This is a genomic window from Brevibacillus centrosporus (assembly GCF_046622605.1).
Classification (GTDB): domain Bacteria; phylum Bacillota; class Bacilli; order Brevibacillales; family Brevibacillaceae; genus Brevibacillus; species Brevibacillus centrosporus.
In genome coordinates this window covers 4312555-4370225 of sequence record NZ_CP176856.1, presented here as the reverse complement: position 1 = coordinate 4370225, position 57671 = coordinate 4312555, and the positions used below count along the sequence as shown (strand labels likewise).

Annotated in this window: 53 protein-coding genes, 2 pseudogenes and 1 riboswitch (2 of these 56 only partly in view); of the genes and pseudogenes, 38 read left to right on the top strand and 17 right to left on the bottom strand. The window is 51.3% G+C overall.

Annotated elements, in window-relative coordinates; genetic code table 11:
* On the bottom strand, positions 1-545 hold the 5' portion of the coding sequence (locus ACLIN2_RS22080) for a DUF4832 domain-containing protein (RefSeq protein WP_411502135.1). Its footprint begins 835 nt before the window's first position; 545 of the gene's 1380 nt are visible here — the first part of the coding sequence; its start codon is at positions 543-545; its stop codon lies beyond the left edge, outside the window.
* A gap of 277 nt (positions 546-822) precedes the next feature.
* Here ACLIN2_RS22080 and ACLIN2_RS22075 point away from each other — a divergent pair, with 277 nt between their 5' ends.
* The 13 genes from ACLIN2_RS22075 to ACLIN2_RS22015 all read left to right on the top strand — a co-directional run bounded on the left by ACLIN2_RS22075 (position 823) and on the right by ACLIN2_RS22015 (position 17972).
* Positions 823-2910 carry a carbon starvation CstA family protein gene (locus ACLIN2_RS22075; protein ID WP_411502134.1) on the top strand — a complete coding sequence of 696 codons (2088 nt, stop codon included), beginning with the start codon at positions 823-825 and terminating at the stop codon, positions 2908-2910.
* Entirely contained in the window at positions 2907-3119 is a 213-nt protein-coding gene (locus ACLIN2_RS22070; RefSeq protein ID WP_092268510.1) for a CstA-like transporter-associated (seleno)protein, read from the top strand. Before ACLIN2_RS22075 ends, ACLIN2_RS22070 begins: the two co-directional genes overlap by 4 nt.
* Before the next feature lie 201 nt (positions 3120-3320).
* On the top strand, positions 3321-4163 hold the full coding sequence (locus tag ACLIN2_RS22065) for an inositol monophosphatase family protein (protein ID WP_373863301.1): 843 nt from the start codon (positions 3321-3323) through the stop codon (positions 4161-4163).
* Between the two features lie 177 nt (positions 4164-4340).
* A complete protein-coding gene (locus tag ACLIN2_RS22060) occupies positions 4341-5426 on the top strand; it encodes a glycoside hydrolase family 15 protein (RefSeq protein ID WP_411502133.1) in 1086 nt (361 codons plus the stop codon).
* 151 nt (positions 5427-5577) lie between these two features.
* On the top strand, positions 5578-6951 hold the full coding sequence (locus ACLIN2_RS22055; RefSeq protein WP_411502132.1) for a peptide MFS transporter: 1374 nt from the start codon (positions 5578-5580) through the stop codon (positions 6949-6951).
* A 266-nt stretch (positions 6952-7217) separates the two neighbouring features.
* Positions 7218-7652 (top strand): response regulator transcription factor, encoded by a 435-nt coding sequence (locus tag ACLIN2_RS22050; protein WP_400585358.1) that lies wholly within the window; start codon positions 7218-7220, stop codon positions 7650-7652.
* Positions 7653-7769: 117 nt separating this feature from the next.
* Positions 7770-9140, top strand: a complete 1371-nt coding sequence (locus ACLIN2_RS22045; RefSeq protein WP_411502131.1) for an aspartate aminotransferase family protein — start codon at positions 7770-7772, stop codon at positions 9138-9140.
* Positions 9141-9174: 34 nt separating this feature from the next.
* Entirely contained in the window at positions 9175-10893 is a 1719-nt protein-coding gene (locus tag ACLIN2_RS22040) for an IucA/IucC family protein (RefSeq protein ID WP_411502130.1), read from the top strand.
* A 69-nt stretch (positions 10894-10962) separates the two neighbouring features.
* Positions 10963-12201 (top strand): MFS transporter, encoded by a 1239-nt coding sequence (locus ACLIN2_RS22035; RefSeq protein WP_411502129.1) that lies wholly within the window; start codon positions 10963-10965, stop codon positions 12199-12201.
* 9 nt (positions 12202-12210) lie between these two features.
* Positions 12211-14031, top strand: a complete 1821-nt coding sequence (locus tag ACLIN2_RS22030) for an IucA/IucC family protein (protein ID WP_411502128.1) — start codon at positions 12211-12213, stop codon at positions 14029-14031.
* On the top strand, positions 14028-15941 hold the full coding sequence (locus tag ACLIN2_RS22025; protein WP_411502127.1) for an IucA/IucC family protein: 1914 nt from the start codon (positions 14028-14030) through the stop codon (positions 15939-15941). Before ACLIN2_RS22030 ends, ACLIN2_RS22025 begins: the two co-directional genes overlap by 4 nt.
* A gap of 28 nt (positions 15942-15969) precedes the next feature.
* Positions 15970-16611: an RraA family protein gene (locus tag ACLIN2_RS22020; protein WP_400585343.1), complete on the top strand. Its 642-nt coding sequence runs from the start codon at positions 15970-15972 to the stop codon at positions 16609-16611.
* Between the two features lie 29 nt (positions 16612-16640).
* On the top strand, positions 16641-17972 hold the full coding sequence (locus ACLIN2_RS22015; protein ID WP_411502126.1) for an LLM class flavin-dependent oxidoreductase: 1332 nt from the start codon (positions 16641-16643) through the stop codon (positions 17970-17972).
* Positions 17973-17997: 25 nt separating this feature from the next.
* On the opposite strand, the gene ACLIN2_RS22010 is transcribed toward ACLIN2_RS22015, so the two are convergent.
* A complete protein-coding gene (locus ACLIN2_RS22010) occupies positions 17998-18906 on the bottom strand; it encodes a DMT family transporter (RefSeq protein ID WP_411502125.1) in 909 nt (302 codons plus the stop codon).
* 160 nt (positions 18907-19066) lie between these two features.
* Between ACLIN2_RS22010 and ACLIN2_RS22005 the strand changes: the two genes are divergently transcribed.
* Together ACLIN2_RS22005 and ACLIN2_RS22000 are read left to right on the top strand one after the other, a co-directional pair.
* The gene (locus ACLIN2_RS22005) at positions 19067-20518 is read left to right on the top strand and encodes a PLP-dependent aminotransferase family protein (protein WP_411502124.1); all 1452 of its coding nucleotides are present in this window, start codon (positions 19067-19069) and stop codon (positions 20516-20518) included.
* Positions 20519-20658: 140 nt separating this feature from the next.
* On the top strand, positions 20659-21201 hold the full coding sequence (locus ACLIN2_RS22000; protein WP_411502123.1) for a nitroreductase family protein: 543 nt from the start codon (positions 20659-20661) through the stop codon (positions 21199-21201).
* Between the two features lie 509 nt (positions 21202-21710).
* Here the strand turns inward: ACLIN2_RS22000 and ACLIN2_RS21995 are convergent.
* From ACLIN2_RS21995 to ACLIN2_RS21980, 4 genes are all read right to left on the bottom strand, one after another.
* On the bottom strand, positions 21711-22445 hold the full coding sequence (locus ACLIN2_RS21995) for an amino acid ABC transporter ATP-binding protein (RefSeq protein WP_400585333.1): 735 nt from the start codon (positions 22443-22445) through the stop codon (positions 21711-21713).
* Between the two features lie 29 nt (positions 22446-22474).
* Complete coding sequence (locus tag ACLIN2_RS21990; protein ID WP_092268548.1) at positions 22475-23170, bottom strand: ABC transporter permease subunit; 696 nt, start codon at positions 23168-23170, stop codon at positions 22475-22477.
* The gene (locus ACLIN2_RS21985; RefSeq protein ID WP_092268550.1) at positions 23157-23996 is read right to left on the bottom strand and encodes an amino acid ABC transporter substrate-binding protein; all 840 of its coding nucleotides are present in this window, start codon (positions 23994-23996) and stop codon (positions 23157-23159) included. Before ACLIN2_RS21985 ends, ACLIN2_RS21990 begins: the two co-directional genes overlap by 14 nt.
* Positions 23997-24074: 78 nt before the next feature.
* Positions 24075-24896: an amino acid ABC transporter substrate-binding protein gene (locus ACLIN2_RS21980; RefSeq protein WP_411502122.1), complete on the bottom strand. Its 822-nt coding sequence runs from the start codon at positions 24894-24896 to the stop codon at positions 24075-24077.
* Positions 24897-25152: 256 nt separating this feature from the next.
* Between ACLIN2_RS21980 and ACLIN2_RS21975 the strand changes: the two genes are divergently transcribed.
* The 6 genes from ACLIN2_RS21975 (at position 25153) to ACLIN2_RS21950 (ending at position 30052) form a co-directional block, all read left to right on the top strand.
* The gene (locus ACLIN2_RS21975) at positions 25153-25554 is read left to right on the top strand and encodes a hypothetical protein (RefSeq protein WP_092268553.1); all 402 of its coding nucleotides are present in this window, start codon (positions 25153-25155) and stop codon (positions 25552-25554) included.
* Between the two features lie 12 nt (positions 25555-25566).
* Positions 25567-26505: an AEC family transporter gene (locus ACLIN2_RS21970; protein WP_122960605.1), complete on the top strand. Its 939-nt coding sequence runs from the start codon at positions 25567-25569 to the stop codon at positions 26503-26505.
* 81 nt (positions 26506-26586) lie between these two features.
* A complete protein-coding gene (locus ACLIN2_RS21965) occupies positions 26587-27378 on the top strand; it encodes a protease complex subunit PrcB family protein (protein WP_411502121.1) in 792 nt (263 codons plus the stop codon).
* Between the two features lie 101 nt (positions 27379-27479).
* The gene (locus ACLIN2_RS21960) at positions 27480-27617 is read left to right on the top strand and encodes a hypothetical protein (protein WP_327932652.1); all 138 of its coding nucleotides are present in this window, start codon (positions 27480-27482) and stop codon (positions 27615-27617) included.
* A gap of 146 nt (positions 27618-27763) precedes the next feature.
* Positions 27764-29677 carry a ribosomal protection-like ABC-F family protein gene (abc-f, locus tag ACLIN2_RS21955; protein WP_411502120.1) on the top strand — a complete coding sequence of 638 codons (1914 nt, stop codon included), beginning with the start codon at positions 27764-27766 and terminating at the stop codon, positions 29675-29677.
* Between the two features lie 87 nt (positions 29678-29764).
* Entirely contained in the window at positions 29765-30052 is a 288-nt protein-coding gene (locus ACLIN2_RS21950; RefSeq protein ID WP_400585320.1) for a hypothetical protein, read from the top strand.
* Between the two features lie 136 nt (positions 30053-30188).
* On the opposite strand, the gene ACLIN2_RS21945 is transcribed toward ACLIN2_RS21950, so the two are convergent.
* Positions 30189-31358 (bottom strand): MFS transporter, encoded by a 1170-nt coding sequence (locus ACLIN2_RS21945; RefSeq protein ID WP_092268568.1) that lies wholly within the window; start codon positions 31356-31358, stop codon positions 30189-30191.
* A 188-nt stretch (positions 31359-31546) separates the two neighbouring features.
* Here ACLIN2_RS21945 and ACLIN2_RS21940 point away from each other — a divergent pair, with 188 nt between their 5' ends.
* The 3 genes from ACLIN2_RS21940 to ACLIN2_RS21930 all read left to right on the top strand — a co-directional run bounded on the left by ACLIN2_RS21940 (position 31547) and on the right by ACLIN2_RS21930 (position 32885).
* Positions 31547-31945, top strand: a complete 399-nt coding sequence (locus tag ACLIN2_RS21940) for a hypothetical protein (RefSeq protein WP_092268570.1) — start codon at positions 31547-31549, stop codon at positions 31943-31945.
* Positions 31942-32148 carry a YqgQ family protein gene (locus ACLIN2_RS21935; protein WP_092268572.1) on the top strand — a complete coding sequence of 69 codons (207 nt, stop codon included), beginning with the start codon at positions 31942-31944 and terminating at the stop codon, positions 32146-32148. Before ACLIN2_RS21940 ends, ACLIN2_RS21935 begins: the two co-directional genes overlap by 4 nt.
* A 140-nt stretch (positions 32149-32288) precedes the next feature.
* Positions 32289-32885 (top strand): DedA family protein, encoded by a 597-nt coding sequence (locus tag ACLIN2_RS21930; protein ID WP_400585318.1) that lies wholly within the window; start codon positions 32289-32291, stop codon positions 32883-32885.
* A gap of 56 nt (positions 32886-32941) precedes the next feature.
* Here the strand turns inward: ACLIN2_RS21930 and ACLIN2_RS21925 are convergent, their stop codons facing one another.
* Both ACLIN2_RS21925 and ACLIN2_RS21920 read right to left on the bottom strand, forming a co-directional pair.
* Positions 32942-33382: an NUDIX hydrolase gene (locus tag ACLIN2_RS21925; protein ID WP_092268575.1), complete on the bottom strand. Its 441-nt coding sequence runs from the start codon at positions 33380-33382 to the stop codon at positions 32942-32944.
* Positions 33379-33555, bottom strand: coding sequence for a hypothetical protein (locus tag ACLIN2_RS21920; RefSeq protein ID WP_411502119.1), 177 nt, complete (start codon positions 33553-33555; stop codon positions 33379-33381). Before ACLIN2_RS21920 ends, ACLIN2_RS21925 begins: the two co-directional genes overlap by 4 nt.
* A 132-nt stretch (positions 33556-33687) precedes the next feature.
* Here ACLIN2_RS21920 and tkt point away from each other — a divergent pair, with 132 nt between their 5' ends.
* The 3 genes from tkt to ACLIN2_RS21905 all read left to right on the top strand — a co-directional run bounded on the left by tkt (position 33688) and on the right by ACLIN2_RS21905 (position 38964).
* Entirely contained in the window at positions 33688-35694 is a 2007-nt protein-coding gene (gene tkt, locus ACLIN2_RS21915) for a transketolase (RefSeq protein WP_122960611.1), read from the top strand.
* A gap of 263 nt (positions 35695-35957) precedes the next feature.
* Entirely contained in the window at positions 35958-38519 is a 2562-nt protein-coding gene (locus ACLIN2_RS21910; protein WP_092268579.1) for a transglycosylase domain-containing protein, read from the top strand.
* 100 nt (positions 38520-38619) lie between these two features.
* Positions 38620-38964, top strand: a complete 345-nt coding sequence (locus tag ACLIN2_RS21905) for a hypothetical protein (protein ID WP_092268581.1) — start codon at positions 38620-38622, stop codon at positions 38962-38964.
* 135 nt (positions 38965-39099) lie between these two features.
* Here the strand turns inward: ACLIN2_RS21905 and ACLIN2_RS21900 are convergent, their stop codons facing one another.
* Complete coding sequence (locus ACLIN2_RS21900) at positions 39100-40521, bottom strand: L,D-transpeptidase (RefSeq protein WP_411502118.1); 1422 nt, start codon at positions 40519-40521, stop codon at positions 39100-39102.
* A gap of 62 nt (positions 40522-40583) precedes the next feature.
* Between ACLIN2_RS21900 and ACLIN2_RS21895 the strand changes: the two genes are divergently transcribed.
* The 8 genes from ACLIN2_RS21895 (at position 40584) to ACLIN2_RS21860 (ending at position 49055) form a co-directional block, all read left to right on the top strand.
* A complete protein-coding gene (locus ACLIN2_RS21895) occupies positions 40584-41300 on the top strand; it encodes an AAA family ATPase (RefSeq protein WP_092268923.1) in 717 nt (238 codons plus the stop codon).
* 158 nt (positions 41301-41458) lie between these two features.
* Positions 41459-41983 (top strand): RNA polymerase sigma factor SigX, encoded by a 525-nt coding sequence (locus ACLIN2_RS21890; protein ID WP_411504578.1) that lies wholly within the window; start codon positions 41459-41461, stop codon positions 41981-41983.
* Entirely contained in the window at positions 41980-43143 is a 1164-nt protein-coding gene (locus ACLIN2_RS21885) for a DUF4367 domain-containing protein (RefSeq protein WP_411502117.1), read from the top strand. The genes ACLIN2_RS21890 and ACLIN2_RS21885 overlap by 4 nt, the downstream gene beginning before the upstream one ends.
* A gap of 90 nt (positions 43144-43233) precedes the next feature.
* A complete protein-coding gene (locus tag ACLIN2_RS21880; protein ID WP_411502116.1) occupies positions 43234-44196 on the top strand; it encodes an ABC transporter ATP-binding protein in 963 nt (320 codons plus the stop codon).
* Positions 44168-45031 carry an ABC transporter permease gene (locus ACLIN2_RS21875; RefSeq protein ID WP_092268927.1) on the top strand — a complete coding sequence of 288 codons (864 nt, stop codon included), beginning with the start codon at positions 44168-44170 and terminating at the stop codon, positions 45029-45031. Before ACLIN2_RS21880 ends, ACLIN2_RS21875 begins: the two co-directional genes overlap by 29 nt.
* A 263-nt stretch (positions 45032-45294) precedes the next feature.
* On the top strand, positions 45295-46599 hold the full coding sequence (locus ACLIN2_RS21870; protein ID WP_122926250.1) for a CitMHS family transporter: 1305 nt from the start codon (positions 45295-45297) through the stop codon (positions 46597-46599).
* A gap of 118 nt (positions 46600-46717) precedes the next feature.
* Positions 46718-48304: an ATP-binding protein gene (locus tag ACLIN2_RS21865; protein ID WP_411502115.1), complete on the top strand. Its 1587-nt coding sequence runs from the start codon at positions 46718-46720 to the stop codon at positions 48302-48304.
* A gap of 22 nt (positions 48305-48326) precedes the next feature.
* Positions 48327-49055 (top strand): response regulator, encoded by a 729-nt coding sequence (locus tag ACLIN2_RS21860; RefSeq protein WP_400585298.1) that lies wholly within the window; start codon positions 48327-48329, stop codon positions 49053-49055.
* A gap of 57 nt (positions 49056-49112) precedes the next feature.
* Here the strand turns inward: ACLIN2_RS21860 and trmB are convergent, their stop codons facing one another.
* Entirely contained in the window at positions 49113-49757 is a 645-nt protein-coding gene (gene trmB, locus ACLIN2_RS21855) for a tRNA (guanosine(46)-N7)-methyltransferase TrmB (RefSeq protein WP_092268591.1), read from the bottom strand.
* Positions 49758-50271: 514 nt separating this feature from the next.
* On the opposite strand from trmB, the gene ACLIN2_RS21850 reads away from it, so the two are divergent.
* Both ACLIN2_RS21850 and ACLIN2_RS21845 read left to right on the top strand, forming a co-directional pair.
* On the top strand, positions 50272-50784 hold the full coding sequence (locus ACLIN2_RS21850) for a C40 family peptidase (protein WP_174769285.1): 513 nt from the start codon (positions 50272-50274) through the stop codon (positions 50782-50784).
* Between the two features lie 376 nt (positions 50785-51160).
* Positions 51161-51417, top strand: a pseudogene (locus ACLIN2_RS21845) (fumarylacetoacetate hydrolase family protein); the annotation flags it as partial.
* A gap of 124 nt (positions 51418-51541) precedes the next feature.
* Here the strand turns inward: ACLIN2_RS21845 and ACLIN2_RS21840 are convergent.
* On the bottom strand, positions 51542-53005 hold the full coding sequence (locus ACLIN2_RS21840; protein WP_327932605.1) for a methyl-accepting chemotaxis protein: 1464 nt from the start codon (positions 53003-53005) through the stop codon (positions 51542-51544).
* A 1-nt stretch (position 53006) separates the two neighbouring features.
* Positions 53007-53558: an N-acetyltransferase gene (locus ACLIN2_RS21835; protein ID WP_411502114.1), complete on the bottom strand. Its 552-nt coding sequence runs from the start codon at positions 53556-53558 to the stop codon at positions 53007-53009.
* A gap of 180 nt (positions 53559-53738) precedes the next feature.
* Positions 53739-53822: riboswitch (cyclic di-GMP riboswitch) on the bottom strand.
* A 244-nt stretch (positions 53823-54066) separates the two neighbouring features.
* On the opposite strand from ACLIN2_RS21835, the gene ACLIN2_RS21830 reads away from it, so the two are divergent.
* Positions 54067-55146, top strand: coding sequence for a M42 family metallopeptidase (locus ACLIN2_RS21830; RefSeq protein ID WP_411502113.1), 1080 nt, complete (start codon positions 54067-54069; stop codon positions 55144-55146).
* Here ACLIN2_RS21830 and ACLIN2_RS21825 read toward each other — a convergent pair.
* From ACLIN2_RS21825 to ACLIN2_RS21810, 4 genes and pseudogenes are all read right to left on the bottom strand, one after another.
* On the bottom strand, positions 55127-55297 hold the full coding sequence (locus tag ACLIN2_RS21825; protein ID WP_328210619.1) for a hypothetical protein: 171 nt from the start codon (positions 55295-55297) through the stop codon (positions 55127-55129). The two genes, ACLIN2_RS21830 and ACLIN2_RS21825, sit on opposite strands and share 20 nt — an antisense overlap.
* Positions 55298-55530: 233 nt before the next feature.
* The gene (locus tag ACLIN2_RS21820) at positions 55531-56211 is read right to left on the bottom strand and encodes a YjjG family noncanonical pyrimidine nucleotidase (RefSeq protein WP_411502112.1); all 681 of its coding nucleotides are present in this window, start codon (positions 56209-56211) and stop codon (positions 55531-55533) included.
* A gap of 11 nt (positions 56212-56222) precedes the next feature.
* Positions 56223-56845: pseudogene (locus ACLIN2_RS21815) on the bottom strand (WYL domain-containing protein).
* Positions 56820-57671: the 3' portion of a helix-turn-helix transcriptional regulator gene (locus ACLIN2_RS21810; RefSeq protein ID WP_411502111.1), read on the bottom strand. Its footprint extends 447 nt past the window's final position; 852 of the gene's 1299 nt are visible here — the last part of the coding sequence; its start codon lies beyond the right edge, outside the window; its stop codon occupies positions 56820-56822. The pseudogene ACLIN2_RS21815 and the gene ACLIN2_RS21810 overlap by 26 nt, the downstream one beginning before the upstream one ends.

The following is a 57671-nucleotide window of genomic DNA, read 5'->3' as shown; positions in this document are numbered from 1 at the left end:
CAGTGCCCGATACTGCCCAATTCAATAAACGCGAGACGCGGGTCGTTCCTGTAATGCTCGCCGAGTTTTTCGATCAGCTTTTGGTGATACGCAATCAGCTGCGGATTGCTGTAATTTGGGCTGAAGCCTTTTCCATAGCTATTGCTGTACCAGTCCCCGTCTCCATTCAGTTCACGGTACAGCCAATCGGGAATATCCAAATGAGATTTGTCGGTGGGATAGTCCAAGATGATACGAATGACCCATTTGGCTCCGCGCTCTCCCCATTCGGCAAGCTTCAGCTCTTTTTCTACTTGTTCAAACTTGTAGCTTTCTTTTTTCGGCTCCAGCTGCCGCCAGGTGAGATTTGCGTACACCAGGGTGTGGTTTTGTGCATAGCTGTCGTTGCGAGAGTCCGGAGCAAGTCCCATGTACGGATTGGACAGGACATCGTCGATCGGCTTTGGTGTGTAGATCATTTCCGTTTTCTCGGTTGCCAGGCAGAGGACAGGGAGAGAAGTGAGCAGCAAAAGTATGGCCAGGGTGTAAAGCAGATGCGATTTCATGAATGCCCCCAGTGTGGTCTGAATGTAAGCGGTTCGCCAGTGCCGTCTGTTTCAAGCAAGGATTTATGATACTCCAGACAACTGGACAATTTCTGAACAAGTGCGAAACCCCTGACACGAGGAATGTATCCGCTTTCATTCGTGCGCCTATGGTGCGTTTCGTGTTCCATTTTGTACGACTCAGCCAATTTGCATATGGAGGATGTTTTCCTTGTGATACGTTCTAGGAAGGCGAATTTGCCTGAATGTTTCAAAAGGAAAAAAGGAGGAGACTCAGATGAGAAAATGGCTTCTCTCGCTCCTGATTTGGGGCGGGATCGCTGCGCTTGGTGCTGTCGGTTTTGGAATCATTGCACTGACTCGCGGAGAATCTGTCAACTCGTTCTGGCTGCTGACAGCTGCTTTTTGCACTTATGCCGTTGCTTATCGTTTTTACAGCCGTTTTATTGCCAAGAAAATCATGGGTCTGGATGACAACCGGGCGACACCTGCCGAAGTGAACAACGACGGCAAAGACTTCGTACCCACGAACAAGTGGATTTTGTTCGGGCATCACTTCGCTGCGATTGCCGGTGCGGGTCCACTCGTAGGTCCGACGCTGGCAGCCCAGATGGGGTATTTGCCAGGAACGCTCTGGATCATCGTCGGCGTCGTGATCGGGGGCGCTGTGCAAGACTTCGTAATCCTGTTCGGGTCGATGCGGCGCAACGGGAAAACGCTGGGCCAGATCGCCAAAGAAGAGATCGGTCCGATTGGCGGAGCACTCGCATTGGTCGGAATTATTGCGATTATGATCATTTTGATTGCTGTTTTGGCAATGGTTGTTGTAAACGCTCTCGCGGAGTCTCCGTGGGCGACCTTTACGATCTTTATGACCCTGCCGATTGCCATTCTGATGGGCTTGTACATGCGCTACATCCGTCCGGGCCGCGTGATGGAAGGCTCGATTATCGGGCTCGCCCTGCTGTTCCTGTCCCTGTGGCTGGGTCAGGCAGTGGCGGCTTCTCCTGCCTGGGGTCCAGCTTTCACCTTTACCAAAGTACAGCTGGCTTGGATGATCATCGTATACGGCTTCGTTGCTTCTGTACTGCCGGTGTGGCTCCTCTTGGCACCACGCGATTACTTGAGCTCCTTCTTGAAGGTAGGGACGATCGGAGTGCTGGCGATTGGTATTATCATGACACTGCCGCCTCTGCACATGCCAGCCTTGACCAAGTTTATTGACGGTACTGGCCCTGTTTTTGCCGGTAACCTGTTCCCGTTCCTGTTTATTACGATTGCCTGCGGTGCGGTATCCGGCTTCCACGCCCTCGTGTCCTCGGGTACGACACCGAAAATGATTACGAAAGAATCGCATGCTCCACTGATTGGGTACGGCGGCATGCTGATGGAGTCCGGTGTCGCGATTATGGCGATGATCGCAGCATGCGTACTCACGCCAGGCGTTTACTTTGCCATCAACTCGCCAGCTGCCGTGATCGGGGCAGATGCTGCGGCTGCAGCCACAACGATTTCGAGCTGGGGCTATACCGTTACCCCTGATCAGCTAACGACTCTCGCGGGCGATATTCAGGAAAAAACCGTTCTTTCCCGAACAGGGGGCGCTCCGTCGCTGGCGATCGGGATGGCGACGATCTTCTCCGGAATTCTCGGTGGAAAAGCATTCATGGCATTCTGGTATCATTTTGCGATCCTGTTTGAAGCCGTGTTTATTCTGACGACTATCGACGCCGGTACGCGTGTCGGCCGTTTCATGGTGCAGGATATGCTCGGCAACGTCATTCCGAAAATGAAAGAAACCAACTGGCTGCCGGGCAATCTGATCGGCTCCGGACTCATCTCCATCGGTTGGGGTTACTTCCTCTTGCAAGGGGTTATGGATCCGCTCGGTGGCATCTACACCTTGTGGCCGCTCTTTGGGATTGCGAACCAAATGCTCGCTGCCATCGCGTTTACTGTAGGAACGACGATTATCTTTAAAATGGGCAAAGCGGCCTACTCGTGGGTCACTCTGGTACCGATGGCTTGGCTCAGTGCTGCGACGCTGACGGCTGGCTGGCAAAAGCTGTTCCATCCGGATGCCAAAATCGGCTTCCTCGCTCATGCGGAAGCTTTCCAAAAGGCGCTGGATGCCGGAGCATTGCCAAAAGGGGTAAAAACGATCGAAGCTGCACAGAAGATGATTTTGAACGACCAGATCGATGCGGCGGTATGCGCGATCTTCATGGTCATCACCATCGGCATCATTTTGGACGGCGCGCGTCTGTGGATCAACATTTTGCGCGGCAAGCAATATCCGCTGTATGAGTCCCCCTATATCAAGTCCAAAGGAAACATCATTGACGGAAAAGGACACGTAGCATGAGAAGGCGGCTCAGAGCGCTCCGAAAGTCATTACGCCGTGTGAGCTCTGCCATCAAGACGATTTTCGGAATGCCGGACTATGACCGTTACGTGCAGCACTGGTACGCGACGCATGCCGCACCAGGTATTTTCCCGATGACGGAGCGAGAATACTACATGTACGCTTTGACGGAGCGGTATGAAAAAGGCGGCGTGACACGCTGCTGCTAACGACACGAAGAGAAAGAGGCCGGAGCCGTCCGTGCCTCTTTTCGCTTTACAGATAGGAATTTGTAAGACTCCCATCCAGTACAAGTGCAACTAAGGCTTCGCCGAAAAGCTTGGCGAAGCCAAGTTTTCTAGTCAGGTGCACAAGCTCCGTGCAGGTGTGGTGTAACCGCAGGTAAAGTATGGTACACTAAACAAAAAGTCATGTTTTGGGTGGCGATATGTGTGCAAGAACCATCACTTACGGAGCTTAAGGAGCTGGCTCTGCGCTGCGCCCGATCTGCGGGTGAGCTGAGTCTCAAGCGAATGAAAGAGCCGTTTCAAGTCGAATACAAAACGTCTGCCTCCGATCTTGTCACGGCAGTTGATAAAGAAGTGGAAAAGCATGTAATCAACATGATTCTCGAACGGTTTCCTGATCACGGAATATTGGGCGAAGAAAGTACATTTACAGGGGATTACAAGCAGTTTGATACACTTTGGGTCATTGATCCAATCGATGGGACGACCAATTTTGTGCATCAACAAATCAATTTCTCCGTGTCGATCGCGGTCTATTACAAAGGGGAGGGGTTGGTCGGAGCGGTATACGATCCTTCCCGTGATGAGCTCTTTTACGCCGTAAAAGGCGAAGGAGCCTACCTCAACGATCGTCCCTTGCATCTGGAAAAGGTCGTTACGCTCGAGGAAGCGCTGCTGTGCACGAGCGTTTTTTGGAACAAGCGGGCCGAGCAGATAGGCATTGATCAGATCGTGAAAAAGCTGGCAGGTAAAGTGCGGGGGATGCGCCTTCTGGGCAGTGCCGCCTTGGAGATGTCCTACGTAGCTGCGGGAAGATTGGATGGCTATGTGAGCATGTCTCTGAACGCTTGGGATTTCGGCGCTGCACGGATTATCGTGGAGGAAGCGGGAGGCAAGGTGACATCGATGGTCGGCAACCCGCTGCCGTTTGACGAGAAAAGTAGTGTCATGGCGTGCAACCCAGCTTTCTATGAAGAACTGCAGCACTACCTGAATTTGTCGGACAATACAGAGAAGGGGTCGTAAGTGATCTCGGAATCAGAAAGACCTGCTGACGATTGACTCCAGCAGGTCTTTCTTTTCCTTATGAAATGGAGGATTACACACGTGAGGGTACGGGATGCATATGCTAAGGGAAGCGGTTTCTTTTGCATGTGAGATCCATGGTTTGAACGAGGCTCGTCTCACAGGAGGGAAAAGAGCATGACAACTGCTGAATTCATCGAGCAAAGCATCCGCATCATCACGGAGCATCAGGCGGAGAGCGGAGCCTATATCGCCTCCCCTGCCTTCCGACCGTATCGATACGCATGGCTGCGAGACGGGACATTTACAGCGTATGCCATGAACCGTGCCGGGCAGCATGAGAGCGCGCGCCGGTTTTATCAGTGGTGTGATCGAGTGATTCGACAATACGAACAGAAAGCTCGTGCTGCAATCGCTGCCGTGCAGGCTGGGTTCACTGGCGGAGGAAACGAGCGCTTTTTGCATACACGCTACACCGTAGATGGAGCAGAAGTGATTGGGGAGTGGGGCAGCTTCCAGCTCGATGGCTACGGCACCTGGCTGTGGGGGCTAGCGCAGCATGTGCGGTTCAGTGGCGAGACGGCCCTGATCGAGCAGCTGCGTCCTTCCATCGATTTGACATTGGATTATCTGCAAGCCTGCTGGAGGCTGCCCAACTACGACTGCTGGGAAGAATGGGGAGATCGCCAGCACCCGGCTACGATGGCGGCCATCTATGGTGGCGCAGCAGCGATTGCGGAGTACGTGCCTGATCGTGCCGAGGAGCTTTCCCGATTGGGACAGAGCATTCGCCAGTTTGTTCGGGAATATGGAACAACGGATGGAAGATTTGCGAAATCCGTGGGAAATCCAGCTGTTGACGCCAGTTTGTTATGGATAGCGGTCCCTTTTGGATTGGCGGAAGTGGATGATCCCCTTATGGTCGAAACGGTGGAAGCCGTGAAGCGGGAGCTTGTCACAGCTGGGGGAGTCCATCGCTACACGACAGATACGTACTATGGGGGTGGGCAGTGGCCGCTGTTGACTGCCTGGCTTGGGTGGTTTTACGTACGCACGGGGCAGAAAGAGGCTGCGGCGGACCTCTTGCACTGGATGGAATCGAAATGGCAGCCATCCGGATTGCCCGAACAAGTACAGGACCATCTTGTCTCGCCAGAAGCGTATGAGAGCTGGATAGAGAAAGAAGGAAAACCCGCTTCTCCTCTGGTATGGTCCCATGCGATGTACCTCGTGCTGGCTGCGGAGCTTCAACACTTTGGATAAGGGCGCCTTGCGTAACAGCGAGGTGCTTTTTCCTTTACGGCGTTGTGAACGGCTGCAAGGGAAACGAGGATGAAAAAGACCAACAAAACAAATAGTAAAGGATGATGTTCGGGAAAAATCCAATCCTTTTTCTAGCTGGGAGCGATGACAATTGGCAGCATCTCAACAAGCACAGCACGACAAAGTCCGGCATCCTCCAGGACTGTACCTGTTGTTTTTTACAGAGATGTGGGAGCGCTTCAGCTATTACGGCATGCGTGCCCTTTTGACGCTGTATTTGACGACAGCATTGATCAGTGGTGGGCTTGGGTTTGAAAAGAGCACCGCGATGAGCATCTACGGCTTTTTTACGGGAGCCGTCTATTTTACTCCGCTGCTGGGTGGTTACTTGTCGGACAGGTATATTGGCAGGCGACGTGCCATCACCATTGGCGGTGTGCTGATGGCTCTGGGAAATTTCTGTTTATTCGCCTTGACGAATACGGCTGGACTTTATATGGGACTGGCTTTGCTCATCATCGGCAACGGATTTTTCAAGCCTAATATCTCGACCCTTGTCGGAGAGCTGTATCCAAACGATGAAGGCAGAAAAGATGCGGCCTTTACCATCTTTTACATGGGGATCAACATCGGTGGTTTTTTTGCTCCGTTAGTCTGTGGTTTTCTGGCAGAGGATCTGTTTAAAACGACTGTAGATGGGATAGATCATTTCGGCTTCCGCTTCGGTTTTCTAGCTGCTGCGATCGGTATGATCGTCGGACAGGTGATCTACAACGGCTTGGGAAACCGGTATCTGGGTGACATCGGAAAAAATACAGTAGGAGCTGCAGCAAGGGAGAGTGGAGTTGATGTCTCCCGAGAGCCCTTGACCCCGAAAGAAAAGCAGCGCACGGCGGTGATCGTCATCATCACATGCTTCGTCATTTTCTTTTGGGCAGGGTTCGAGCAGGCAGGCAGCTCGCTGACTCTGTACGCAGACAAATTTGTGGACAAGCACATCTTTGGCTGGGAAGTCCCAACATCATGGTTCCAATCGCTCAATCCGTTGTTTATCGTCCTGCTTGCTCCAGTGCTGTCCGCATTTTGGATCAAGCTCGCTGCGACGAAAAAAGGGGACCTCAGTATTCCCGTCAAGATGTCACTGGGTATGATCATGCTCGGCTTGGGATACATGGTATTGATTATGGCCGTGCTGCAGACAGGCAGTGATGCGAACAACGTGGTGGTGCAGTCGAACATCCTGTTTATCATCGTGACGTATTTGCTGCATACGCTCGGCGAGTTGTTCCTGTCACCTGTCGGACTGTCGATGGTGAGCAAGCTCGCTCCGGCCAAGCTGGCTTCCTTGCTCATGGGCGTGTGGCTGGCGAGTACAGGCGTGGCAAACGTATTGGGAGGATATTTGGCTGCAATCACGCAATCCCTTGGCTACTTCGAGGTATTTGGGCTGATCGGGCTGATGGCCATTGTGATGGGACTGATCCTGCTGCTTTTGTCGCGCAAGCTGGTACGGATGATGGAATAGAACAATCGGTGGGTCTTTCGTTGTGTTTTCGAACGGGAAAAGAGGTTCTTTTGACCCCCTTTGAGAAGGGGGCGAAATCGCAGCAAGATAAAAAACAGACCAATCTTTCGCCAAAAGCAGGTGGGAGATTGGTCTATTTGCAATGTGCGATACTTCCTTTTTTTAGGAGAAATTTCGCTTGATTTTTTCGGATATGCAGTGGAAAATATAACTGATATTGATAATTATTATCAATTAATTCCATAATCCATGAGGTGATAGGCAGCATGTCGATAACGAAAGTGCGATTGACGATTGATTCGAATCTTAAGGATGAACAGGAGCGAGCCAAGCTGGCGGAGCTGCACCAATTCGTTGTCAGTCATATCATGAGTTTGGAATTTCAAGAGGGTGTCAAAGTAACCATGGAGTACGGATCTCAAGCCGAATCCGGGCAGGAAGACTTGGACGAAGCGGATGGACAGGAGTGGGGGAGCCTGAGTGACAGACAGCGGCAAATCGCCAGAATGCTTTGCCAGCATTACTCCATTAAACGGATTGCAGAAGAACTATACGTCAGCGTAAATACCGTGAAAAAGCACATTCAGAACGTGAAGAAAACGTTAAACATCGAAGCATCTGGGGCCGATTTTACTTACGCCCTGGAGCAATTGCTGCAGCGGAGCAAAACGGAGGGGAAGGAGCATACTCAAATCGAATAACGCACATTATCCATTTGGAGAATTTACTCCCTAGAGGCTTGTTGATATTCTAAGAACAGATATAAAACCATTGATACTGATTATCAATATCAAATATCAAAAACAAGCTTCTAAGGAGTGGTTCGAGTGGGGAATTCCAACAATGAGCGTTATCTGGAGAGCCAGGCGGCAAGGGAATCCAATGCGAGATCGTATCCTAGGAGACTTCCCATCGCGATTCTGGAGGCGGAAGGCATCCATGTAAAAGATATGGATGGCAAAGTCTATTACGATTGCTTGGCGGGAGCAGGAACGCTGGCTCTAGGTCACAATCATCCAGTGGTCGTGGATGCGATCAGGCAGATGCTGGAGCATAAGCGTCCCCTGCACACCTTGGACTTGACGACTCCCTTGAAGGAGCAGTTTGTGGACGAGGTTTTCGCGAGTCTGCCCGAAGCGTTCGCCAAAGATGCGCGCATCCAATTTTGCGGGCCGACAGGGGGCGATGCCATTGAAGCTGCGATCAAATTGGTAAAGACAGCGACAGGCAATCGAAGCATCCTGGCTTTCCAGGGTGGCTATCACGGTTCGACGCACGCGACGATGAGCTTGAGCGGCACACTCGGTCAAAAAGAGAAGATCAACGGCTTGATCCCGGACGTGCATCACTTGCCGTATCCCTATGCCTACCGTTGCCCGTTTGGGGTTGGCGGCGAGGAGACGCACCGAATCAGCAGTAAGTACATAGAGAATTTGCTCAGTGATCCGGAAAGCGGCATTGTGTCCCCGTGCGGAATGATCCTCGAGGTCGTTCAGGGAGAAGGGGGCTCCATCCCTGCCCCGATCGAATGGCTCAAGGAGATTCGCCGGATTACAAAAGAACGGAATATTCCGCTTATTATTGATGAAGTGCAGACCGGAATCGGCAGAACCGGCAAGATGTTCGCCTTGGAGCATGCGGGCATTATTCCAGACGTGCTCGTGCTCTCCAAGGCCATCGGCGGCAGCTTGCCACTCTCGGTCGTGATTTACCATAAAAAGTACGATGTCTGGAAGCCAGGCGCACACATTGGTACGTTCCGCGGGAATCAATTAGCGATGGCGGCGGGTCTGGCTACCTTGACATACATCAAGGAAAATAACCTTCCGGAAAAGGTGGCTCAGCTTGGCGATCGTTTATCCAATCACTTGCTAGAGCTGAAAAGGAACGTCGCGTTTATCGGAGACGTGCGTGGACGCGGACTGATGATCGGTGTGGAAGTGGTGAATGCGGATGAGCGACAGGATTCGTTGGGGCATTATCCCGCTCATCCAAAGCTGGCTAGCCGTATTCAGCAAGAATGCCTCAAACGCGGACTGATTTTGGAGGTTGGCGGCAGACATTCCGCCGTGATGCGTTTCTTGCCTCCGCTCATCGTAACCGAAGAACAAGTGGACGATATTGCCCGTATTTTCAGTGAAGCGGTTCACGTGGCATGCGAAGCTTACCACGCGGCCAAGATTTTGTGATGGAGTCTCAGGAGAGAGGAGAGACCGAGGAAGAATGCTAGGACAACAAACGAATGTATCTGTTTCCAAAAGCAGTGCAGAGCTGGCAGAGCAAGCGACGATTCGTGCCGTGTTGAACAGTTATTTGCGGGAAACGAAAGCCCCCTTGGAGACAGAGCGAGACGTATTTATCCTAAAGCTCCCGTCTATCGGGAAATCCATTACGGGAGAGCTGCTGTATTCCTCTGCCATCGGGCAGCATGCCTATGGGCCTGTCTTCCACGAGATCATGCCGGACGGAGCGCATCGGCAACTGGAGATGTCCTCGTTGGCGAGACTTTTGCTGGATGAGCTGGGTGCAAAAGAAACATCTGGCCCTCGCAGCGCCTACGTGAGTCAGCTGATGGCGCACATCGAAAACAGCTACCGCAAGATGAGCATGCATCTCGATTATTACCAGAGCCACCGACAATCCCTAGTGAAGGGAAAATTAGACTGCATCAAATCGGAGCAATCGCTCTATTACGGACACCCGTTTCATCCGTATCCCAAAAGCGCGGAAGGATTTCAGGATGAGGAGCTGGCGATGTACAGTCCAGAAATGGGCGCTGCTTTTCAGCTGCATTACTTCGCGATTCAAGAGGAGCTGGTTTACGAAGAATGGCTCGAAGGTCACGGCCCGAAGCTTACTGACGATGTAGAAGCACACGCCAAACAACAATTGACCGACGGGGCGGGTACATACAAGATCGTGCCCATGCATCCTTGGCAAGCCGCATTTGTGTTTCAGCTGCCACAGGTTCAGGCGCGGCTCCAACGAGGTGAAATCATAAGCCTGGGCTTGCTTGGTCCCGTATTCTATCCGACTTCATCGGTACGAACGGTCTGGAACCCGGCAGGAGGATACGGATACAAGCTGCCTCTGCATGTCCGGATTACCAATTTGGTACGGGAAAACTCGTGGGAGCAAGCCAGAAGGACGATGGATGCGGCAAAAGTGATTCATCACTTGCAAGACGATATCCAATCGGATTCTTTCCAAATCTTGTCGGAGACAGGTTTCAGTCATATCCGAATCGATTCGTCCGAGGATGCTTCGCCGTATTTTACGGTGATTCATCGACCGATTGTCTTGGAAAACGAATCCACATATGTGGTGGCGTCTCTCTTAGAAAGCTTTCCGGGTGAGACAGAGCCCAAATTGATCCAGGCCATCAGACAAAGTGGCCAGGAGCCGCTGCCAGACCTGGACCTTTGGCTGGAGCGCTACCTGCAAATATCGCTGCTTCCTTTGATGCGGCTTTTAGCACGCAGAGGGATCAGCTTTGAGGCCCATTTGCAAAACTCCCTAGTCTCCCTCAAAAACGGATGGCCGGACTGCTACTATGTGCGGGATCTGGAAGGGGTCAGTATCGACCGCCAAGTAGCGGCACAGTCGGGCTGGATTGGCACTCTCGTAGACGCAGACAGTCCTGTCCTCTACGAAGAAGCTCAGGCGTGGATGAGGACCAAATATTATTTCATCGTCAATCACCTGGGCTCACTCATCCACACGATTGCGGCTTATCGGCAGGTAGGCGAGGAGCATTACTGGCGCATCGTCCAAAAGCTCCTGCAGCAGGAAAAGGCGACGGCTGACAAACGGCTGCTTGCCTATATAAACAACCTGCTCCAAAGTGATTCTTTGCCTGCGAAAGCAAATTTGCGCAGTTGTTTTCTAAAAAGGGGAGAGACACCTTTGTTTGTCGACATCCCGAATCCGATGAAGGAATAATTTCCGCGCTGCCACATCCGACTTGTTCCAATCGTGACGAAAGCAGGAAGAAAGGAATGTGTCGTTCGCGTGGAAAAGTGGAGACGAAATCTATACATCTTGTACGTGGGTCAATTTCTGGCGATGGCTTCGATGAGCTGTGTCACACCGTTTCTCCCCCTTTATTTACAGGAGATGGGGCTGACGGATCACGATGAGGTCTTGCTGTGGTCAAGTCTCATTTATGGAGCCAACCTGCTGACGGCTTTTCTATTTGCTCCGATCTGGGGCAAGGTCGCAGATCAACACGGTCGGAAACTCATGCTGATACGTTCCGGACTGGGCATGGCCATTACCATCTCGCTGATGGGAGTGGCCAGCGGTCCGATTCATCTGCTGCTTTTGCGTCTGCTAAATGGTGTCTTGTCTGGATTCAGTCCCGCCGCCATCGCATTGACGGCAACGAGCACGCCGAAAGAAAAGAGTGGCTATGCGCTAGGCATCCTGCACTCCGGATCGGTGGCAGGAACCATTTGCGGACCGCTGCTAGGCGGCTTACTCGCTGACCAGTTCGGCTTTCGTGCCGTTTTTTTCGCCACCGGCTGCTGCATTTTGGCAGCCACACTGATCGTCATTTTCTGGGTTACCGAGAATTTTGAAAAGAAGGGCGAGAAACCGGAAAAGACCGGCTTTGTGGACGATTTCAAACAGATCGTTGCGAGGAAACCGATTGCTTCTCTGATCCTATCGGCTGCCATCGTCAGAACGGCGATGATCGGTACGCTGCCGCTTATTCCCTTGTACGTGCAGCTTTTGGCCCCCAGTCAGGACAACGTGGTCTTGTTCGCGGGAATGGCCACAGCTGCGATGGGAATTGCCAATATGATCGCTGCCCCGCAGTTGGGGAAGCTCGGGGACAAATTTGGCTCACACCGTATTTTTATCGGCGCGGTGAGCGGAGCCATCTTGTTTTTTGTCCCGCAAGCGTTCGTTCCGAATCTGTGGCAGTTGATCGCTCTGCGCTTTGGGACAGGTGCCTGCTTGGGTGGATTGATGCCTTCTGTCAATGCACTCATCCGCCAATTTGCGCCAAAGGGGATGGAGAGTAGGACATACAGCTATGTAAACTGCGCCTGCTTTTTGGGAGGGCTCGTTGGCTCGCTAGGCATGGGAGCAATCGCATCCTGGTTTGGTCTGCGGATGATCTTCATAGGCTCAGCAGTCCTGTTGCTGCTGAACCTTGTCTGGATGAAAGTGGCTGTCTATCCGCAAATTCATCGCGAGCAGGAAGAGGCTTCGCTTTTGCGTGATCAGCAAATAGCAAAATGAGGTGGAACAATGTATACATTTGCCAAGATGCGAACCGACCATTCTGATTTATATACAAAAGTAGAAGAACGTGTTTTGTGCCAGCTGATGGAGGCCGTTATCTACGAGGAAATCGTCCTGCCGCGAAAAGAGCTCTTTGCAAACCGCTCTGCGACGGGGAAGTATGTGCTGCCAGGTACGGCCAAATCAGGAGAGTCGGTAGCCTATGTGTTTTCTTGCAAGCAGTACTTCACTTTTGAACGTGTCCGTATCGAGCGGGGAAGCGTGCGGCGCATAGACGCGAGAGGGGAGCAAGCAAAGGTGGCGTTGCCTCTGTTTGTGCAGGAGGTGCTCGGTCAAGTCCAAAGCGACGAGCGCTTGGCGATCCTGCTTGAAGAGCTGGAGCAGACTTTGCTCAAAGATCTGCAGGCGCAAATACACAGGTCTGAAACGAATGAAGACCAAATGCCAGCTGCCTATGATGATTGGGAAAGTCTTTTGGACGGACATCCTTACCATCCCTGCTATAAATCGCGGATCGGCTTTCACTTGAAGGAAAATGAGCAGTACGGACCTGAATTTCAAGCCAATCTGCAGCCGGTTTGGTTGGCCGTTGCCAAATCGGAAAGTCTTCTAGCGGTAAAAGAGCACATCGACTACCCTGCCTTCATCGAGGAAGAGCTTGGGCATCGAAGCTATCAGGAATATGTCGCTCTCCTGCACGAAAAAGGGCTGGATGTCAAAGATTACTGGATCATGCCCGTCCATCCGTGGCAGTGGGGAAATATCATTCTCCCGACGTTTCATAGTCAGCTGGCTGAACAAAAAATCGTTGAGCTCGGCTTCGGAAAAGACTACTACCGTGCTCAGCAATCGATCCGCAGCTGGGCGAACGCTGTGCACGTAGAGAAATCCTACATGAAGCTGGCGCTGAACATCACGAATACCTCTACGAGAAGGATGCTGGCGAAGCATACGGTCATGAACGCACCGCTCGTGACCAACTGGCTGCTTTCGCTGACGGCACAAGATGAAGTAGCGAGAAAGCTGGACTTTCCATTTTTAGGTGAGTTTGCGGGGGTCTCTTACGATTACGAGAAGCTTCCCGCTGCTGTCAAGCTGCAAGCATACGGGAGTCTCGGTGTTGTCTGGAGGCAAAGCGTCCACCGCTTCTTAAAGGAGGATGAGCAAGCGTTTCCCTTTCACGCGCTGAGTCTCATCTACCAAGAAAAGCCTGTGATTGACAAATGGGTGCGCCAATATGGCCTGGAAGCCTGGACACGTCAGCTTCTTGATGTGACCGTCACGCCTCTGATTCATATGCTGTATGCACACGGACTGGCCTTGGAATCCCACGCCCAAAATATCGTGTTGATCCATAAAAACGGGTGGCCGTCTCGAGTGGCTCTGAAAGATTTTCACGACGGGGTGCGTTTCTCCAAAGCGCATTTGCCCAGGCCAGATCTATGCCCGGACCTAAACCGGGAGCCAGCTCACCATCGCGCTCTCAACCGTCATTCGTACATGCAAACGGACGATTTGGCTGCCGTGAAAGACTTTTTGCACAGTGCCTTTTTCTTTGTGTGCCTAAGCGAGCTGGGTATCTTTTTGCACGAGCATTACGCACTTTCGGAACAGAAGTTTTGGGGAATGGTAGCCGAGGTTATCTACTCCTACCAAGAAGACTATCCAGAGCATCAGCAAAATTTCAAATGGTACGATTTGTTCTCCCCAACCATTCTGATTGAACAGCTGGCGCGACGCCGCATGTGGAAAGACACGGAAGTCGAACCAAAGCCAGTGCCGAATCCTCTCTATTATTATCGATCCCTGCGAGGAGGCGAAGCATGAGGATGAAAGAGGTAGGGTATGAGGTAGAACAACTCGTCATGGAGGATTTGGTCAATGCACTGCTCGCGGAACGTTTCTTCGAAGAACACCACAATGTCGAGCTTTTATCCCGAGTCGAATGGGAAGCGATCGTTCGAAGCGATTCCGTAATGCAGGCGATACATAGCCAATTCGATTTTGCTCACGAGCAAGTGCATGTTTACCGCTGGAGCTTGGGTTCGGAGCAGGGAGGTACGGTCGTCTTTCCTGTGCAGCCTGCCATCGTTCAATCCTATCGCTTTCTAGCATCTGCTGGCATGTATGAAGCCCGACAGACCGAAGACCAGGTAACTGTGACAAAGCTGGGGCCAGTGGAGCTCATGCGGCATCTGCAAAATCTGTACGCCCATGATCCCATCACGATCCATCCCGATAGTGCCGAGCAATTTAAGCGGATGCTAGGCGAAACATTGCTGCAAACATCCTGGGCGCTGGAAAACGCACAGCCAAAAAAGGTGCTGGCTCTTCCCGCAAAGGCAGCATTCCTGGAAGCAGAGAGAAAGGCGGCTTTTCGGGATCGTCCCTTTCATCCAGTTTCCAAAGCAAAGCTGGGATGGGGCAGTGAAGAGTGCCGCCGCTATACGATTGAGCATGGTCAGGCAATCCAGCTGAACTGGATGGCGGTAAAGCGTGAGCGCTTGGTATCGGGTCAGCCGAACGGTCCATCGCCCATGACGGGATTGCTCTCTGACGAGGAGCGTCATCTGCTCGAGACGGAAATGAGCGAGCGTGGACTGTCCACAGACGAATATGTGCCGATACCCGTCCATCCCTGGCAGATGGCGGAAATCTTGCCGAATCTGCTGCATGTGGAGCTTGCGCAAGGGATATGCGTGCCCTTACAGTCTCAAGTTGGCACCTATTCAGCTACCTCATCTGTTCGTTCTTTACTTCCGGTCGGTAAAGGAACCCATCACGTGAAGCTGCCCATTGGCATTCGTTCTCTTGGGGGACTCCGCTACCTTTCAGCAGTCAAGCTGATGAACGGCCAGTGCGCAGAGAGGCTGCTCCGGCAGGCTGTAGAACGAGACACGGAATTGAGGAATCGCCTGTTCTTGTGCGATGAAACACAGTGGTGGGCCTATTTGCCAGAAAGCCGTGACTTGTTTGCCGACTACCCGCGGCATTTGTCTGCCATGGTCAGAAAATACCCGGCTGACTTGCTTGCGGATGAAGAGGTTCGTCTTGTTCCCATGTCTGTTCTGGCTGTCTTTGAGCGTGGCGGAGCGGGTCATCTATTCGACGAGTGGTTGTCCATCCTCGGCCAAGAGCAAAGCGAGGCAGCGATTCTTCAGCTATGCAAAGAGGTCTTCCTGCCGTTTTTGGAGATTAGCTTCCGGCTGTTCCAGCTCGGGATGATGCCTGAAATCCATGGGCAAAACGTTGTCCTCGTCTGGAGAAAGGGTAAAATCACGGGGCTTTTGCTTCGCGATCATGACTCGCTGCGGGTCCATGTGCCTTGGCTTTGCGCGAACGGCCTGGAGGATCCAAGGTATACCTTGCGCCCCGGCGTACCGGAGTCTCTCTACCATCAAACACAGGAAAACCTGCTGTCCTTTTTCCAAATGCTCGGGATTCACGTGAACAGCTACGGCATGATCGATGCTGTATCCAAGTATTACGGCGTGGAAGAAGAAAAGCTGTGGAGGGTACTGCTGGAGAGCATCGAGCAGGCGATGAAGCGAGCGGATCTGCCGGATGAAGTGACAGTGGTCCTGCGCGCGTGCCTGCTGGAAAAGGCGGAGTGGCCCTGGAAAGAAGTCATACGCCCATTGGTCAAGCAGCATGCCAAGGTACCTAGCAGCATGCCCTATTCAAAAGGAGAAGCGCAGAATCCGTTTCATGCCATGTCTCGCGTCTTGAATTCCTAAATAAGTCTGGATAGAAGGGAGGAACCGTATGTTTCGCATCGAGCCGAGAGTGCAAGGGGTAACACCAGAGCTTTTGGAGCTATATCGCGAAATCAGTCCTTCGACGATTGGTCATATGACGGATTTCGGTTTCCTGAATGGCCTCAGGCCGCAGTTTCGCCCGATTTCCCTCTTAGGAAACGCAGTGACCGTTCGAATCCCTCATATGGACGCTACGGCGATTCGTCATGCACTCGATCTGGCAGAGCCCGGAGACGTTTTGGTGATTGATATGTCAGGCGATGACCAACGTGCGTGCTGGGGGGAATTTCGCACCTATGCAGCCATGGCCAAAAAGCTGGCGGGTGTCATTGTCGCAGGCTGCGTGGCCGATGTGCGAGTAATCACGAGTCTCGGGTTTCCCGTATACTCCAAAGGCATCAGTGCGCTCAATACCCGGTCGCTGCAGCTGGAGGGAGAAGTCAATACGCCTATCAGTGTTTGCGGTGTTAGCGTCCTGCCTGGCGATCTGATCGTGGGCGATGACGACGGCGTTTTCGTGATTAGCCCGAAGCATGCGACAGAGATCGGACTTCGCGCATTGGAAAAGCAGCGCAGGGAGGCAAAGAAACGGCAAGAGTACGGCTACGATCAACTTCTCGAGGGGGCTCTCAAAGGGAAGAGCGTATAGATCGTGAAGAAAAGAGCGAGGTGATTTCCATGATCCAAACAAAACGACAGCTTCATCTCAACTTGTTTATCATGAGTACCGGGCATCATGAAGCATCCTGGCGTCATCCGGATGCCTCTCCGCATATGGCGACCAGCATTGAGTATTATCAAAAGCTCGCACAAACAGCGGAGCGAGGAAAAATGGATTCGATCTTCCTCGCCGAAAAATACCGATTGCCGAAATCGATCCAGCATCGCGTGATCCCGCAGATGGAAGCTTTTACGCTGTTGTCCGCGATTGCAGCGGTAACCAAGCGGATCGGACTAACAGCTACTGCATCGACGACCTACAATGAGCCATACCATATCGCGAGAAAGTTTGCGTCCTTGGACCACATCAGCGGGGGACGGGCAGGCTGGAACATTGTCACTTCCACCGGGGATACAACGGCGAGAAACTTCAGTCGCGAGGAGCATATGGATCATCAAGCACGCTATGACAGAGGCAGAGAATTTGTGGAAGTGGTCAAACGTCTGTGGGACAGCTGGCAAGAGGATTCACTCGTGATTGATAAAGAGTCGGGAATTTACGCAGACCTCGGAAAAATTCAAGCGGCGGATTTTAAGGGGGAGCATTTTTCCGTTCGCGGCGCGCTCAATATTCCTCGCTCGCCGCAAACGTACCCGGTATTGGTGCAGGCTGGCTCCTCCGATGACGGGAAGGAATTTGCGGCAGAGCTGGCAGAAGTCGTGTTCACCGTGCAGCACACACTGGAGGACGCGATTGCCTTTTACGCGGATGTGAAGAATCGGGCGAGAAAATACGGTCGCAGCGCAGAGCAAATAAAGATTTTGCCAGGCTTTATTCCGTATGTCGGTGATACGGAGGCAGAGGCGAGGGACAAGGAACGGGAGCTGAACGAGCTGAGCGTATCGGCTTATGGAATCCAATGCCTGTCCGACACGCTGCAAAAGGATATGTCCAAATACCCGCTGGATGGACCTGTTCCTTTGGACGAACTGCCATCCGTTCATGAAATCAAGGGACAGCAGGCGCGCTTTCAGCTGTACGTAGATTTGGCGCGGCGAGAGAACCTGACGATCCGCGAGCTCATTATCCGTACAGCAGGAGGCAGGGGGCATTTTACCTTTGCGGGCACCCCTGTACAAATAGCAGACGTGCTGGAAAAATGGTTCCGCAGCGGGGCCGCAGATGGCTTCAATCTGATGCCGCCTTTGCTGCCTGTCGGTTTGGATGATTTCGTTGCGAAAGTCATACCCGAATTGCAAAACCGGGGCATTTATCGCACCGAGTACGAGGGCCGCACACTGCGGGAGCATCTGGGCGTTGATGTGGAAAGCCTCCATCAAAAGGTCTAAGCTTAAAAGGAAGGAAGCCAGGCTGCTACGTGCCGAGCTTCCTTCCTTTTTCTGTGAGAGCGGGTGTATGCTCCGGCCTTAGTGTCGCGAATAATACCCCGCCCAAGGTAACGATCCCCCCTGCGAGCGACAGCCAGGTCGGGACTTCGCCAAGCCAGACCCACGCGATGGCAAAAGCGAGAGCAGGCGTCAAGTAGAGAGAGCTCGTCGCCTCGGAGGTGCCGATCCTCGAAATGACGTAGGCGAGAGCGAGATAAGCCAGTACAGTCGGGAAGATGCCCAGGTACAGGACACTGAGTGTCACTTCGGCAGGCGCTTGGGCAATCGCTGTACCCAATCCTGGCAAGGCATAGAGCATGAAAAATGTGCCACCCCAGATGGTGTAGGCGGTAAAAGCGAGGAAGCCGTATTTCTCGATATAGGCCTTCTGGAAAGTAAAGTAGATGCTCTCCGAAAAGGAAGCCAGCAAAATGAGGAAGATCCCGCTGTTCAACTGAAACGGCTCTCCCGTACCGATCGAGCTGATCATGACACCGAGAAACCCTAGGAAAGAGCCTACCCAGCCCCTCCATCCGAATCGCTCGCGATAAAACAGCAGGGCGAGCATCGAAGCAAACAGGGGCGTCGTAGAAACGAAAAGGCTGGCTACCCCGGCGCTGATGGTCTGTTCTCCGTAATTCAGCGCAACATGGTAGACGGTAAAGCCCAGTCCGCCAAACAGCAGCAAGGCGGGAATGTCCCTGCGATCAGGCAGGGGAATCCGAAAGAGAAGGGCTAACAGCAGCAATAGGGCAGACCCGATGAGAAAGCGCAACAGCGATAGCTGATCAGGTGAGTAAGCGACTAGACCCATGCGAATTCCGGGAAAGGCAGAGGCCCATATCAGGATGCTAAAACACTGCGCCAGAACTAGGCCGAGCTGAGATTGTTTCATGGGATCGACTGGTCCTCTCTGCAAGAAAAATCAATCAAAAAGAAAGAAACGGAAGTGAGCAGCTGTTTTCATCTTAAATTCGAATTGATAAAATAGCTTCAACCAGTTGCGTCAAACAAAACCCAACCACTTTGCCCGTGAAAGGTAAACGAGAGGGCGGATGATCGTGAGCAAAACAGCAGTGGGCACAAGCAAAAAACAACCCAAATACAAACAAATTATCAACCACATAAAAGAGAAGATTTCCACAGGGGAATGGCCGATTGGCAGTGTCATCCCCAGCCAGCGCGAATTGGCAGTGCACTTTGGGGTAAACCGCAGCACCGTTATTACCGCACTGGAAGAGCTGATGGCGGATGGATTGCTGGAAGGGAAAATCGGGATGGGAACAGTCGTCATCAACAACACATGGACCCTGCTGGCGACCAATCCACCGCCTGATTGGAACGAGTATGTACAATCCGGGCTGCACAAGCCGAGTCAGGCTGCGGTGCAGGAGATCAATCGGGATGAGTCCAACAAGAGCTTGATTCAGCTCAGCAAAGGGGAGTTGGCACCCGACATCTTCCCGTTAGCGACGATGAAAGCCGTCATGCAGCGCGTGACAGATCGTCTGGAAACATTTGGCTACGAGGAACCGCGGGGATATTTGCCGTTGCGTCAGGCTCTGAGCGACTATGTCAAAGGGCTTGGTATCGATGCATCTCCTTCCTCGATCCTGATCGTGTCGGGAGGCTTGCAGGCTCTCCAGCTCATTGCGGTCGGGCTGCTGCATCGGGGCTCGACCGTTTTTTTGGAGCGGCCTTCCTATGTGTATTCCTTGCACGTCTTTCAGTCAGCGGGGATGAAGCTGTCTGGACTGCCGATGGATCAGCATGGGCTGATTCCCGGGGCCATTTCAGAGCAAAAGAAACTGAGGAGTGGTGATATTCTCTATACCATCCCCTGTTATCACAATCCGACCGGTGTGCTCATGTCAGAAAAAAGACGCCAGGAGCTTCTCGAAGTCTGTGAAGAAGTGCGCTTGCCTGTCATGGAGGACGACATCTACCGCGAGCTGTGGCTGGATGAACCGGCACCACCTCCGCTTAAAGCAATGGACAAGCATGGACATGTCCTGTATTTGGGGAGTCTTTCAAAGTCGCTGACACCGGGCCTGCGCATCGGCTGGATCATTGGCCCGGAGCCTGTCATCGAGCGCTTGGCGGATATCAAAATGCAAACGGATTACGGGGCCAGCTCGCTGTCGCAAAGAGTAGCAGCAGAATGGCTGTCAAGCGGTCTGTACAGCCAGCATACGCAAATGGTGAGAGAGGAGCTGAAAATACGCAGGGCAGCGATGCTAGGGGCTTTGGAGCTGCACATGAAAGAGTTAGCCGACTGGCATACTCCAGAGGGAGGATTTTTTATCTGGCTAAAAATCAGAGCGAAGGTATCCATGCTGGAGCTGTTCAGCAAAGCATCCCGTCAAGGCGTGCTCCTGAATCCGGGGAACATTTACGCCCAGGAAACGGATGGGTACTTGCGGCTATCCTACGCATATGCTGCGCTGCCACAGCTGGAGCAAGGGGTACGCAAGCTGAGTGAAATCGTGGCCAGCCTGAGCAGATGACGCTCGGGCTTTCTTTTTTCTGTCCCTGCAGGTGATTCCTACGAAGTGCTACTTGATTTTACGAAGAGGGAACGTTAACATATGGTAATGAGAACCATTATCAAAAGAATAACATTCTTTTTAAAGGGTGATACGATACCATGTCCATCTCCAAAGTGATTCGCGAGCGTCGCTCGATAAAAAAAGACTATAAGCCCGATGCCGTTCCCGAAGAGCTCGTTATCGAGCTGCTCAATGACGCTGTTTACGCACCGAACCATGGCCTTCGTGAGCCTTGGCGCTTTTTGTTCATCTCGACGGAAAGCAAAGAGACCTTTATCGAGCGGATGCTCCCGGTATACGCTCCAGAGCAAAGAGAGACGCGCCGTCAGCTGTTCAGTGAGCCTGCTGCATTTTTGATCGTGATTATGAAAGAGGATCCGCGTCAAAAGCAGTGGGAAGAAGATTTCAGCGCGACTTGTGCCATGATCCAAAATTTTCAGCTGCTGGCTTGGGAGCGTGGCCTCGGAGTCGTATGGAAGACCAATCCGCATAACTGGGATCCAAAAGCACATCAAGTGATGGGGGTTCAGCCGGGGGAGAAAATCGTCGGCTTCCTGCACCTCGGGTTTTTCGAGCCAGAATCTACACCAAAGGCAGGACCACGTACGCCAGCCGAGAACAAGTTTACGAGATTTGCCTAATAGAAAAGAAATCAAGCGAGCTTCCTTTGAGGAGGGCTCGCTTTCTTTTTGGGCATGAAAAAAGCCCGCCCGAGCTAGAAGGGGGCTATTCGGGCGGCAAATGGAGGACGATATGTCCATCGTAGGGTCTGACAACCTCTATGATAGCGGACGGATGTTAAGGAACCGTAGAGACAACATAAAGCGTTTGTTAATTTTTAAGCAGGCAAGCACCCGTTTTCTTTCAAATGGGGTTTTTGGCTAGACAGGCATCCATACGGACGTGAGAGGTTTGTCATATCGTGGAAGTAAGTTCACTGTGCATGCGCAAAACACAGTGACTTTACCTTGTCAGGAGAGGGGAGAGAGACGATGGGATTCGGTTTTGGCTTTGGCAACGGCGGTTTTCTGTGGATCATTCTCATTATTCTTCTGATTGCGTGTTTCTGTGATGACTAATTAGGTCTAGTAAAAAAACTCTGTGCCTTCCATTTAGGCGCAGAGTTTTTTGATGTAAAGTGGTACGAGCCTTACTTTAAATGTTGTAGGAATTGACGGGTTCTCTCTTCACGAGGCTGGGTAAATAGCTGCTGAGGAGTGCCATGCTCCACGATGACGCCTTGGTCCATGAAGATAACCTCATCGGCAACCTCTCGTGCGAATCCCATCTCATGGGTGACGACGACCATCGTCATTCCTTCCTGTGCTAGCTCTTTCATGACTTTCAGAACTTCGCCTACTAGCTCAGGGTCGAGTGCGGATGTCGGTTCGTCGAACAGCATGACCTGCGGATCCATAGCAAGAGCGCGGGCGATTCCCACCCGTTGCTGCTGCCCGCCGGATAGCTGGGCTGGATAGTGGTCGAGCTTGTCGCCAAGACCTACTTTCACGAGAAGGGAAGAAGCCTTCTCCTTCGCTTTTTCCTTACTTATCTTTTTCACCGTAACAGGTCCCTCCATGACATTTTCCAAGGCGGTCATGTGGGGGAACAGATTGTAGCTTTGAAAGACCATACCGGTTTGCTTGCGCAGGCTTGGAAGAGAAGAGCGCTCTACTTTTTTCGAGAAATCCAGACGGACGTCACCGATTTGAACACTGCCGCTCGTCGGGACCTCCAAGGCATTCAGGCAGCGCAGCAGCGTGGTTTTTCCAGATCCGGATGGTCCGATGATAACGACTACCTTGCCTTTGGCTACGTCCAGGGAGATGCCTCGCAACACCTTCAATTGAGCGAACTGCTTGTGCAAATCCGTAATAGAAATCATTTGAATTCACCTACTTTATATCGGGCTGCTTATACGTAACGGTCCAGCTTGTTTTCGAGTCGGTCCTGGATGATCGACAGGATGAAGCAGATGATCCAGTAAATGAGAGCGGCCTCCGAGTATAGGAGGAGCGGCTCATAGGTAGAGGCGACGATCTCCTGTGCTTTTCGGAACATTTCCGGCACGAGGATCGCTGCCGCGAGCGAGGTGTCCTTGACCAAGCTGATAAACGAGTTGGACAACGGCGGGACCGAGACCCGAGCAGCCTGCGGCAGGATTACTCTTTGCAGGGCTTGCCAGTAGGTCATTCCGATCGAATACGCAGCTTCCCATTGACCTTTGGGGATCGACAGGATCGCAGCACGCACCACCTCCGAAGAATAGGCACCTACACTGAGCGAGAAGCCGATGATGGCGGAGGGTATCGGATCGATCATGATGCCAATACTGGGCAAACCGAAAAAGATGATAAACAACTGAACAAGCAAAGGCGTTCCACGGATGATCGAGACGTAGACTCGCGCGATGGCAACCAGCGGCTTGATGCCGGAGATACGTGCTAGCGCCGTCAAGATCGCAAGGATGAGACCGAAGAAAAACGCCACAATCGCAAGGGTCAAAGAATAGAGCAAGGCTCCTTTCACCAAAGGGAGAAAGGAGCTTTGCGCGATTGTGATCCAACGGTCCAGACGTTCTGGATTGTCAAAAAAGTTACTGAGAGACATCTGCACCAAACCATTTCTCGGAGATTTTTTTCAGCGTGCCGTCTTTTCTCATTTCTTCAAGCGCGCTGTTGAATGCATCCACCAGCTCCGTGCTGCCTTTGCGGAACATAAATCCGTTTTCCGCGACATTCGGATCTTTGGCGATGATTTTGATCGGCGTATCTGGCTTCTGCTTCAGGAAGTCCAAAAGGGACAAACCATCGTTGATTGTAATATCCACACGTTTAGAGACGAGCAGGTCGATCGCTTGGTTAAAGCCTTCCACTCCAACGATCTCTGCACCGTTTTTCTTCGCGATATCGGTCAGGTTACTGGTGAGCGTTTGTGCTGCCTTCAAGCCCTTGATGTCTTCGAAGCCTTTTACGGTCGTGTTGTCTTTATGTGTCACAAGCACTGCTGTAGAAACTGTATAGGCCTTGGAGAAATCGTATTTTTCCTGACGGTCCGGACGGATGCCTACCTGGTTGGCGATCACATCAAAGCGCTTGGAATCGAGACCGGCGAACATCGCATCCCATTGTGTTTCTTGGAAAACGGGCTCCACGCCCATGCGCTTGGCAACCTCGGTTACGACTTCTACGTCATAGCCAGTCAGCTTTCCGGACGTATCGTGGAACGTAAATGGTGCGTAGGTGCCTTCCGTTCCGATCAGGAGTTTGCCGTCAGCTTTTACTTTATCCAACAAGCTTTGCTCCTTAGGTGCTTCGGCAGGAGCAGAGCTCGAAGCTTCATGATTTTGATGCGTTTGACTCGTTGTTGCTGACCCGCAACCCGCCAAGGCGAACACCAGGGTCGAGACGATGGCAGTGAATAAACTTTTTTTCATAACATAACCCCCACTAAACCGATGTGAATTAAATAAAGAAAATACTATAAGGATTGGGTGGTTTTGTCAATGAAATGTTTATTTGGAAATGTCCTGGCCAAACCACTTCTCAGAGATCTTTTTCAGCGTGCCGTCCTGCTGCATCTCATCCAGTGCTTTGCTCATCGCATCTGCCAGATCGCTGCTGCCTTTGCGGAACATGAAAGCAGTTGGCTGACCCTCTTCACTTTTCGCGACAATTTTAATCGGAGCATCCGGTTTTTGTTTCAAATAATCGAGCACGGTCAGGTTATCGTTGAGGGAAACGTCCACGCGGTTGGAGGCAATCAGATCAATCGCTTGGTTGAAGCCTTCTACGGCAACGATTTCGGCACCATTGGAACGCGCGATGTCTGCGTAGTTGCTGGTCATGGATTGGCCAGCCTTCAGTCCTTTGATATCTTTAAAATCTTTTACAGTGGTGTTGCTCTTATTGGTGACCAGCACGGAGTACGAAAATGAATACGGCTTGGAGAAATCGTATTTTTCCTGACGATCAGGACGAACCCCTACCTGATTGGCGACTACATCGAAGCGTTTGGAATCCAGACCCGCAAACATGGCATCCCATTGCGTTTCCTGGAAAACAGGCTCTACGCCCAGGCGCTTCGCTACCTCGGAGGCGACATCTACATCATAGCCTGTCAAAGCTCCCGATTGATCGTGGAAGGTGAAGGGAGAGTACGTACCCTCTGTACCGATGACAAGCTTTTTATCTGCTTTGACTTTTTCCAGCAGGCTCTGCGCAGCGGCTTGATCTGCCGGAGGAGTCGTATTGTTTGGCTGAGATCCGGACGTACCACATCCTACAATTCCAAGTAGAACAGTAGATATTAAGGCAGAGAAAATGAGCTTTTTCATGATGATGATCCCCTTTGATTATTTGGATTTTACTGATTCATAGTAATGTCGTAAATAATCTTTGTCAATTGAGAAAGTGTTAAATCCGACTTTGTTATTCGGGTTTTTGGCGCGGCCTGCTCTTTCCTTATCTAGGATGTACCACTCGAAGGAAGGTTATGTCAGGATGTTTTGTGGTTGAGCTTCCCTGGCAAGAAGCGTTACAATTAGGTACGAATTGCAAGGATGAGCAGATGAGAAAAGGAGTCTTAACCCTATGTTGAACGACTGGCGTCTTTATACAGATGAGAGTGGAATCGAGCAAAAGCATGTCGCCTGGCATGAAGTATTAAAGGAAATTGCACAGCTGAATGGCAGCTCTCGCACACTGGTTCACGCGGCATACGGAGACCACGTCGATCTGGTCGTCGCGGGTGGCAACAACGGAAAGGTTCTCGTTCAATGGAAGGAGCATGAGCCTGCCGAGCAGCACTATGTTCTGGTGACGGACAAGCCCTCTGGGGTGATGTCGTCTCTCGTCATTGAAGGCAGTGAAGTCACGTTTCCCGTGACGTGGTGCGTACCGCTGGAGCAAGTCGTTCCGCTGTGTGGCGATATTTTGCGTACGTGTGATAAAGGGGAGCCTGCCCAGCTGCAATGGCTGCCTGTCCAGATGTAGGCGGGAGGATATATGGAATTTCAGACGTTGACCCAATCCATTTTGATTATGGCCGTCATCATTGGCATCGGTAGCCTCATCGGTTATCGACAGCCGCTGACGGCCGATTCCCGCCAGCTTGTCATTACCATCATCGTCAATGTGGCGATGCCTTGCATTATTTTGGACGGGATTTTCCAGACGCCGATTGACAGCAATACTTTGACGCAAATTTTTTCAATATTCATCATTTCCATTCTCTTGAACTGTTTGGGTATCCTGATCGGATGGATGGGAGCGCGTACATTGCCGCTGCCGTCCAAAAAACGACGGGAGATTGCGATTTTGTCCGCTTTGGGGAACACTGGATTTATCGGTTTGCCGCTTTGTGCCGCTTTGTTTGGGCCAAAAGGGGCGCTGCTTGCCGCCATCTTTGATGCGGGGGTGGACGTAGTACTGTGGACTGTCGCCGTGATGATGCTGCAGGAAAAAGGAGCATTTTCTCTGAAAGGCCTGAAGACGATCATCAACATTCCGATGATCGCCATTATCCTCGGTCTCGGCTCGGCCCTGATCGGATTCGCACCGCCTGAGCCAGTCAAGCAGCTGTTCGGTACGTTGTCCAAGCTGGCTTCTCCCTTGGCGATGATGTATATTGGCATGCTGCTCCCGATGTTTTTGCGGAACAAGCCGCAGGTTTCTTTTCCGCTCCTTAGCATGCCGATTGCGATGAAGCTTTTCGTCTTTCCCTTGCTGACCGCATTTTTGCTGTCTGCTTTTGCGATTGATAAGGACATTTCCAGTGTGACGCTGATCCAGGTGGCGATGCCGACACTGACCTTGGCCTCGATTCTCTTTGGCCGCTACAAAGCAGATGAGGAAATGGGAGCGATGACTACCGTGTTCTCGACGCTTCTCGCTCTGTTGACGATCCCTGCCGTAGTATTCATGGGCAGCTGGTTCTTGCATTAAGCTGAAACGAAGGAGCGTACAAACGAGTCAAATAGGGTAAGAAAAGAAAAACAAATGCGCAGGCGAAGAAAGGAGCAGTCAATGAAAGGAAAAGTGTGGATCGCGGCTGTATTAGGGATACAATTGCTCGTTTCACAGCCTTTGGGAACGGCTACTGCCGCAGAGGCACCAGCAGCTCCGAGCATCTACGTAAACAAAGCGCAGATCCCTTTGCAGAAGGAGCCTCTTCTCGTAGATCAGCGCACGTATATTACGGCAGCGGATGCGGCGCGGATCGTGCAGGCGGATTGGAAGCTATCTGCAGGTACGGGTGTGCTGAAGCGATCGGAGAAGCTCTCGTTTACGTTTGATGTAAACGCTGGCAAGGTAGCCGTCAATGGAAAATGGATCGAGAACGGCCAAGGAGCGCTCGTGCGCAATAATCAGGTGTACCTGCCACTGCGCTGGATCGTGGAGCAAGCAGGTGGCTCGGTCGTCTGGAATCCCGAGAAAAAGGCGGTAGAGATCGTGTCTTCCACCCATGACGAAGATCTGGTTTTCCCGAAAGAGGATCAACTGACGTCAGACGAGAAAGCGTATATCGAGAAAGTCCACAAGACGCAAGGAATTCACCAGCAAGGCAATCTCTACGTCATCGCCAGAGGAGAGTCGCCGAATCCCGGCTATAGCCTCAAGGTGACGGGTACCGAATGGAGCTGGGAACAGCTGCGGGTTTTCGTAAAGCTGACCAAGCCAGAGCCCGGTATGATGTACCCGCAAGTCATTTCGTATCCGTACCTGGTGGTAAAAGCGGATCTCCCTCCGTACTCGACAGTAGTCTTTCTGGATGCCGACACGAAAAAGCCACTGTTTGCTTCCGAGGCGGCAGAGTAGGAGACCGTCTGTTCCTGTGCAAGACCCGTTGTGAATTGCGGCAGTCTGTAGTATAGTGGTGGTTAGGTAAAATTTTTCCTTGGAATGGGAGGTGTAGGTACGTGTTTGGAACCGTTCACGCATGGTTTGTGGTAGAGATTACCAGTATGACACATGATGTAGCATACAACGGGATCAGTCTGCCCATTTTTCACCATACAACTGAACGGGAATACCATAGGCGTACCATGCATCGATAAGGAACGGTTGTTTTGTTCGAGAGAAACGAGGATTTGGGTGAGGCAGCAAAGCTGTTGCCACATGCTTCCTCTATCGATGCCGCGGGCGTAGGCCTGCGGCTTTTTGCGTTTTCACCGTTACCACCAACCCTAGGAGGAATTCTATCATGATCGTAGTTGCCACACAGCATATTCAAAAATCATACGGGGCAGATCCCGTTTTGCAAGACATTACACTTGAAATCAAAGCCGGGGAACGAGTCGGAATCGTCGGACCGAATGGAGCTGGGAAAACGACGCTGTTCAAGCTCTTGGCAGGAATCGAGTCGCCTGATTCGGGAGAGCTTTATCGTGCGAAGGGAACGGTATGGGCGTACTTGCCTCAGACGCCGAAGTACCCGGACCAGTGGCGGACACAGGACGTAATTGCCAGCGCATTTGAGGAAGTGATCAGGCTGCAGGAGGAATTGCGGAGTCTCGAGCAGCAGATGAGCGAGGTCTATGAATCCGCTGCGGAGCTGGAGAAGCTGATGCAGCGCTATCAGAAGCTGCAGGAGGCTTTTGAACAATTGGGCGGCTATGAGTACGAGACGACGATGGCACAAGTCATAGAAGGGCTGCGCATTACTCCTGAGCATTTGGCGACGCCCTTTCAGCTGCTCAGTGGCGGGGAAAAAACAAAAGCGGGGCTTGCCAAGCTTCTTTGCCAGCGAAGTGACGTGCTCCTGCTCGATGAGCCGACGAATCATCTGGACGTAGAATCGATGGAATGGCTCGAAGATTTCTTGAAGGACTATCAAGGGACTGTCTTGATCATCTCCCACGATCGCTACTTTCTCGATGCTGTCGTGACCTCTGTCTACCATGTCGACGGGGGAGAAGCAGAGTATTACATTGGCAATTACAGTGCCTTTGTCAAAGAGCGAGAAGAGCGGCTGCTGCGGCAGTTTGCGGCCTATCAGGAGCAGCAAAAGCAAATCAAAAAGATGAAAGAGACGATCAAGCGCCTCAAGGAGTGGGGCAATCGCTCCAATCCACCGAACGAAGCCTTCCACCGCCGCGCGAAAAGCATGGAAAAGGCATTGGCACGGATCGAGCGAATCGACAGACCGAAAATGGAAGCAGACCGGATGGGGCTCGCCTTTCAAAAGACGGAGCGCAGCGGGCAGGATGTGCTGGTGGCATCTGGCGTCTACAAAGCATTTGTGGGCAAAGAGCTGTTTGCGGACGCGGGATTCCTGCTGCGTTACGGAGAGCGAAAAGCCTTGCTTGGACCAAACGGCTGCGGAAAATCGACGCTTATCCGAATGCTGCTTGGTGAAATGGAGCCCGATGCCGGGATGCTCAAAGTGGGCAGCAACGTAAAAGTCGGCTATCTGTCCCAGCAGGCATGGGAAGGCGACCAAAATCTGCGGGTCATCGATATGTTCCGGCAGGTCGCTTTGGTCACCGAGCCGGAAGCGCGTCATTTGCTGGCTCGCTTCCTCTTCTACGGCGAGCATGTATTCAAACGGGTCGGTCAGCTGAGCGGGGGAGAACGCATGCGTCTGCGGCTGGCGCAGATGATGCATCAGGAAATCAATCTGCTCGTACTGGATGAACCGACGAACCATTTGGACATCGAAGCGCGGGAGACGTTGGAGGAGGCGCTGGCTGATTTCAAAGGCTCGTTGTTCATCGTCTCCCATGACCGCTACTTTTTGCAGAAGATGGCTGACGGCGTGTTCTGGGTCGAGGACAGACAGCTCGTCCATGATGTAGGGACGTATGAAGAGGCGCGGGAAAAACGCCGGCAGCGGCAGAGTGTCAAAGAAAAAAGAGCTGCTGTCGAAACGGTAGCTGCTACAAAGCCAAAAACAGAGGAGCCTCCTCCTGTTGCGCCGAAACGCCAGAACCCTTACAAACTGTCAGAGCTGGAGCAAAAAATAGCAAAGCTGGAAAGGGAGCGGGATGAAGTGCTGGCACGTCTTTCGGAGGGCGAAGAAAACTACCAGCAGCTGCTCGAATGGCAAACGCAAAGCGAGCAGCTGCAGGCGCAAATCGACGAACATTTTCAGGCATGGCTTGCTTTGCAGGAGTAATTCGAAAGAAAAGGAAAGACATAGGCTGTCGAGGTGGAGGGCGGCCTGTATTTGTCACGATGAGATAGAGAGAAGGGAGAGCGAGTTGTGGGAGTTTTGCTAGAGCTATTGCGAATTGTGCTGCTGCTGATGCTGATGGGGGCGGGAATGGCTGCCTTGCTGCACCAGCTATACGCCGCACTCGGTTTTGATTCTGTCAACGGCTGGCTTCTCGGGATCGCCGTTTACTTGTGGCTTTTCGTCTTGTACCGAAACAAGTGGCAGTTTTCCGGCTGGTACAAAGGAAAGAGTAGACAGAAGCTCCCAAGGAACCTCACCGTTGGCCTTATGATTTGCTCGATTATTTTGGTTGTCCTGGCGCCGATTGCAGGATAAGGCGGTAAAGTATGATGTCGAGGCGCTGATGTCTGATCGGAATGAGCGGCAAGCAATTGGGGCGTGTGGGGAAATGAAAAAGGATAGGAGAATCAGTGCCATGACTGATCTTCCTATCCTTTTTGTTCTCTTTTTTTTACGCCTGGGCACTCGGCTCAGGCAAACGCTTGTAGCTGGTGCGGAACCACAGCAGAATCAATACCATCAGCACACCGCCCAAGAGGAACGGACCGCTGCTGGTGAACTGATAAACGGCGCCTCCTGCCAAAGGTCCGAGGATGCGGCCCAGGCTGTCCATGGAGCTGATTGCCCCTGTGGTGACGCCTTGTCCTTGTGTCGTGCGATGCGTAATCATCGCGGTGGCAGTGGCACGGATCATCCCTTGTCCGGCTCCGAACAGGGAGAGGATGAGTGCCAGCACCCAGAAGTTGCCGGAGAGTGGTATCGCAAAAAAGCCGATTCCGTACAGGAGCATCCCCAGTGTCAGAACAGCGGGTTCGCCCAGCTTCTTCACCAATTTGCCGATCAGACCACCTTGTACAAAGGCGGCGATAATCCCCATCACGAGGAACATGTAGCCCAGATCTTTGGAAGTAAAGCCGTAAAGGTCGTTGATATACAGGGCAAAAGTAGTTTCCAGGCCCGAAAAAGCGAAGGATACGATGAACAGAATCGCGTAAAGCAAGGAAAGGGACCCAAATAGAGAAACCATCGGGTTGCCGGCAGGCCTGGTGGCTTGTCCCGTGCGTTTTTCCTTTGGCAAGCTTTCCGGCAGCGCGAACAGGATCACAAAGAATGTGAGCAGTGCGACGAGCCCGGAAGCGAAGAACGGTACCGCAAAGCCATATCCGCTCAAAAGCCCGCCGATGACGGGACCAAACACAAAGCTGAGCCCGATACCTGCGCCGATGATGCCCATACCTTTGGCACGCTCTTGCGGTGGAAACAGGTCAGCGACCATAGCTGTAACTGTCGGCATGGCGGCAGCTGACACGATGCCTCCGAGTATTCGGTAGAACAGCATGGCGGAATAACTCTCGGCTAAACCAAACAGGATAAAGGTGATGGAAAAGCCCAGCAGGCCAAATGCAACCAACGGCTTTCGACCGATGCGATCCGAGAGAGCTCCCCAGATAGGAGCAAATATCAACTGCATGATGTTGTAGCTGGCGAACAGAACGCCGATTTGAAAGGATGTCGCGCCCAGCTTTTCCGCAAAGTACGGCAAGATCGGGATGATGATACCAAAGCCCAGCATGGTGAGAAAAGCAATCAAGAACAAGAGGGCAAGGTGCTTCTTATTCACGGAAAATACCTCTTTTCACACGAAATCAGTTTACATGAAAATCTGCTTACTTTTTCCACCTTACGTGAAGGGTCACGCGAAGTCAAGCGAGCGGCATGGGCATGCTCGCCACATCCATGCTATAATAGAAAAGAAAGAAGAATCGTTCAGAAAGTTGTCAAGTATATATCCATGAGGTGTTAATCTACATGTCTACTGCAATGCTGTACTACCTGGCCTGGCAAGAAGACGATTGGCTGGATGAGGTTCTCGACCGTTTTCCTGAGGTGAACGCGCTGGTGCCGACTGTAAAGACGTTTGAAATGCTGGCTGAACAAAGGGAGTCAGGCGAAGTCAAGCACGCTGTACTCGTGCTGAATGCAGCGCAGGAACAGGAGCGTTGCCGCGAATTTTTGCAGCTCTGCAAGACACATGCTCAGATGTCTCGCGATCCTTTGTACATTGTCGGACTGAAACCGGAAGAAGAGGAGGCGTGGCAAGAAGCGTATCCGAACGCGAAGATCATCGTTATTACCGGCTTTGCTGTCGAGTTTGACTACGATGCCGTCCTCGCGAGGATGGAAATCGATCTGGAGGGAGCCCATTGAATTCTCGCCCGAGTGATTTCGACTTAAAAGCGTTTCTGCACCGCTTCGGTCTGTTTATTTATACAGGTGATCCCCAAGGAGACCTGCTCCTCATTGAAGACGAGATCCGCGAGCTGTATGAAATGAATCTGATCGACAAGGAAGAGTTTTTTGAAGCGATGTCTGCGGTACGCAGCAAGCTCAAGTCAATGGAAGATCGTTGAAAAAGCGTGCTCACGAACGAGCACGTTTTTTTTTGAAAGAAATTCTTCAGAAATCCTTTAGAAATTCTTAAACGTTTCTCTCCCTTTTTGAAAGGTTTCCCCTGTAGGATGAACAGAGGAAGCGAAGGGAGGGAGATTATGTGGTAGCAGGCGGCTTTATTTCGTCATTTGTATCCGTCGTAAAAGAAATGGCTAGCAAGCTGATCCCCGACGAGATCATCGTGATAACAGCAGGTGCGCAGGTCACTCATTCCGAGCAATCCGTCGGTCAAGCTTTTCTCAGCGTCTACCTGGCTGCTGCCTTTGTACTGACGTTTTGCTACATACTCGGGGCCATCCTGGGAACGCCTGTTGCTGGATGGCTGCGCCACCGCAGACAGTCCCCTTGCATCAGCACTCCAAGAGGGCATCAAGCGATGAACTGGATTCTCTTCCTTAGCATCTTTTTTCCGGTAGTTCGTCATGTGGTCCCGTTTCTTGCAGGGATGTTTCGTTTTCGTCTGCGCCATTTTCTCCTGGTATTTTTGCCGAGCAGCTTTCTATGGACGCTTCATTACTTTTTGGCGGGCTACTGGATGAGTGACAAAATCGATTTGCTCGTGGCGGGCATCTACCGCTACAGCAAGATTTCCTTGGTTGGTCTCTTGATTGTGGTCGTCCTGTATGCCTTGGTACGGCATATGATCCGCTGGGGAAGCACAGGGACAGGAGAAAAGAACCGAAGAGAGTATAGCTAAAACCCCTTCACGTCACGCCGGGACGATAGTGAAGGGGTTTTGTGTGTCTACAATTATTATTTTCCAAAGCCGAAGCTATCGAACCATTGCCCGCTGCGGTAGTTTGCAATCGCGCGGCGAATGTAAGGGATCACGTTTTCAGGGAGGCAATCGATGTCCATCCAGGCGAGCTCGTCACATTTGTCAGGCTCGGCGTTGATGATTTCTCCCTCCCATTGATTTGCCACCAGGTAGAAGTCGATGCGATCCTCGTTGGATTGTCGGTGCATAACGCCTACTAAGCGCATGTTCTCGGGCGTGATTTCCACCCCGCATTCCTCCCGACACTCGCGAATGGCTGCAGCCACCACTTCCTCATTTCTCTCTACATGGCCTGCAGGTACGCTGTAGTTGCCGTCTTCATAGCCAGTGTTGTATCTGCGCAGCAGCAAAATTTCTGTCCCTTTCAAGAAAAAAACATGCACGGCAACCGGCATGGTGTACCATCTTGAGCTCATACGCTTCCTCCGTTTTCCTCAGCCTTCCTCAGGGCGGTGATTTTCGGCTGCCTTCTTGCGGCGCTCCATCCGATTTTTTTCAAAATGGGCGAGCTCGCCATCGCGGCAAACAGCATCCCGAAACCTGCCAGCGCCAGGACAATCCCGATAATCAGATACGTAGTCGATGACATAATAGGGCCTCCTAAATTCAAGAGCAAATATGATTGCAGAGAGGAACTTGTGCTATAATTGGTCAGTATGTTTTATCCGTTCTCACGTACTCACAAAAACGTTTTCCAAAAAAGCAAGGAGGATTTTGCGAGATGACTCAGCATACGTCTGTTGATCAGGTAGCGATCAATACAATCCGCACACTGGCAATTGATGCAATCGAAAAGGCCAACTCTGGCCACCCAGGAATGCCGATGGGGGCAGCTCCTATGGCACATGTTCTGTGGAGCCGTTTTATGAAGGTAAATCCGAGCAATCCGCAATGGATCGATCGCGACCGTTTCGTGCTCTCGGCAGGACATGGCTCTATGCTATTATACTCGATGTTGCATCTGATGAAATACGATGTTTCTCTGGAAGACTTACATAATTTCCGTCAATGGGGCAGTAAAACACCTGGGCATCCGGAATTCGGACATACCGCTGGTGTTGACGCAACCACGGGTCCTTTAGGACAAGGGATCGCGATGGCAGTCGGTATGGCGATGGCGGAAAAACATATGGCGGCCGTCTACAACCGCGACAGCTTTGACATTGTCAACCACTATACCTATGTCATTTGCGGTGACGGGGATTTGATGGAGGGCGTATCCAGCGAGGCTTCCTCTCTGGCAGCTCACCTGAAGCTGGGTAAAATGATCGTGCTCTACGATTCAAATGACATTTCTCTCGATGGCGAGCTGTCCCGTTCCTTCTCGGAAAACGTTGCTCAGCGCTACCAAGCGTACGGCTGGCAATACCTGCGTGTAGAAGACGGCAATGATCTGGCAGCGATTGAGCAAGCGATCGCAGAAGCGAAGCAAGATCTGGATCGCCCTACCTTGATCGAAGTCAAAACGGTCATCGGCTACGGAAGCCCGAACAAAGGCGGCTCCAGTGCTTCTCACGGCGCTCCTTTGGGCAAAGAGGAAGTGAAGCTGACCAAGCAAAACTACGCGTGGGCGCATGAAAATGAATTCCACGTTCCAGAAGAAGTAACGGAGTTCTTCGCTGGTCTGGCTGACCAGGGAGCCAAAGCGGAAGCAGCGTGGAAGGACCAGTTTGCTGCTTATGCGAAGGCATACCCTGAGCTGGCACAGCAGTTCCAGACAGCAGCAGAAGGAAATCTGCCAAGCGGTTGGGACGCAAACCTGCCAGCGTACGAAGCAGGAGCGAAGCTGGCTACGCGCGTCGCATCTGGAAACGCAATCAACGCGCTGGCAAACAGCGTACCGTTCTTCCTCGGAGGTTCCGCTGACCTGGCTCACTCCAACAACACCGTGATCAAAGAAGCGGGCAACTTCCTGCCTGGCAGCTACGACGGCCGCAACATCTGGTTCGGTGTGCGTGAGTTTGCGATGGGCGCTGCGCTGAACGGCATGGCGCTCCACGGCGGCGTAAAAGTATACGGGGGAACCTTCTTCGTGTTCTCCGACTACGTGCGTCCTGCGATCCGCCTGTCTGCCTTGATGAAGCAGCCGGTTGTGTACGTCTTCACCCATGACTCCATCGCAGTTGGCGAGGATGGACCTACGCATGAGCCGATCGAACAGCTGGCTTCCCTGCGTGCGATGCCAGGCTTGACGATCCTGCGCCCAGCAGATGCAGTAGAAACGAACGAAGCGTGGAAATACGCGGTATCCCGCACTGATGAGCCAGTGGTGCTCGTGCTGACTCGTCAAAACCTGCCTGTTCTGCCGGAGACGCTGGAAAAGGCATCGGAAGGCGTAACCAAAGGAGCTTACGTATTGGCGGATGCTCCAAGCGGCAAGCCACAGCTGATCCTGATCGCGACCGGTTCCGAAGTATCGCTGGTGATGCAAGCTCGTGAACAGCTGCAAGCCCGTGGCATCGAAACTCGCGTCGTGTCCATGCCAAGCTGGAACCTGTTTGAACGTCAAACGGCGGAATACCGTGAGTCTGTTCTTCCAAAAGAGGTGAAAGCGCGCGTTGCCGTGGAAATGGGATCGCCAATGGGTTGGGAGCGTTACGCGGGAGATGGCGGAAAAGTCATCGCCATCAACCAGTTCGGCGCATCCGCACCTGGGGACCGCATCATGAAAGAGTACGGCTTTACTGTAGAAAATGTAGTTGCCCAAGCAGAAGAACTGCTGAAGTAAAACGTCTTATATAGAAGAAACGGCCTATCTTCCTCTCCTGGGAGATAGGCTTTTTCCAGTACTATGAAGCCACAGCGCAAGCAAACAGTGGTACTATAGGTACCATTGGCGGCCGGGGGAGGCATGTCCTATTCAAGTTTTCGAAATGCTGATGACAAACAAGAACGATTGTGGAATGATAGACACGTGCCAAAAGCCAGAAACTTTTTCGAAATGTATCCGTCTATAACAAGTGGGGGAGAGAGAAAATCAGGAGGTAAGAAATGGCAACAAAAGCCAAGAAGAAAGTCAGGAAGAAAAAGAACAGCTTGCTGATGATTGCCGTATCGTTCGCAATCTTCCTGATTCTCAGCGTCATCGGGGGATATTTTGCCCTGTTGTACGCGGGAGATCGAATGATTGCGGAAAATGAACAGAAACTGAAGGACTTGAAAGCAGAACCAACTGTCATATACGACAAGAACGGCGAAGAGATGACGAGTCTCATCCGTGAAAAGAACCGTCATTACAAGCCGATCAATGAAATGCCAAAAGTGTTGATCGACGCCTTCCTTACTGTCGAAGACCAACGCTTTTACGAGCACAAAGGAATAGATATGATCCGGATTGGCGGCGCCATCGTCAATGACATCAAAAAAGGATCATTGGCAGAAGGCGGAAGTACCATCACTCAGCAGTTGGCCAGAACCGTATTCCTCACGATGGATCAAACCTTTTGGAGAAAAACGAAAGAGATGAGCATTGCTATCGGTCTTGAGCGCAGATACTCCAAAGATCAGATTCTCGAGATGTACTTGAATCGTGTGTACCTGGGTGAAGGGGAATTCGGTGTCGAGGACGCAGCCAACTTTTACCTTGGCAAGTCCGTTAGCGATCCAAAGTTTAATGCAGCGGATGCGGCGACACTGGCAGCAATTCCAAAGTCACCGACCTATTATAGCCCGTTCAACTATCCTGATAGGGCAAAAGAGCGGCGAGACACCATCCTTCGACTGATGATGGAGGAAGGGATCCTCACGCAGGATCAAAAGGAACAAGCACAAGCGCAGCCGCTGCCGACAGAACCAACGGAAACGGCGGGTGCAAGCCTGAAAAAAGGCTATCGCGCTTTCTTCGATCAGATGGTTGACGAAGCAGAAGCTCGCTACGGTGTGACAGAAGAAGAATTGTACCGTGGCGGCTGGGAAGTCTATACGACCTTCGACCCCAAAATACAGGACGCGATGGTAGATCAGTACGCCAACGCGAAAAACTTCCCCAAAGACGGAGCGAAGCGTGGCGTAGAATCTGCGATGATCGTCGTCGACGCCAAAAACGGCGGGATCGCCGGAATGGTCGGCGGCCGGAATTACGCGGCAAAGGGCTTTAACTATGCAACGGATATGCAGCGACAGCCGGGTTCGTCGTTTAAACCGCTCGCGGTATATGCACCAGCGATTGATTATGACAGCCGCTGGGAATCGAACTCGTCGCTGAGCAACAAAAAGCAGAGCTTCAATGGCTATGAGCCGCGCAACTACAACAATAAGTACAGTGAAACAGTCAGCATGAACCGCGCTCTGATCGACTCTCTCAACGTGCCAGCAGTCTGGCTGTTGAACGAGATCGGGGTCAGCACGGGGATCGACTACTTGAAGAAATTCGGAATCGAGCTCGCTCCGGAAGACCGCAACCTGGCAATCGCACTGGGTGGTTTGAGCAAAGGGACATCCCCATTGAAAATGGCGCAAGCCTACACTGCGTTTGTCAACGGCGGTGTGATGTCGGAAGCGCACTCGATTAGCAAGATTACAAATAAAAGCGTAGGCGTGGAGCGCGTCTACGAGGTCAAACAGACAGAAGTTCTAAAGCCGCAGTCTGCATGGGAAGTGCACTCCATGCTGGAGCGTGCTGTTCAGGAAGGGACAGGGAAAGCTGCTCGTATTTCCGGTCGTCACGTGGCAGGGAAAACAGGGACGACGCAATCGATCGTAGGCGGCAGTGATGTCAACAAGGACGCCTGGTTCGTCGGCTACACCCCAGAATATGTTGGGGCTGTCTGGATGGGTTTTGACCCTGAGGACAAACAGCATTTGATGCGTCAGGGCAGCAGCTTGACTGCGCAGATGTTCTCCAAAGTACTGGCGGAGGGACTGAAAGGCGTCAAATCCACCGACTTTGTGAAACCAGGCGGCGTACAAGAGGAACAGAAGCAGGAAGAGACCCAGCCGCCGCTTCAGCTGGCAGCTGACATGACGCTCGACAACGGCAAGCTCAAAGCCGTATTGAGCTGGATTGGCGGAGCACCGGAATACACGTATGACGTGTATCGCGTCTTGCCAAACGGAGAGCGTCAACTGATCGCGTCTGGCATGAAAGAAACGGTTTTCGTGGACGTCTTGGACACAACAACGCCGTACAAGTACGTCGTTGTTCCTCGAAACGCGGACGGAGAAGAAGAGGCACCTTCCAATGTGGCTGAGATCAGCACGACTCAGCTGGAGAACCTGCTGAATGCTGGGGAGGACGCCGGGAATTATGAAGGAGACAACAGCGTGCCTTCCGAAGAAGGTAATGGCAACTCCGAAGAGGATCAGCCAAGCGACAATGGGAACGGGAACGGCGAAAATAGCGGCCAAGGAGGTAACCCCTCCAATGGTCAAGGTCAAGGGAATCCGGGAAATCAAGGAAACCCATCGAATCCGGTAGATCCATCCTTACCACCGCCAGATATCGCAAATCCAGGTGCTGGACAATCAACTACACCGTCCCAAGGGATTGAGCTTCCACCGCCACCACCGGATCAGGATAGTCAAAACCCAGGTGTGAATGGCACCAACGGTTAATATTTGGAATAGGATGAACAACTCGAACAGTTTCACCTATTTGCACATTTTCTTTTGCGTGGTACAATACCTATAAATCGGGAGACAGGGGGGACAGTCCATGTCTGACTACGCACAAAAGGATTTACCCACATTTTTTATGGATCAATTGCGCCAAACCAAAGTGAATTTTGAGCGAGCTCTCGACTGTAAACACACCGATTTTGATGATCTCTACCCATACATGAACGAACAGCCACAGTTTTTCTGGTACAAACGATACGTCGCTTGGTCCGAACTGTTGACCGTCGTAAGGCTGGCTGAGGAATTGGAAATCGAGTGGACCACTGATTTTACCGAGCAGCAAGTCGCATTCATTAAAGGCAAGGTGCTACAGGGAAAAGTGCTCGATCACTGGAATCCGGAAGAACAGGAAGAAAAGATAAGCCAATTGGAAGAAAAATAAATCCAATGTAAAAAGCGCGTTCCCTTTTGGGAGCGCGCTTTGCTGTTTTTGTACCGCTATGGGGGAGGCTTCTTCATTTTGGAAAGTAACGGATCGGCAGCTTATTCGTCTTTTCTAATAAGCCCGGATTTGAAATTAATGGAGCCAGCGATAGACGATTTGCGGCGTCTCTTCCTGTGGCCTTGCCTCCAGCACAAAGGGGGCGGGGTTGCTCCAAAGCAAAGCGGGTGCAGGAGCGTCTGAGGCGATGACCTCTGTACCGAGGGAAACAAAGGAGTACAGCTCCTCGACAGCTGCATTGTACATGCGGATGCAGCCAAGAGAGACCGAGCTGCCGATGCTCTCTGGATGGTTGGTTCCGTGGATCGCATAGCCGCTGCTTTGAAATACCATGCCTCTCGTACCATAGATGTTGTCATGACCGCGTGGGTGGTTAATCTTTTGCAGAATGGTATAGTAGCCTTCAGGAGTCGAACCGTCTTTTCCGATGCCGACTGGATAGCTGCGAACGATCTGCGAGCCGCTCATGAGGCGCATCGTATGCGTCGATTCCGATAGCCAGATTTGCAAAGGCTCCATCGGGACGAGGGGCTCGGGATAGCCCACCATCGGCACGACTTCACGAATGCTAGCCCAGGCTGCTTCCGGTCGAAATAGATCAGGTCGGTACAAGTAGCTCTTCATGCCCAAAGCTGCAGGTGGTGCGGGAATCTGAGACAAGTAGTTGCCTGGATAGGCACCTGCCAGGTGACTGAGATTTACAGGCAGCTGTCCTTTTTGTTGATAATAACGGTACAAGGCGTTTCGCAGTGTCAGGATGTGCTCGGTCACCAGCTGCTCCTGTGCCAAAGCGATTCGTGCCGGTTGGAGCAAGGGATCCTGCTCATACGTTCCCGGACGAGGAAACCATTTTTGGCTCAGAATCGTACGATTGACTGGATGATAACGAATGATGCCGAGAACACTGCGAGGCTGGTAGTAAAGCAAAGGCGTATAGAGCGGCGCGCCAGCCACTTCGGGTACGACAATAACCGAGTACGGCTGTGTGAGAGAAGGACGACGATTTTCTACATACTTGCGCACCTGCTTCTCCAGTTGAGCTGAATCTAAATTGGCAGGAACTGCGATGACCTCGACATGCGGTCTGCTGGCCGCGACAGGCGGTGAAACTTGTGCCGCTGTACTCGCTGTGCTCTTGGCGGGTTCAGTCAGTGGTCCGGGAGATATGACGAACAGAGAGTAGAGAAAGAGGAGGGAAGCAAGCACGCGCCGTATCCGTTTGCGTGAATCCTCTTCTCGTCTTTTCCGAATCAAAGCCTGATAAGCTTCTCTTGCTTCGTTGTAGTACGCGCCAGGCTTTGCGTGCAGAGCTTGTCTCAGGGCAGCCAGAGCAGCCTCAGGCTCGCCCCGCGCTTCTCTTTCTCGCCCGAGGTGATACCAGCCAATGGCTTCGTCAGGGTGCTGCTCGGTATACCAGCGATAAAAAGACAGATCGCTCTGATCTGGATATTTCATATGAAACGTGCTTTTTTCTTGCAGAAAGGAAACTTTGTCCACAGAACTCCCCCCTCTTAGGAGTATCGGACAGTGAGACGAAAATGGTGAGCATGGAGGAAAAGATGATTTACTTACGAACAATCCGCCTGTTGCGTGAACAATTTCCCCAAACGGAGCGCTATCCGTTTGCACTGCCTTCTATCCGTCAGCTGGACGCGCTAGAGCTCACTAGCAGTGTCACGTTCTTTGTGGGGGAGAACGGCTCGGGTAAGTCTACCCTTCTGGAAGCTGTGGCGTACCAATGCGGTTTCCATACGGCAGGAGGCTCCCGCAGCAACACGTATGAAGTAGACCGAGCAAAAGCAAGTCTGGGTGATTACATCCGGCTATCCTGGATGCCCAAGCAGACCAATGGCTTTTTCCTGCGTGCAGAGAGCTTTTATCAGTTTGCCAGCCATATTGATCAGCTGGAGCGGGAGCGTCCTACCGGATATGCCGCTTATGGGGGACGTTCGCTTCACGATCAGTCGCACGGAGAATCATTCTTGTCCTTGTTTATCCATCGCTTTTCTGGCAAAGGCATCTATCTGCTCGATGAGCCCGAGGCTGCCTTGTCGCCGATGCGTCAGCTGGCGTTTCTGTACGTCATGAAAGACTTGGTGGCAGAGGGCGCACAGTTTTTGATCGCGACTCACTCACCGATCCTGATGGGATACCCAGGCGCTGCTATCCTGAATTTTGATACCTCTCCCGTAGAGGAGATTCGGTATGAAGATACGGAGCACTATCAGCTGACCCGGCGTTTTCTGGAGAATCGGGATCGTTACTGGATAGAATAAAAAATAGTTTTTCTCTCCTGTCACAAAACTCGTTTCGGCGGTTTCTATTAGATGAACGAACCGAGAGGACCCGGGAGCACCCGGATGCAGCTCTTACTGAAATGAGTGGAAGCTGCGAGGATGGAGGGGAAACAGTGGAGGTGCAAGCAAAACTGGCGATGAATTCCATACTTGTCCAGGATGACACGGATTCCTTTCGCGACTTGTTTACAACGTACTACCCCTTCGTGGTGAGACAAATCATGCGGATCGTCAAAGAACAGCAGACGGCTGAGGATATCGCACAGGACGTGTTTCTATCCTTTTACCATACGGATCGTACCGCAATCGAAAATATTCCGGCATGGCTAACTCGTGCCTCGATTTACGCCGCATACAATCATTTGCGTTCGGAAAAACGCAGGCAAAATCGTCATGAGAAGGAAGCAGCCGACAAGGAAATGGTCATCCGCTCCTCGGAGGATGCATGGCTGGAAAAGGAAGCGATTGAGGGCGTTCGGGAAGTACTCGCCAAGCTGGATGAACGTGAGCGTACGTTGCTCGTTATGAAGTATTCCGGCTTTCCGTATGTAGAGCTGGCAAAAGCGACTGGGACTGAGGTAGGATCTGTCGGAACACTGCTATCACGTGCGAAGAGCAAGTTTCGCAAATTGTACGATTCGCTAAGGGGGGATGAAGGGTGAAATGTGCCGACGAAGGCTTGATACAAGCCTATCTGGACGGGGAGTGCAGCGATGAGAACAGCGAGTGGTTCAGCATGCACGTCCAGCATTGCGAGGAATGCAGCCGGATGATGGATGAACTGTCAGCGCTGGATACCTGGACCGGGCAGACAATCGAGCAGGAGCTCTTTCGTCCGATTGACAAGATCAAGGTAGACACCGAGACTGCATGGCAACGCTTTTCCACCAAGCTGGATCATCTGGATAGCAAGGCTCCACCGCAACTGGCTTCGCAAAAGCAGGTAGGAAAAAGGAGATGGAAAGACATGAATAAAAACACGAAAAAATGGGTGACGGGAGCTTCGGCGGCAGCGGTACTGGCTGTGTCGCTCTCCTTCCCGCAAGTGCAGGCAGCCGCAAGCGATTTCCTTTCGATTTTCCGGATGGATAAAGTAGAATTCGTTAAAGTCACCCCAAATGACATGCAGGAAATCGAGGCATGGTTGTCCAGTGGGCAAGCAGGCGAGAAGGAATTGAAAGGGATCGGAAAGCTTTCCATTAAAGAATCGAATCAAAAAGATACCAAAAACCGTTACTACAACAGTCGGGAAGCAGCTGAAAAAGCTGGCGTGAAGCTGCCGAGCCTGCCCGAGGGACTGGATGTGGAGAGCGTAGATATCAATCCGGCCTTTACCCTGCAAATTGAAATCAATGCGGAAAAAGCAAACAAACTGCTGGCACAGCTGCAGGTGGATGCAAGCTTCGATGAAAAGCTGAGCGGGAAACAGTTTGAGCTCTCTGTGCCTCAGTCGCAATCGATCTGGCTGCGCCAAGGCGAGCAATCGTTGAACTATACCGTCGTGGATGCTCCCAAGCTGAAAGCACCAGAGGGAGTTGATCTCGAGCAGCTGCGCGATACGATGCTCTCGCTGCCGTTCATCCCGGACAATGTGAAGAAGCAAATGCTCAGCATCAAGGATTGGCAGCACACCTTGCCGATGCCGTACTTGGCGGATAAAGACAGCAAGATGAAAGAAGTGAAAGTGCATGGCGCGGATGCCATTCTCATGACGTCCGACAACCGCAGCCAGTTGATCTGGCAGCAGGATGGACACATTCACATACTTGAAGGTCATGGGCTTACCGGTGATGCAATGATGAAAATCGCAAAGAATATGTAAAAATAAATAGTAGCAAGCAGGCAGAGCTCCCTTTTTGGGGTGGCTCTGCTTTATACCGTTTTTGGGAGAGGAAAGGAGGCCTGTCGGGCGATGACTGATTACGTTATTGAGACTTGGGATTTGACCAAGCAATACAACGGCAAGGCAGGTTGTAAAAACATTACGCTGCAAGTGCCGCGTGGGTCGGTATTTGGATTCTTGGGACAGAACGGTGCGGGCAAAAGTACGTTTGTCCGTACGATGCTCGGATTGCTGCACCCAACAGGCGGAAAGGCGCAAATGCTCGGGTATCCGATCGGAAGCGTGGAAGCGCGGAAAAAGGTCGGGTATTTGCCAGAGCTGTTTCGCTATCCAGACTGGCTGACGGGAACGCAGCTGCTGGAGCATCATGCAGAGCTAGTCGGTTTGCCGCGGAGTGAACGCAAAAGCGTGATTTCAAATGTCGTGGCACGGGTAGGAATGGCGGGAAGAGAAAAGGAAAGAATTCGCGGGTTCTCCAAAGGCATGCAGCAGCGCATCGGGCTGGCATGCGCGCTGCTGTCAGACCCTGAGCTCATTTTTCTGGACGAGCCGACTTCCGCTCTGGACCCGATCGGTCGAAAAGAAGTGCGGGAATTGATCGCAGAGCTGAGGGATCAGGGAAAAACGATCTTTCTCAACAGTCACTTATTGAGCGAGATGGAATCCGTTTGTGATTATGTAGGGATTATTCACCGAAGCGAACTGGTCGTACACGGGGAATGGCGCAAGCTGCGTGAGGTAGCCGAGCAGGTCGAGCTAACGGTTGATGCAAAGAACCAAAAGCTTTTGGAGCAGCTTCCGCCATACGTGCTGGGTAAGGAATTCATGCATAATGATGGTGAGCAGCAGCGATGGCTGATCACGCTGGATCAGAACAAAAGAGTGCCGGAGCTGCTGGGAGCCTTGATCACAGAGGGCGCTGCGGTGCACGAGGTCGTACGGAAGCAGCAGTCACTGGAGGAAGTATTCTTGTACTGGGTACAGAAAAAGGAGGGGGAAGCACATGTGGCCCATCATGAAAATCACGTATAGGGAGATGATCTCCAAGCGTATTTTTACGATTACCCTTCTGATGTCTCTCGCCTTCCTGGTGATGTATGGGGTGGCGACCTGGTACGCATCAAAAGAAATAGCAGAGGAAATGGGCAATGCCGCAGACCTGCTTATGGAGACAGGGTTTTTCTCCACGCAGCTGCTGGGGATGGGCCTGTACTTCGGCTCTATTATCACGGCACTGCTTGCGATTCTCAGCAGCGTCGGAAGCATCGCTTCTGAGGTGGAGAGCCATCAGATTGATACGTGGCTTGCAAGAGCACTGCCGCGACGCAAGTACTTGCTTGGGAAGTTTGGCGGACTTGCGAGCATGCTCGCTTTGTACGCGCTGCTGATGTTTTTGGGGTTGCTCTCCATCAATCAGTTCGTTGGCGGTGGCGTGCTGGCTGTGCATGTGAGTATGGGGCAAGTCCTGACAGCACTCGGTTTTTTCATCCTGATGCCGATTATTCTGGTCTGTGTTTCCCTTCTGCTCAGCAGTATCACGACCACGGTAACAGGTGGGATCATTTTGATCATCCTGTATGGAATCAGCTTTATTGGCGGGTTTATTGAGCAGCTGGGCTCGATGATCCAGCAGAGTTCCCTCATTAATATAGGAATTGTTTCGAGCCTGCTGTTTCCCACCGACTCGCTGTTTCGCAAGTCGACGATTGCCCTGTTTGACACGGCAGATGATCCGATCTCCTTTGCTTCCCAAGGCTTGTTTGGGACTGCTTCTGCCCCAAGTGATGCGATGCTGATCTATACCATTCTCTATGGGGCGGCTGCGCTGTGGCTTGCCGTTCGGCTGTTTGGAAAAAGGGATGTATAAAAAGAAAACCGAGAACAGCGTAATGACTGCCGTTCTCGTTCCTTGAGAAGCTGGATCAACTGGTCCAGCTTTTCGTTTTTTTGTTGGTCCACGAGCCCATGGTTTTTATGAAGTTAATAGCGAAAATACGGCTAATGTAGTTTATCGCCGTTTTCTATTCCGGTTGACTGAACATTGTTATAATGACAGCACATTGATGAAAGCGCATTCGCATGGAAAGCGCATCCGTTTTGAAAGCGTATTCTTCCAAGGGGGAACTGATCATGCTGTCATGGCTTGGCTTTTTGATGATTGCCGTTTTTATGTACCTGATTATGTCCAAACGAATATCCGCACTCGTTGCTCTCATTGTCGTTCCAGTTATCTTTGCCTTCATTGGAGGTTTTGGAGCGGGCATCGGTGATATGATGCTGACAGGCATTAAACAGATTGCGCCGACGGGCATCATGCTGCTGTTTGCGATCCTATACTTTGGTGTCATGATGGATGCTGGTTTGTTTGAACCGTTGATTGCCAAAATATTAAAAATCGTCAAGGGTGATCCGCTGAAGGTGATTGTGGGAACGGCAATCCTGTCGGCCCTGGTCGCTTTGGATGGAGATGGCACGACGACCTATATGATTACGGTATCCGCGATGCTGCCGCTGTATCAGCGACTAGGGATCAAGCCGATGATTTTGGCGGCGGTACCGATGCTTTCTTTGGGTGTCATGAACATGGCACCATGGGGTGGTCCTACCGCCCGCGCGATGAGCGTTCTGAATTTCGATGCCTCGCAGCTGTTCACACCTGTCATTCCTGCGATGATTGGCGGGATGGCTTGGGTGATTGTGGTCGCCTGTATTTTGGGCAAACGGGAGAGAAAACGCCTGGGGATTATCGATTTAAGCCAGGATCATGCGAACGGACTGGCGGCTGGAGAAATGGCAGCTGCGTCTGCTGATCCGCTGAAACGTCCGCGCTTGATTTGGTTCAATCTGCTTCTCACAGTCGTCTTGATGGTTTGCCTGATTATGAGCATCCTGCCATTGCCGATTTTGTTCATGCTGGCTTTTGCGATCGCTCTGCTGATCAATTACCCGAACATGGAGCAGCAAAAGGAGCGAATCTCCGCACATGCGGGGAATGCGCTGGCGACTGTATCGATGGTGTTTGCCGCAGGAATTTTTACCGGAATCTTGACGGAAACCAAGATGATTGATGCGATGGCGAGTACGATTGTCTCGTTGATTCCAGATGCGCTCGGCTCTCACATGCCTGTTCTTGTAGGGTTGACGAGCATGCCTTTCACGTACTTCATGTCCAATGACGCGTACTACTTTGGTGTCGTACCGATTTTGGCTAATGCAGCAGCCTCTTACGGAGTAGATCCGGTGGAAATTGGACGGGCCTCGATTCTCGGACAGCCGCTGCACGTGCTCAGTCCTTTGTTTGCTGCACAATACTTGCTGATTGGAATGGTTGGTGTCGATTACGGCGAGGCACAGCGCTTCATTTTAAAATGGGCATTTGGTACCTCCATCGTCATGATTGTTATTGCCATTTTGACTGGTGTGATCTCGCTGTAAGGGGAAGCGCACTTTACCGTTTTCGAAAAGGGGCCGTCGATGGCCTCTTTTTGTTGAAGCTGCGCAAGTGGAAAATTCCGCTCATGCTTGGCTACAATGGGGAAGAGGGGGGAAGGACGTGCGGTTTCACACCAAGCTCTTGATCATGATCGGGTCGCTCCTGATAGGTGTGATCGTTTTGCTCGGAATCTCATTTGAACAGATGCTGGACGGTGCTCTTCGCAAGGAAATCGGAACAAGGGCACTCAATACAGCGAAAACGATAGCCCGGATGCCGGAGATCATCGATGCATTTTCGCAGCCGGACCCCGCACAGACGATCAATCCTCTGGTGGAAACGATTCGGGTAGACACGCGTGCCGCTTTTATCACGGTCGGCAATCGCCAAGGCATCCGTTACTCTCATCCAGATCCGGAGCAAATTGGGAAGCCGATGGTCGGTGGTGACAATGAAGCCGTCTTCGCGGGTCACTCGATCATCTCCGAGACAGTCGGTTCACTGGGACCTGGTCTTCGCGGCAAAACCCCGATCTGGGATCGTGCAGGACATGTGATTGGGGTCGTTTCCGTCGGTTTTTTGCTTGAGGATATTCAAGAGACGATCGAGCTGTATCGGGATCGTATTGTCGTGATCGGTGCTGTGATCCTGTTTTTGGGCATCTTGGGGACGCTCTGGATTGCGCGAAAGGTCAAGGAGTCCATTTTCGGTCTGGAGCCCGAGCAGATTGGACGGATGTACCAAGAGAATCAAGCTGTGCTAGAATCCATACGGGAAGGAATCGTCGCGGTGAATACGGATGGGGCGGTCACGCTGGCGAATCAGACGGCGATGAATCTGATCGGGCCATCAGAGCGGCAGGAGCTGTTGGAGGATGATCCAAAGGAATGGCTGCGCTCCCTGCGACTAGTGGAAGTCATGAAAACGGGAGTGGCCGAATTCGATCAGGAGACATTTGTGAGCGGCAAGGCTGTAGTGGTCAACCGCGTCCCCATTTTGGACAAAGAGCGAAAAGTGACGGGAGCAGTAGCGAGCTTTCGGGATCGCTCGGAGCTGTTCCGCGTGACGCAGGAGCTATCGCGGGTAAAGGAATACGCGGAGGCGCTTCGTTCCCAGACCCATGAATACTCCAACAAGCTGCATTTGATCTCTGCCCTGATCCAGCTGGAATCGTATCAGGAAGCGGTCGATTTTATTTCCGCCGAGGTTGATGTGCACGTCAGCAACACCCAAATGATCATGCGCCGCATTCCCGATCCGCTCATCGGGGGATTGCTGCTCGGAAAGGTGAATCAGGCAAATGAACGGAAAATTGCGCTGACGATTGACCCGGACAGTCACATTCGCGAGATTCCGGCAGCTATTGACCGCTCGCTCTTGATTGTCATACTGGGCAATCTCATCGACAATGCGATGGAGGCCGTTTGTGCAAATAGTGCCAACGCCAAAGAAGTCTCGGTGTACATGGGAGAAATGGATGAGCTTTTGCTCGTGGAAATAGAAGATCGCGGACCGGGGATTCCAGAAGCGTACGCCAGCAAAGTATTTGAACGGGGCTTTTCCACAAAGCAGCTGCAGGATCACGGCTATGGACTTCATTTGGCAAAAGAGGCAGTCGAACAGCTGGACGGAACGATTTCACATGCAGGCAACCCACAAGGGGGCACCATCTTTACTGTCACGATTCCACTCGAGGTTGGCCGGTGAACGCAAGGGAGGAGAAAGGAAGATGAACCAGCACATCAGCGATGAGGAGACTCCCATCCGCGTGCTAATTATAGAAGATGATTTGCGAATTGCTGAGGTGAACCGGCGCTTTGTAGAAAAGGTGAGCGGCTTTGAGGTTGTGGGAATCGCGGCCGATCGAGGGGAGGCAGTCGATCAGCTCGAGCTGCTGCAGCCTGAGCTGGTTCTGTTGGATGTGTATTTTCCCGATATGAACGGACTCGAATTTCTCTCTTTTATCAAAGAGCAGCATCCGGACAGCGATGTCATCATGCTGACTGCTGCCAAGGAAGTGGATGCCGTCGTGGATGCGATCCGCTACGGCGTCTTTGATTTCATCACGAAGCCGCTGATCATCTCCAGACTTCAGCAAACGCTGCGCAGCTATCAGGAATTCCGTAAAAAAATCCGTACGTTGAAAAAAGAAGGTGCCGCGATCAATCAGCAGGAAATTGACCACCTGATTCACGGTTCGGGGATGAAGGCGTCCAAAGAGAGCAAGCCTGTGAAAGGCATCGACAGAATTACGCTGGAGAAGATCACCACGTACTTGATGCAGACCGAAGAAGCGACAACTGATCAGGTCAGCAAGGAAACGGGCATCAGCCGCTCGACTGCGCGGCGCTATTTGGAGTATCTGGTGGCCATGGGAGAGGCAAGTGCGGATTTGTCCTATGGCGTCGTCGGAAGACCGGAACGAGTATACCGGCGGGGAACCAAAGAAAAAGGGTAACGTCACGAAAAAGAAAGGAAGTCCAGCGTTTTTGGCCGGACTTCCTTTTTGGCGTGGTTAGGAAAAGCTGCAATGCGCCTCTACCCGATAAATTCGCTGACCGCGAGAGGAAAAGCGTTGCTCGTATTCAGTCATGACATTGTCCTCGGCGAGCTTGGATTGATGCAGATCAAACGTGATGTTGTGCATCTGGAAGCGCTCGAGGGCAAATTGATTGAGGGAAAACTCGAAAAGCTTTTCATTGTCAGTCTTCATATGAATCTCGCCATCACTCTTCAGTACCTGACGATAGGTTTGCAGGAAGCTCGCGTAGGTGAGACGGCGCTTGGCGTGGCGAGTTTTCGGCCAAGGGTCGCTGAAATTCAGGTACAGGCGGGAAAGCTCCTGATCGGCAAAAAGATCTGTCAACACGGCAGCATTGAATTGGACGAATGCCAGATTGGGGATTTCACGGTATTCCGTGCGCTGTACAGCCCGCAGAACCACTTCTGCTTTCAGCTCCACCGCAATGAAATTCACATCAGGGTGGCGTTCTGCCAGTGTATTAATGAAGCGTCCCTTTCCACAGCCGATTTCGACATGGATAGGATTGTTGTTTCCAAAACGTTCGTTCCAGCGCCCTTTAAAGGATACAGGGTTGTCCACGAACGTCGGATATTCACGCAGGGCCGATTCGGCACCTGGTATGTTGCGCAGTCGCATATGTGCCTCCTTAAGAAAGAACTCCTATCTACTTTACGATGAGACTTCCCAGGTTGCAAGCATGAGAGCTAAGGAGATCGTCGAGATTCCAGATAGGAGGCAGCCTTTTTTCGTACCCATAGGGATTTTTTAGAAGGGGGACTAGGACATAAGTCACATGTAATGCGGATGTGTCTACAAAACAGAAGGATAAAATTGGGGGATTTGTGAGGAACATCTTGGAAATAAAATTAACTGAAAATTTGAGGAATGCCTGTTAAATCGGGCTTGAAGCCGTCAAGTAGCAATGATAACCAGAAGTGGTTAGAAGAATTGGTAATAATTTGGGAATTTAATAGAGTCAGAACCAATGGTAAAGTAGAGAACAAGTGAGAGGTCAGCCAAACTTTGCATAAAAAAAGCTTCTTGTCGACGTCATTTGGTAGAAGCAAAGGATTCGTTTAGAAGTTTTTATGCGTAACGGAACGGAATGGGAAAGAGCCGTTTCTGCATTCCTACACGATCAAAAGGGAGGATGAACAACATGAGAAAATTACATAAAGGGATCATCGGAGTGGTGATGGGTCTGACTTTGGGCCTCACCGCTATCGTAGCTCCTCTTCCTGGCGAACAAAATGTGGCTCATGCGGCTTGGACACAAGCGAAAGCTGATAAAGTCATCAACACTGGGAAAAAATACTTAGGAAGACCTTATAAATTTGGAGCCAAGAGCAGCACCACTGCCGTATTTGACTGCTCTTCCTTTACGCAGCGTGTATTCAAGGTTGCTGTAGGCAAGTCGCTGCCGCGTACATCCCGCGACCAAGCGAAAAAAGGGACAAGCGTATCCAAAAGCAACCTGAAAAAGGGCGATCTTGTCTTTTTCAAAGCGAGCACGACTACTGCGAACAAGCGTATTACACACGTGGCGATCTATGCGGGCAACAACAAGCTGCTTCACACGTATGGAAAACCAGGGGTGACGTTCACGAACTTCAAAGGAACGTCTTGGGAAAAACGCTTTGTATCTGCACGCCGTGTGCTGTAACTAACTCATCTGGCTCTCTACTTACTAATACGTCTCAGTATTGCAAGAGTTGCGAAAGAATCTTATGTAAATCCTGACATTCTTTTTGCTGACAGGATGGACTGGGCGAGAGCTCCTTTGTCTGCCATAGACAGGGAGCTCTTTTTTCGTTGCACGAAAAATCGGATGGATGACTTGACCAATATAATACCTAGGTAGTATATGATTTTTGAGGTGAAAATTTTGAAAATTCAACCAATGATTGACGGATTAAAGGAGCTCGGATTTACCGAGTAAGAGGCAAGAATTTATTTAGCCCTGCTGCGATCCCATCCTTCCAACGGAAATACGATCGCGACAGTATCCGGTGTGCCAACCCCAAAGTATGGCACAGGCCTGGTACGAAATTCCCGCCTTTTACTTTACCAATCATCAGGTGATCCAAGGGACGGGTGCCAAGATCGCCAGACCGCGAAGCTGCGAGTGGATTATATCTTCGGCTATACGATCCTCAATGACTGGTCGGCTCGCTATCTGCAAAGGAAGGAATACAAGATCGGTCTCGGTCCGGCCAAGGGGAAGGATTTTGCCACGTCGTTAGGTCCTTATCTGGTGACAAAAGACGAGCTGGCACCCTACCGGATCGCCGGGAGACCACGTTCAGCTCGAGGTCACTGGGCTCGGGATCTTGGAGAATGCGATCGAATAACGATAAAACACCCCTAGTCTGAAGCAATGGACTAGGGGTGTTGTCTGCGTGGCAGCAAGCAATCGGCTTTTAGATGTTCAACCCGCGAATTTGCTGCTCGATTTTCTCAAATCCGCTTGATACTTTGACTACCTCGTCTTTTTGCTCGGAGACGAGATGGAGCACTTCTTCCAGGTTGTCCTTGTTTTGATCTGTAATGTCTGCGTTGATCTCGACTTTTGCTCCGACTTCCTGCATCATGCTGTTTACGTGAACGATGAACTCTTGAAGAAACTTGGTTTTCGTAGCGAAGTCTTGCATGTAATGGTCGACGTTGGCGAACATTTCTTGCACTTCAAGAATGCCCTCGCTATTTTTTTCAAAGGAAGTTTGGGAACCAGAGATCATATCGGAGACGAGCTTCATTTTTGCACGAATGTTCATCAAGAGTGTTGCGATAGATTCCGAAGATACTTTGGAGGATTCAGCCAGCTTGCGTACTTCATCCGCTACCACGGCAAAGCCGCGGCCGTGTTCACCTGCACGGGATGCCTCGATCGTGGCATTCAGTGCGAGCAGGTTGGTTTGAGCCGATATTTCGGAGATGGTCTGTATGATCTTCTCGATGTTCTCAGTCTCTTTGTAGAGCTCTTGAATCAGGCTGTTGGTACCTTGGATATCTTTAATAAAGCGTTCAAAGTCAGTACCGATATTGCCAATGCGCTTTCCGCTTTCCTGGGTAGCTTCCTTCGTGGATTCTACATAATCGTACATCTCCGTAATGGAGCGAGTCATATCCTCTACTTGAACGTTGGTAGTCGCCATTTCGTTTCGCAGTTCATTGGTGTTTTCTGTCTGCACGTTGAACGATTGAAGAATGCTCTGCAGGGACGATACCGTTTCTACTGCACGCAGATTGACGCCATCGGTCACTTTATTGAGATTTTCTTGGTATTCCTGTACGGACGTCAGGGATTGATTGATCTGATCGAGTACCCGCTGCAAGGATTCCTTGGATTCGATGGCTTCTCGTTTTTGTGTTTCGCTCTCATGCTGCAGCTTGTTATTGAAAAAGGCGTGCATCATGCTGGTAACCGAAATGAAGCAGAAGGTAAACAAGAAATACATCAAATCAATAGGGGAGGTGGAATGAAAGATTACCTCACCCTGGGTAAAGAAATAGTAGGACACGATGCCGAGTGTAGCTGCGATCGTCAGGATATTGATCCATTTATCTTGATAGATCCCCATGACTGCGACAAAGAACATGATCGTCATGATATTGATCATATGAGGATCCAGTTGGACAATGACAAACATGAATGCCCCGATCACGACGAAGTTAAAAAACTTCATAAATGGCGCCATTTTCTCGCGCAGGCTCGGACGGTTGGAGACGTATGTAAAAGGTGCCAGTACGACATACAAGATTCCGAGAACCGTCAGCACGAAAGAAAGCGGAACACCTAAAATCAGATTGACGATCTGAACGAACGTAATAATACTTGCAAAGACGATGACGACCCAGTTATTCCTTCTTCGTAAAAGATCCATATCAGCGCATGACCTCGACTTTTCTTTGTGTGAAAACCGGTGAGTACCACGAGTATTGTGGATTTTCTTTATCCGTATAGACTTCTTTCAGGTGAAACAGCGTCGGAATAGCCTCGGCGCCCTTGTAGAGGATGTTTTCCTTGATTTGTGTAGCCTGGATTTTGTATTTCTGGTTCATGGATCGAAAAAAAGACGGATCGGCAATGCCGACAGCGTGTGTATATCCATGTTTTTCAGCATAGTCGACCATCAGGCAGATTCCTTTTCGGCCGAGCTGCCCGCGATAACGGGGGAGAACAGCCAGACTGTCGACCTCCATCGCTCTCATATCGTTCGTCAGGATCTCGTCAAACAACGAATGGATGAACGAATTTGATTTCGAATAGGGGGTAAATTCAAAAGTTCCTCCAGCTTCTCCATCTTCTGCCAGCAGCAGGTAAAGATCAGAGCCTTGTTTGGCGTACTCCATTTCGAAACCCATGGAACTCCAGACGGTTTCTTTGATTTGATGGAACAATGCCAAGGTCTCCGTAGAATCAACATGTTTGTACATTTCCCACTCCACCATTATTTTCTCTCTATTTTTTGGTCTGTAACGGTTTCTCCCGTTCATTTTGTTGCTCTCTTTGCTCTCTCTTACATGACGTCCTCCTATCAGATGAATGAAAAAAAGAGTTATCCCAAGTACTGGAACAACCCAAGTCACCAACATCAAGACATTTTGTTACGGATGTTTGGCAACCCGGCTATCGTAGTCAGCGACTTTAGACCCGTGGCTTTGCGTCACCACCTTTAGATGGTTTTGCCTTTTGTCATCACACTTCGAAAAATGTAAATTTATGTCGGATTCTGCAAAATTTTATATCAAATCACTTTCCCTGTCAAGTTTTGGTAGGTAAAATTAACTATTTTTTAGTTTTCTTATCAATTATTATCGGCAAAACCTTCTGGTAGCTTTACATGCATGGACGCATTCATTTTCTGTGCAATATTTACAGATAATTTCATGTTTTATAAGATGGACGTTAGAGAGCGTAAGGCCATATCTTGGGAGGTTTGACATGAACGCTTTGACCCAATACTTGTCTGAGCTGGACGCCATTCATGGGGTGTCTGGAGATGAAGAGCGCGTGGCCAATTACATGAAGGAGCAGATTCAGCCTTTCGTGGACGAGTCGTTCGAAGATGCACTGGGCAACCAATTCTTTGTGAAGAAGGGGATACACCCGACGTTTCGCATCATGCTTGCAGCACACATGGATGAAATCGGTTTTGTTGTAAGTCATATCGATGAGAAGGGATTCGTCTATTTCCTTCCAGTCGGCTATCACGACAGTCGGATGGTCATCAACCAGATACTGACGATTCAGACAGAAACAGGCCCTGTGCACGGAATTACAGGAGGCAAGCCCGCACATGTCGTGACAGAAGAGGAAGCGCAAAGGGCAATTCCTATGGACCGATTGCATCTCGACCTGGGAACGGCCAGCCGGGCAGAAACGCTGGCTCTGGGGGTGCAGGTGGGGGATTACATCACGTTTGACCGTGAAGGGCGGCTGCTGAACGGGACGAAGGTATACAGTGGGAAATCCGTCGATAATCGCTCGGGCTGTGCGGTCCTGATCGAAGTCATGAAAAGGCTTGCGGATAAAGAGATTGCCCCCACAGTCTATGGCGTTGCCACTGTGCAGGAGGAAGTCGGACTGCGGGGAGCAGGGCCTGCTGCTTTTTCGATTCAACCGGATATAAGTCTGGCTATTGACGTCATTTTCGCTGGCGGTACACCTGGGATGGATGAGCGGATCTCACCGATCGAGCTGGGCGCAGGACCAGCCATTATGATGTATGATTGGACGCCGAGTAACGGGCACGGTAACAATGTACCCAAGAAGCTGACGCGTACATTGATTAAGGCCGCAGAAAAGAACGGGATTCCCTATCAGCGTGAAGTGGTTGTCAATGGCGGTACGGATGCTTGGGCGATGAGCCTGGCTGGAAAAGGATCGTTGGCTGGCGGGATCTCATTACCCTCCCGTTACATTCACTCGGCGACGGGCATCGTACATATGGATGATTTGGAGCATGCTGTACAGCTGATTCTAGCTTTCGTAGAGGAAGCACTTACAGATCCACAAAAATAACAATCGCGCTATAAATCAACAAAAGTCCCATGACGATAGGAAAGGCTCGGTCGTATTTGGCGAGGAACTGTTGAAAAACCGCCCCAAAGAATGCCCAGCTGGACGTGCTGAGGTAACCGATAAAGCCGAGAAACAAGGAAAATAGCAACAAGCATCTACTATCCCGCCTAAGGCAAAAAAAGAAGCCGATTCTCTGTTGATTTGCAGAGGTCGGCTTTTTTGAACGTATAGGAATTTATAAGCGTAATGCTTATGAATTCCGGAGCGCATGGCGAAGTGCCTCAGCGTCCGCTTCTGGCATTCCTTCGGTAAAACTTTCCGCTAAAACGCGGTCGCTCCTCCTCGAACAGGCCTCGATAGAGGTTTTCTTACGGCAGGTTCTTTTTACAGGCAGGTCAAGAGCTCCATCAGCTCGTGAATTTCGTAGGTCGGTTTGATACCGAGTTTGTTTTCTTTGCGATGCGGATTAAACCAGCAGGTATCGATTCCATAGTTGATACCGCCTTGTATATCGGAAGTCAGGGAGTCACCGACAATCAGCACTTTGGATTTATCGGTTATTTCCAGCTGCTTGAATACATAATCAAAAATTCCTTTGTCCGGCTTTTGGCATCCGGCTGCTTCTGACGTGACCAGACACTCAAAGGCATTGCACAAGGGAGAGCCGCCGATCCGGGCTTTTTGTACCGCGTCAAAGCCGTTGGTGATAATGACCAGGCGATAATCGGACAGCTGACTACACAGCTCGATTGCGCCGTTTGTCAGGTGAACCTCTTTTCCTAAGTTTACGAGGTAGTCTTGGTTAAAGGCAGAAGCGTCGATGGGAAGGCCAATAGCTGCAAACAATCGCTTGAACCTCTCGCCGCCGAGCTCGGCAAGCGTCGTATGGCCTTGTTCCAGCTCTCGCCAGAGTACGCTGCTGATTTCTTTGTAGGCGGGTAAGTATTCATCCAAGCTGTGAGTGAGATTGTAGGCTTGAAATGTCTTTTGCAGGGCTTCTCTTTCGGTCATACCAAAATCGAATAAGGTGTCGTCTACGTCGAACAAAATGACTTCGTATTTCATTTCTGCCTCCGTTATTCTTCGCTAGTAATTCCGTATCTCGCAAGCGCCTTCGCAGACGTTTCCCACATCCTCTGCTGCAGTACCTTGCCTTCTACCACTTTCATGCGTTTCCCGAGAAAACGGATTTTGGACAAGATGTATTCGCGGTCGTCCATGAGGAAGCTTAGCGTGATCCGGTATGCATCTCTCTCCTCATTATACGTCACTTCTTTATTGAAACAGGAAAAAGCGTACAGGATCCTGGATAGCTCTCCGTTGTAAAGGGGGATGACTTCCAGGACGGCCTGCTCTTTCCTTGATTCAAGAATGGCTTCTATCGTGATAGAGGCATCCTTGTATTCTCGATCCATCAGCGTCTCTTCTTGAACCGAGCGGATATGTGAGAGTCGTGTTGCTTTTAACGTACGGTTCCGCAAATCATACCAAAGCAAATACCATTCTTTTTTCACGATGGAGTAGGCGCTAGCAGGTCGTTTAATTTTTGCAGGGTTGCCGGGGTCAATGCTTCCGATGCAGCAGGATGGGCAAGCATCCTTTTCAACCAGGCTCGTTCGTGGGAGGTGAGGGGAATGGTTCCCGATTCTTCCAGATGTGAAATGACCTGATAGTTAAAGATTTTCTCGAAAGGATTCATAGTAGGATCGAATCTCCTTCCATTCCGCAATTAGCTCTCTCCGCAGGTAAGCAGGCGACAATACCTCGCAGCTCGAACCAAAGCTTCTCAGCCACGGCTTCATTTCGGTCGTTCCATTCACCGTGATTTCATAGAGGAACGAGTCAACGTCTTCTTCTGTAATCGATCCCCATTGCCCCTGCAGCAGGACCCGTTCCTTGATGAAGTTGGATCTGGTATCGGTCGGATTGTAAAACCGAGCTTTTACAGTTACCGGAGCGCCGGTATCCACAAGCCAGCTGTTGCGTATTTTTTCCTCGAGCTGCTGCAGCTTGCTGGCAAATTCCCGCTCGGACACGGATTCTGCCTCTTCCAGCTGGGTGAGACCTTCCACCCGAAACTTTACAATTCCTAGCCGTGGAGCGTTCCCTAGTAAGTACCACCTTCCGTAGTGATGGTCATAAATGACTTTCAGAGGAAGGACGAGCACCTCTTTCCCTGCCGTTTCTCTCTCGAATAGGGGATTGGTATTTTTCGAAGCGTAGCTGACGCGTGCCTTCGGTGAAAAGTAGCGAAACCGGATCTTTTTCCGGTGCCGAATCGCGTGGAAGAGCGAGTAGAGATGAGCTTCGTCCAGAATTCGTGAGTGATAGTGATATTTGTAAAGGAACCGCTCGGTAAAGCTGTTTCTCTGAATGCGAGCTTTTTTGATGTGATCGCGAAGCAAATACCCTTGAACGGATGGGATTTGCGTGTTCGCCATGACGTCCACAAAATCGTACAGGTCGGCAAGCTCATCATCAGTCAGGGCAGTAAGCAGTTCATTTCGGAGGTGGTAACGGTAGGG

Excerpts from the sequence above, each read along its gene's own strand:
- ACLIN2_RS22075 (WP_411502134.1), top strand. The coding sequence starts at position 823 with ATGAGAAAATGGCTTCTCTCGCTCCTGATTTGGGGCGGGATCGCTGCG.
- ACLIN2_RS22070 (WP_092268510.1), top strand. The coding sequence starts at position 2,907 with ATGAGAAGGCGGCTCAGAGCGCTCCGAAAGTCATTACGCCGTGTGAGC.
- ACLIN2_RS22065 (WP_373863301.1), top strand. The coding sequence starts at position 3,321 with ATGTTTTGGGTGGCGATATGTGTGCAAGAACCATCACTTACGGAGCTT.
- ACLIN2_RS22060 (WP_411502133.1), top strand. The coding sequence starts at position 4,341 with ATGACAACTGCTGAATTCATCGAGCAAAGCATCCGCATCATCACGGAG.
- ACLIN2_RS22050 (WP_400585358.1), top strand. The coding sequence starts at position 7,218 with ATGTCGATAACGAAAGTGCGATTGACGATTGATTCGAATCTTAAGGAT.
- ACLIN2_RS22040 (WP_411502130.1), top strand. The coding sequence starts at position 9,175 with ATGCTAGGACAACAAACGAATGTATCTGTTTCCAAAAGCAGTGCAGAG.
- ACLIN2_RS22030 (WP_411502128.1), top strand. The coding sequence starts at position 12,211 with ATGTATACATTTGCCAAGATGCGAACCGACCATTCTGATTTATATACA.
- ACLIN2_RS22025 (WP_411502127.1), top strand. The coding sequence starts at position 14,028 with ATGAGGATGAAAGAGGTAGGGTATGAGGTAGAACAACTCGTCATGGAG.
- ACLIN2_RS22020 (WP_400585343.1), top strand. The coding sequence starts at position 15,970 with ATGTTTCGCATCGAGCCGAGAGTGCAAGGGGTAACACCAGAGCTTTTG.
- ACLIN2_RS22015 (WP_411502126.1), top strand. The coding sequence starts at position 16,641 with ATGATCCAAACAAAACGACAGCTTCATCTCAACTTGTTTATCATGAGT.
- ACLIN2_RS22010 (WP_411502125.1), bottom strand. The coding sequence starts at position 18,906 with ATGAAACAATCTCAGCTCGGCCTAGTTCTGGCGCAGTGTTTTAGCATC.
- ACLIN2_RS22005 (WP_411502124.1), top strand. The coding sequence starts at position 19,067 with ATGATCGTGAGCAAAACAGCAGTGGGCACAAGCAAAAAACAACCCAAA.
- ACLIN2_RS22000 (WP_411502123.1), top strand. The coding sequence starts at position 20,659 with ATGTCCATCTCCAAAGTGATTCGCGAGCGTCGCTCGATAAAAAAAGAC.
- ACLIN2_RS21995 (WP_400585333.1), bottom strand. The coding sequence starts at position 22,445 with ATGATTTCTATTACGGATTTGCACAAGCAGTTCGCTCAATTGAAGGTG.
- ACLIN2_RS21990 (WP_092268548.1), bottom strand. The coding sequence starts at position 23,170 with ATGTCTCTCAGTAACTTTTTTGACAATCCAGAACGTCTGGACCGTTGG.
- ACLIN2_RS21985 (WP_092268550.1), bottom strand. The coding sequence starts at position 23,996 with ATGAAAAAAAGTTTATTCACTGCCATCGTCTCGACCCTGGTGTTCGCC.
- ACLIN2_RS21980 (WP_411502122.1), bottom strand. The coding sequence starts at position 24,896 with ATGAAAAAGCTCATTTTCTCTGCCTTAATATCTACTGTTCTACTTGGA.
- ACLIN2_RS21975 (WP_092268553.1), top strand. The coding sequence starts at position 25,153 with ATGTTGAACGACTGGCGTCTTTATACAGATGAGAGTGGAATCGAGCAA.
- ACLIN2_RS21970 (WP_122960605.1), top strand. The coding sequence starts at position 25,567 with ATGGAATTTCAGACGTTGACCCAATCCATTTTGATTATGGCCGTCATC.
- ACLIN2_RS21965 (WP_411502121.1), top strand. The coding sequence starts at position 26,587 with ATGAAAGGAAAAGTGTGGATCGCGGCTGTATTAGGGATACAATTGCTC.
- abc-f (WP_411502120.1), top strand. The coding sequence starts at position 27,764 with ATGATCGTAGTTGCCACACAGCATATTCAAAAATCATACGGGGCAGAT.
- ACLIN2_RS21940 (WP_092268570.1), top strand. The coding sequence starts at position 31,547 with ATGTCTACTGCAATGCTGTACTACCTGGCCTGGCAAGAAGACGATTGG.
- ACLIN2_RS21925 (WP_092268575.1), bottom strand. The coding sequence starts at position 33,382 with ATGAGCTCAAGATGGTACACCATGCCGGTTGCCGTGCATGTTTTTTTC.
- ACLIN2_RS21920 (WP_411502119.1), bottom strand. The coding sequence starts at position 33,555 with ATGTCATCGACTACGTATCTGATTATCGGGATTGTCCTGGCGCTGGCA.
- tkt (WP_122960611.1), top strand. The coding sequence starts at position 33,688 with ATGACTCAGCATACGTCTGTTGATCAGGTAGCGATCAATACAATCCGC.
- ACLIN2_RS21910 (WP_092268579.1), top strand. The coding sequence starts at position 35,958 with ATGGCAACAAAAGCCAAGAAGAAAGTCAGGAAGAAAAAGAACAGCTTG.
- ACLIN2_RS21905 (WP_092268581.1), top strand. The coding sequence starts at position 38,620 with ATGTCTGACTACGCACAAAAGGATTTACCCACATTTTTTATGGATCAA.
- ACLIN2_RS21895 (WP_092268923.1), top strand. The coding sequence starts at position 40,584 with ATGATTTACTTACGAACAATCCGCCTGTTGCGTGAACAATTTCCCCAA.
- ACLIN2_RS21890 (WP_411504578.1), top strand. The coding sequence starts at position 41,459 with ATGAATTCCATACTTGTCCAGGATGACACGGATTCCTTTCGCGACTTG.
- ACLIN2_RS21880 (WP_411502116.1), top strand. The coding sequence starts at position 43,234 with ATGACTGATTACGTTATTGAGACTTGGGATTTGACCAAGCAATACAAC.
- ACLIN2_RS21875 (WP_092268927.1), top strand. The coding sequence starts at position 44,168 with ATGTGGCCCATCATGAAAATCACGTATAGGGAGATGATCTCCAAGCGT.
- ACLIN2_RS21870 (WP_122926250.1), top strand. The coding sequence starts at position 45,295 with ATGCTGTCATGGCTTGGCTTTTTGATGATTGCCGTTTTTATGTACCTG.
- ACLIN2_RS21860 (WP_400585298.1), top strand. The coding sequence starts at position 48,327 with ATGAACCAGCACATCAGCGATGAGGAGACTCCCATCCGCGTGCTAATT.
- trmB (WP_092268591.1), bottom strand. The coding sequence starts at position 49,757 with ATGCGACTGCGCAACATACCAGGTGCCGAATCGGCCCTGCGTGAATAT.
- ACLIN2_RS21850 (WP_174769285.1), top strand. The coding sequence starts at position 50,272 with ATGAACAACATGAGAAAATTACATAAAGGGATCATCGGAGTGGTGATG.
- ACLIN2_RS21840 (WP_327932605.1), bottom strand. The coding sequence starts at position 53,005 with ATGGATCTTTTACGAAGAAGGAATAACTGGGTCGTCATCGTCTTTGCA.
- ACLIN2_RS21835 (WP_411502114.1), bottom strand. The coding sequence starts at position 53,558 with ATGTACAAACATGTTGATTCTACGGAGACCTTGGCATTGTTCCATCAA.
- ACLIN2_RS21830 (WP_411502113.1), top strand. The coding sequence starts at position 54,067 with ATGAACGCTTTGACCCAATACTTGTCTGAGCTGGACGCCATTCATGGG.
- ACLIN2_RS21820 (WP_411502112.1), bottom strand. The coding sequence starts at position 56,211 with ATGAAATACGAAGTCATTTTGTTCGACGTAGACGACACCTTATTCGAT.